Origin of the sequence: Photobacterium sp. 1_MG-2023 (assembly GCF_030547945.1) — a bacterium.
GTDB lineage: Bacteria > Pseudomonadota > Gammaproteobacteria > Enterobacterales > Vibrionaceae > Photobacterium.
In genome coordinates this window covers 57,509-113,374 of the sequence record NZ_JAUORR010000007.1, presented here as the reverse complement: position 1 = coordinate 113,374, position 55,866 = coordinate 57,509, and the positions used below count along the sequence as shown (strand labels likewise).

59 protein-coding genes (2 of these 59 only partly in view) are annotated in these 55,866 nt (G+C 53.4%); 24 read left to right on the top strand and 35 right to left on the bottom strand.

Annotated features, from left to right (window positions below; genetic code table 11):
- Both rph and pyrE read left to right on the top strand, forming a co-directional pair.
- Window positions 1-342 carry the final stretch of a ribonuclease PH gene (rph, locus tag Q4579_RS08735; RefSeq protein WP_303563289.1) on the top strand. 375 nt of this gene lie to the left of the window's left edge, so the window shows 342 of its 717 coding nt (coding positions 376-717); its start codon lies off the left edge, out of view; its stop codon occupies window positions 340-342.
- 120 nt (window positions 343-462) lie between these two features.
- Complete coding sequence (pyrE, locus tag Q4579_RS08730) at window positions 463-1,104, top strand: orotate phosphoribosyltransferase (protein ID WP_211646514.1); 642 nt, start codon at window positions 463-465, stop codon at window positions 1,102-1,104.
- 180 nt (window positions 1,105-1,284) lie between these two features.
- Here pyrE and slmA read toward each other — a convergent pair whose 3' ends face one another.
- Together slmA and coaBC are read right to left on the bottom strand one after the other, a co-directional pair.
- The gene (slmA, locus tag Q4579_RS08725; protein ID WP_303563288.1) at window positions 1,285-1,875 is read right to left on the bottom strand and encodes a nucleoid occlusion factor SlmA; all 591 of its coding nucleotides are present in this window, start codon (window positions 1,873-1,875) and stop codon (window positions 1,285-1,287) included.
- 203 nt (window positions 1,876-2,078) lie between these two features.
- Complete coding sequence (coaBC, locus tag Q4579_RS08720) at window positions 2,079-3,290, bottom strand: bifunctional phosphopantothenoylcysteine decarboxylase/phosphopantothenate--cysteine ligase CoaBC (protein ID WP_303563287.1); 1,212 nt, start codon at window positions 3,288-3,290, stop codon at window positions 2,079-2,081.
- A gap of 259 nt (window positions 3,291-3,549) precedes the next feature.
- Between coaBC and radC the strand changes: the two genes are divergently transcribed.
- From radC to Q4579_RS08690, 6 genes are all read left to right on the top strand, one after another.
- A complete protein-coding gene (gene radC / locus Q4579_RS08715) occupies window positions 3,550-4,224 on the top strand; it encodes a DNA repair protein RadC (protein ID WP_211646511.1) in 675 nt (224 codons plus the stop codon).
- 170 nt (window positions 4,225-4,394) lie between these two features.
- Entirely contained in the window at window positions 4,395-4,631 is a 237-nt protein-coding gene (gene rpmB, locus Q4579_RS08710; protein WP_027250565.1) for a 50S ribosomal protein L28, read from the top strand.
- 14 nt (window positions 4,632-4,645) lie between these two features.
- A complete protein-coding gene (gene rpmG, locus Q4579_RS08705; RefSeq protein WP_004405486.1) occupies window positions 4,646-4,813 on the top strand; it encodes a 50S ribosomal protein L33 in 168 nt (55 codons plus the stop codon).
- Between the two features lie 128 nt (window positions 4,814-4,941).
- The gene (locus Q4579_RS08700) at window positions 4,942-5,427 is read left to right on the top strand and encodes a hypothetical protein (protein ID WP_303563284.1); all 486 of its coding nucleotides are present in this window, start codon (window positions 4,942-4,944) and stop codon (window positions 5,425-5,427) included.
- Between the two features lie 35 nt (window positions 5,428-5,462).
- A complete protein-coding gene (mutM, locus tag Q4579_RS08695; RefSeq protein WP_303563282.1) occupies window positions 5,463-6,275 on the top strand; it encodes a bifunctional DNA-formamidopyrimidine glycosylase/DNA-(apurinic or apyrimidinic site) lyase in 813 nt (270 codons plus the stop codon).
- Between the two features lie 83 nt (window positions 6,276-6,358).
- Complete coding sequence (locus Q4579_RS08690; protein ID WP_303563281.1) at window positions 6,359-7,390, top strand: NAD-dependent epimerase; 1,032 nt, start codon at window positions 6,359-6,361, stop codon at window positions 7,388-7,390.
- A 22-nt stretch (window positions 7,391-7,412) separates the two neighbouring features.
- Here Q4579_RS08690 and coaD read toward each other — a convergent pair whose 3' ends face one another.
- The 4 genes from coaD to Q4579_RS08670 form a co-directional block, all read right to left on the bottom strand.
- On the bottom strand, window positions 7,413-7,895 hold the full coding sequence (coaD, locus tag Q4579_RS08685; RefSeq protein WP_303563280.1) for a pantetheine-phosphate adenylyltransferase: 483 nt from the start codon (window positions 7,893-7,895) through the stop codon (window positions 7,413-7,415).
- The gene (locus tag Q4579_RS08680; protein ID WP_303563279.1) at window positions 7,892-8,686 is read right to left on the bottom strand and encodes a glycosyltransferase family 2 protein; all 795 of its coding nucleotides are present in this window, start codon (window positions 8,684-8,686) and stop codon (window positions 7,892-7,894) included. Before Q4579_RS08680 ends, coaD begins: the two co-directional genes overlap by 4 nt.
- Complete coding sequence (locus Q4579_RS08675; RefSeq protein ID WP_303563277.1) at window positions 8,683-9,468, bottom strand: glycosyltransferase family 2 protein; 786 nt, start codon at window positions 9,466-9,468, stop codon at window positions 8,683-8,685. Before Q4579_RS08675 ends, Q4579_RS08680 begins: the two co-directional genes overlap by 4 nt.
- A 124-nt stretch (window positions 9,469-9,592) precedes the next feature.
- Window positions 9,593-10,642: a glycosyltransferase family 9 protein gene (locus Q4579_RS08670; RefSeq protein WP_303563276.1), complete on the bottom strand. Its 1,050-nt coding sequence runs from the start codon at window positions 10,640-10,642 to the stop codon at window positions 9,593-9,595.
- Window positions 10,643-10,746: 104 nt separating this feature from the next.
- On the opposite strand from Q4579_RS08670, the gene Q4579_RS08665 reads away from it, so the two are divergent.
- Window positions 10,747-11,445: a 3-deoxy-D-manno-octulosonic acid kinase gene (locus Q4579_RS08665; protein ID WP_303563275.1), complete on the top strand. Its 699-nt coding sequence runs from the start codon at window positions 10,747-10,749 to the stop codon at window positions 11,443-11,445.
- A gap of 3 nt (window positions 11,446-11,448) precedes the next feature.
- On the opposite strand, the gene waaA is transcribed toward Q4579_RS08665, so the two are convergent.
- The 6 genes from waaA to rfaD are packed head-to-tail and all read right to left on the bottom strand — an operon-like array spanning window position 11,449 to window position 18,014.
- Window positions 11,449-12,729, bottom strand: a complete 1,281-nt coding sequence (waaA, locus tag Q4579_RS08660) for a lipid IV(A) 3-deoxy-D-manno-octulosonic acid transferase (RefSeq protein ID WP_303563274.1) — start codon at window positions 12,727-12,729, stop codon at window positions 11,449-11,451.
- Between the two features lie 12 nt (window positions 12,730-12,741).
- Window positions 12,742-13,701, bottom strand: coding sequence for a glycosyl transferase family 90 (locus tag Q4579_RS08655; protein ID WP_303563272.1), 960 nt, complete (start codon window positions 13,699-13,701; stop codon window positions 12,742-12,744).
- Entirely contained in the window at window positions 13,701-14,747 is a 1,047-nt protein-coding gene (gene waaF, locus Q4579_RS08650; RefSeq protein ID WP_303563271.1) for a lipopolysaccharide heptosyltransferase II, read from the bottom strand. Before waaF ends, Q4579_RS08655 begins: the two co-directional genes overlap by 1 nt.
- Before the next feature lie 12 nt (window positions 14,748-14,759).
- The gene (locus Q4579_RS08645) at window positions 14,760-16,037 is read right to left on the bottom strand and encodes an O-antigen ligase (protein ID WP_303563270.1); all 1,278 of its coding nucleotides are present in this window, start codon (window positions 16,035-16,037) and stop codon (window positions 14,760-14,762) included.
- 5 nt (window positions 16,038-16,042) lie between these two features.
- Window positions 16,043-17,029 carry a lauroyl-Kdo(2)-lipid IV(A) myristoyltransferase gene (lpxM, locus tag Q4579_RS08640; RefSeq protein WP_303563268.1) on the bottom strand — a complete coding sequence of 329 codons (987 nt, stop codon included), beginning with the start codon at window positions 17,027-17,029 and terminating at the stop codon, window positions 16,043-16,045.
- 40 nt (window positions 17,030-17,069) lie between these two features.
- A complete protein-coding gene (rfaD, locus tag Q4579_RS08635; RefSeq protein WP_303563266.1) occupies window positions 17,070-18,014 on the bottom strand; it encodes an ADP-glyceromanno-heptose 6-epimerase in 945 nt (314 codons plus the stop codon).
- Between the two features lie 186 nt (window positions 18,015-18,200).
- Between rfaD and Q4579_RS08630 the strand changes: the two genes are divergently transcribed.
- From Q4579_RS08630 to tdh, 3 genes are all read left to right on the top strand, one after another.
- Window positions 18,201-18,848 (top strand): TetR/AcrR family transcriptional regulator, encoded by a 648-nt coding sequence (locus Q4579_RS08630; protein WP_211646498.1) that lies wholly within the window; start codon window positions 18,201-18,203, stop codon window positions 18,846-18,848.
- A 130-nt stretch (window positions 18,849-18,978) separates the two neighbouring features.
- Window positions 18,979-20,172 carry a glycine C-acetyltransferase gene (locus tag Q4579_RS08625; protein WP_303563265.1) on the top strand — a complete coding sequence of 398 codons (1,194 nt, stop codon included), beginning with the start codon at window positions 18,979-18,981 and terminating at the stop codon, window positions 20,170-20,172.
- 63 nt (window positions 20,173-20,235) lie between these two features.
- Complete coding sequence (gene tdh, locus Q4579_RS08620) at window positions 20,236-21,267, top strand: L-threonine 3-dehydrogenase (RefSeq protein ID WP_303563264.1); 1,032 nt, start codon at window positions 20,236-20,238, stop codon at window positions 21,265-21,267.
- A gap of 108 nt (window positions 21,268-21,375) precedes the next feature.
- On the opposite strand, the gene Q4579_RS08615 is transcribed toward tdh, so the two are convergent.
- Genes Q4579_RS08615 through gpmM form a run of 3 tightly spaced genes read right to left on the bottom strand, consistent with a single transcriptional unit; the run spans window position 21,376 to window position 24,852 of the window.
- Window positions 21,376-22,104: a divergent polysaccharide deacetylase family protein gene (locus Q4579_RS08615; RefSeq protein WP_303563262.1), complete on the bottom strand. Its 729-nt coding sequence runs from the start codon at window positions 22,102-22,104 to the stop codon at window positions 21,376-21,378.
- 34 nt (window positions 22,105-22,138) lie between these two features.
- Window positions 22,139-23,305: a peptidoglycan DD-metalloendopeptidase family protein gene (locus Q4579_RS08610; RefSeq protein ID WP_303563261.1), complete on the bottom strand. Its 1,167-nt coding sequence runs from the start codon at window positions 23,303-23,305 to the stop codon at window positions 22,139-22,141.
- 8 nt (window positions 23,306-23,313) lie between these two features.
- Window positions 23,314-24,852: a 2,3-bisphosphoglycerate-independent phosphoglycerate mutase gene (gpmM, locus tag Q4579_RS08605; RefSeq protein ID WP_303563259.1), complete on the bottom strand. Its 1,539-nt coding sequence runs from the start codon at window positions 24,850-24,852 to the stop codon at window positions 23,314-23,316.
- A gap of 471 nt (window positions 24,853-25,323) precedes the next feature.
- On the opposite strand from gpmM, the gene Q4579_RS08600 reads away from it, so the two are divergent.
- The 4 genes from Q4579_RS08600 (at window position 25,324) to cysE (ending at window position 28,361) form a co-directional block, all read left to right on the top strand.
- The gene (locus tag Q4579_RS08600) at window positions 25,324-25,758 is read left to right on the top strand and encodes a rhodanese-like domain-containing protein (RefSeq protein ID WP_211646492.1); all 435 of its coding nucleotides are present in this window, start codon (window positions 25,324-25,326) and stop codon (window positions 25,756-25,758) included.
- A gap of 112 nt (window positions 25,759-25,870) precedes the next feature.
- Window positions 25,871-26,341 carry a protein-export chaperone SecB gene (gene secB, locus Q4579_RS08595; protein WP_211646491.1) on the top strand — a complete coding sequence of 157 codons (471 nt, stop codon included), beginning with the start codon at window positions 25,871-25,873 and terminating at the stop codon, window positions 26,339-26,341.
- Between the two features lie 13 nt (window positions 26,342-26,354).
- Window positions 26,355-27,371 carry an NAD(P)H-dependent glycerol-3-phosphate dehydrogenase gene (gpsA, locus tag Q4579_RS08590; RefSeq protein WP_256449222.1) on the top strand — a complete coding sequence of 339 codons (1,017 nt, stop codon included), beginning with the start codon at window positions 26,355-26,357 and terminating at the stop codon, window positions 27,369-27,371.
- Between the two features lie 168 nt (window positions 27,372-27,539).
- A complete protein-coding gene (gene cysE / locus Q4579_RS08585) occupies window positions 27,540-28,361 on the top strand; it encodes a serine O-acetyltransferase (protein ID WP_303563374.1) in 822 nt (273 codons plus the stop codon).
- Window positions 28,362-28,438: 77 nt separating this feature from the next.
- On the opposite strand, the gene Q4579_RS08580 is transcribed toward cysE, so the two are convergent.
- From Q4579_RS08580 to Q4579_RS08565, 4 genes are all read right to left on the bottom strand, one after another.
- A complete protein-coding gene (locus tag Q4579_RS08580; protein WP_303563255.1) occupies window positions 28,439-28,903 on the bottom strand; it encodes a tRNA (cytidine(34)-2'-O)-methyltransferase in 465 nt (154 codons plus the stop codon).
- 63 nt (window positions 28,904-28,966) lie between these two features.
- Window positions 28,967-29,890: a bile acid:sodium symporter family protein gene (locus Q4579_RS08575; protein ID WP_303563253.1), complete on the bottom strand. Its 924-nt coding sequence runs from the start codon at window positions 29,888-29,890 to the stop codon at window positions 28,967-28,969.
- A 66-nt stretch (window positions 29,891-29,956) separates the two neighbouring features.
- Complete coding sequence (cpxA, locus tag Q4579_RS08570; RefSeq protein WP_303563251.1) at window positions 29,957-31,366, bottom strand: envelope stress sensor histidine kinase CpxA; 1,410 nt, start codon at window positions 31,364-31,366, stop codon at window positions 29,957-29,959.
- Window positions 31,363-32,052, bottom strand: coding sequence for a response regulator (locus tag Q4579_RS08565; RefSeq protein WP_211646487.1), 690 nt, complete (start codon window positions 32,050-32,052; stop codon window positions 31,363-31,365). Before Q4579_RS08565 ends, cpxA begins: the two co-directional genes overlap by 4 nt.
- Window positions 32,053-32,231: 179 nt before the next feature.
- Between Q4579_RS08565 and Q4579_RS08560 the strand changes: the two genes are divergently transcribed.
- Both Q4579_RS08560 and pfkA read left to right on the top strand, forming a co-directional pair.
- Window positions 32,232-32,723, top strand: a complete 492-nt coding sequence (locus Q4579_RS08560; protein ID WP_303563248.1) for a CpxP family protein — start codon at window positions 32,232-32,234, stop codon at window positions 32,721-32,723.
- Window positions 32,724-33,192: 469 nt separating this feature from the next.
- Entirely contained in the window at window positions 33,193-34,155 is a 963-nt protein-coding gene (gene pfkA / locus Q4579_RS08555) for a 6-phosphofructokinase (RefSeq protein WP_303563246.1), read from the top strand.
- A 99-nt stretch (window positions 34,156-34,254) separates the two neighbouring features.
- On the opposite strand, the gene chrA is transcribed toward pfkA, so the two are convergent.
- A complete protein-coding gene (gene chrA / locus Q4579_RS08550; RefSeq protein WP_303563245.1) occupies window positions 34,255-35,430 on the bottom strand; it encodes a chromate efflux transporter in 1,176 nt (391 codons plus the stop codon).
- An 88-nt stretch (window positions 35,431-35,518) separates the two neighbouring features.
- Here chrA and Q4579_RS08545 point away from each other — a divergent pair, with 88 nt between their 5' ends.
- Complete coding sequence (locus Q4579_RS08545; RefSeq protein WP_303563244.1) at window positions 35,519-36,466, top strand: LysR family transcriptional regulator; 948 nt, start codon at window positions 35,519-35,521, stop codon at window positions 36,464-36,466.
- Window positions 36,467-36,513: 47 nt separating this feature from the next.
- Here Q4579_RS08545 and tpiA read toward each other — a convergent pair whose 3' ends face one another.
- Window positions 36,514-37,284, bottom strand: coding sequence for a triose-phosphate isomerase (gene tpiA, locus Q4579_RS08540; RefSeq protein ID WP_303563243.1), 771 nt, complete (start codon window positions 37,282-37,284; stop codon window positions 36,514-36,516).
- A gap of 393 nt (window positions 37,285-37,677) precedes the next feature.
- On the opposite strand from tpiA, the gene Q4579_RS08535 reads away from it, so the two are divergent.
- The gene (locus Q4579_RS08535) at window positions 37,678-38,025 is read left to right on the top strand and encodes a 5-carboxymethyl-2-hydroxymuconate Delta-isomerase (protein WP_211646484.1); all 348 of its coding nucleotides are present in this window, start codon (window positions 37,678-37,680) and stop codon (window positions 38,023-38,025) included.
- Between the two features lie 74 nt (window positions 38,026-38,099).
- Here the strand turns inward: Q4579_RS08535 and Q4579_RS08530 are convergent, their stop codons facing one another.
- From Q4579_RS08530 to Q4579_RS08505, 6 genes are all read right to left on the bottom strand, one after another.
- On the bottom strand, window positions 38,100-38,411 hold the full coding sequence (locus Q4579_RS08530) for a DUF3135 domain-containing protein (protein ID WP_303563241.1): 312 nt from the start codon (window positions 38,409-38,411) through the stop codon (window positions 38,100-38,102).
- A 136-nt stretch (window positions 38,412-38,547) separates the two neighbouring features.
- Window positions 38,548-39,291, bottom strand: coding sequence for a ferredoxin--NADP reductase (locus Q4579_RS08525; protein ID WP_303563239.1), 744 nt, complete (start codon window positions 39,289-39,291; stop codon window positions 38,548-38,550).
- 28 nt (window positions 39,292-39,319) lie between these two features.
- Complete coding sequence (locus Q4579_RS08520; RefSeq protein ID WP_303563237.1) at window positions 39,320-39,937, bottom strand: metalloregulator ArsR/SmtB family transcription factor; 618 nt, start codon at window positions 39,935-39,937, stop codon at window positions 39,320-39,322.
- Between the two features lie 164 nt (window positions 39,938-40,101).
- On the bottom strand, window positions 40,102-41,109 hold the full coding sequence (gene glpX, locus Q4579_RS08515; protein ID WP_211646480.1) for a class II fructose-bisphosphatase: 1,008 nt from the start codon (window positions 41,107-41,109) through the stop codon (window positions 40,102-40,104).
- A 148-nt stretch (window positions 41,110-41,257) separates the two neighbouring features.
- Window positions 41,258-42,772, bottom strand: a complete 1,515-nt coding sequence (glpK, locus tag Q4579_RS08510) for a glycerol kinase GlpK (RefSeq protein ID WP_303563233.1) — start codon at window positions 42,770-42,772, stop codon at window positions 41,258-41,260.
- Between the two features lie 47 nt (window positions 42,773-42,819).
- Window positions 42,820-43,671 (bottom strand): MIP/aquaporin family protein, encoded by an 852-nt coding sequence (locus Q4579_RS08505; protein WP_303563231.1) that lies wholly within the window; start codon window positions 43,669-43,671, stop codon window positions 42,820-42,822.
- A 531-nt stretch (window positions 43,672-44,202) separates the two neighbouring features.
- Here Q4579_RS08505 and zapB point away from each other — a divergent pair.
- The gene (gene zapB / locus Q4579_RS08500; RefSeq protein ID WP_036754671.1) at window positions 44,203-44,445 is read left to right on the top strand and encodes a cell division protein ZapB; all 243 of its coding nucleotides are present in this window, start codon (window positions 44,203-44,205) and stop codon (window positions 44,443-44,445) included.
- 232 nt (window positions 44,446-44,677) lie between these two features.
- Here zapB and rraA read toward each other — a convergent pair whose 3' ends face one another.
- From rraA to priA, 7 genes are all read right to left on the bottom strand, one after another.
- Complete coding sequence (gene rraA, locus Q4579_RS08495) at window positions 44,678-45,163, bottom strand: ribonuclease E activity regulator RraA (RefSeq protein WP_303563228.1); 486 nt, start codon at window positions 45,161-45,163, stop codon at window positions 44,678-44,680.
- A 133-nt stretch (window positions 45,164-45,296) separates the two neighbouring features.
- Window positions 45,297-46,205: a 1,4-dihydroxy-2-naphthoate polyprenyltransferase gene (locus Q4579_RS08490; protein WP_303563226.1), complete on the bottom strand. Its 909-nt coding sequence runs from the start codon at window positions 46,203-46,205 to the stop codon at window positions 45,297-45,299.
- A gap of 126 nt (window positions 46,206-46,331) precedes the next feature.
- A complete protein-coding gene (gene hslU / locus Q4579_RS08485) occupies window positions 46,332-47,663 on the bottom strand; it encodes an HslU--HslV peptidase ATPase subunit (protein WP_303563224.1) in 1,332 nt (443 codons plus the stop codon).
- A 9-nt stretch (window positions 47,664-47,672) separates the two neighbouring features.
- Window positions 47,673-48,200, bottom strand: a complete 528-nt coding sequence (gene hslV, locus Q4579_RS08480; protein WP_303563222.1) for an ATP-dependent protease subunit HslV — start codon at window positions 48,198-48,200, stop codon at window positions 47,673-47,675.
- A gap of 194 nt (window positions 48,201-48,394) precedes the next feature.
- Window positions 48,395-49,036 carry an SPOR domain-containing protein gene (locus tag Q4579_RS08475; RefSeq protein ID WP_303563220.1) on the bottom strand — a complete coding sequence of 214 codons (642 nt, stop codon included), beginning with the start codon at window positions 49,034-49,036 and terminating at the stop codon, window positions 48,395-48,397.
- A 160-nt stretch (window positions 49,037-49,196) separates the two neighbouring features.
- Window positions 49,197-50,207 (bottom strand): DNA-binding transcriptional regulator CytR, encoded by a 1,011-nt coding sequence (gene cytR, locus Q4579_RS08470; RefSeq protein ID WP_211646472.1) that lies wholly within the window; start codon window positions 50,205-50,207, stop codon window positions 49,197-49,199.
- 177 nt (window positions 50,208-50,384) lie between these two features.
- Window positions 50,385-52,583, bottom strand: coding sequence for a primosomal protein N' (gene priA, locus Q4579_RS08465; protein ID WP_303563218.1), 2,199 nt, complete (start codon window positions 52,581-52,583; stop codon window positions 50,385-50,387).
- Window positions 52,584-52,810: 227 nt separating this feature from the next.
- Between priA and rpmE the strand changes: the two genes are divergently transcribed.
- On the top strand, window positions 52,811-53,026 hold the full coding sequence (gene rpmE, locus Q4579_RS08460) for a 50S ribosomal protein L31 (protein ID WP_211646471.1): 216 nt from the start codon (window positions 52,811-52,813) through the stop codon (window positions 53,024-53,026).
- Window positions 53,027-53,309: 283 nt separating this feature from the next.
- Entirely contained in the window at window positions 53,310-54,557 is a 1,248-nt protein-coding gene (locus tag Q4579_RS08455) for a malic enzyme-like NAD(P)-binding protein (protein ID WP_211646470.1), read from the top strand.
- 73 nt (window positions 54,558-54,630) lie between these two features.
- On the opposite strand, the gene metJ is transcribed toward Q4579_RS08455, so the two are convergent.
- Entirely contained in the window at window positions 54,631-54,948 is a 318-nt protein-coding gene (metJ, locus tag Q4579_RS08450; protein WP_027250617.1) for a met regulon transcriptional regulator MetJ, read from the bottom strand.
- 186 nt (window positions 54,949-55,134) lie between these two features.
- Here metJ and Q4579_RS08445 point away from each other — a divergent pair, with 186 nt between their 5' ends.
- Window positions 55,135-55,866: the 5' portion of an O-succinylhomoserine (thiol)-lyase gene (locus Q4579_RS08445; RefSeq protein ID WP_303563214.1), read on the top strand. The gene runs 438 nt beyond the window's last position; the window shows 732 of its 1,170 coding nt (coding positions 1-732); it begins with the start codon at window positions 55,135-55,137; its stop codon lies beyond the right edge, outside the window.

Here is a 55,866-nt window from a genome sequence, read left to right as displayed (position 1 = left end):
CGCACGGCTTCGATTACCGGTGCGATGGTTGCGCTGACCGATGCGATCCAGGTGATGATGGAAAAAGGCCTGCTGAAGAAAAATCCGCTGAAAACCTCCATTGCTGCGGTCTCGGTGGGAATTTATGAAGGCACTGCCGTTTGCGATCTGGATTATGCCGAAGATTCCAATGCCGAAACCGACATGAATGTGATCATGAACCGGGAAGGCAACATCATTGAGATTCAGGGGACAGCGGAAGGGGAAGCCTTCAGTACCGAAGAACTGATGGCCATGCTGTCGCTGGCGAAAGACGGCATTGCCGAGATCATCAAAGTCCAGCAGGCATCGCTGGAAAGTTAATGTTTTTGGAGCGGTTCCTGTTGGAGCCGCTTTTTTTTGCCTGTAGCCCATGGATCTGCAGGTTTGCCAGCCGGAAACTGAATCCGGCCGGTGATGCGATTAACCGCTTGAGGAGAAACAATGAAAGCATATCAACGCCAGTTTATTGAATTTGCATTGGAAAAAGGTGTTCTGAAGTTTGGTGAGTTCACCTTGAAATCTGGCCGGAAGAGCCCGTATTTTTTCAATGCCGGTCTGTTCAACACCGGCCGTGATCTGGCGCGTCTGGGGCGCTTTTATGCGGCGGCGCTGGCAGATTCCGGCATCGCGTTTGATGTGCTCTTTGGCCCGGCCTACAAAGGCATTCCGATTGCGACCACCACGGCGGTTGCGCTGGCAGACCATCACGAGGTAGATACGCCTTACTGTTTTAACCGGAAGGAAGCCAAGGATCATGGCGAAGGCGGCAATCTGGTCGGCAGCCCGCTGGCAGGGCGTATCATGCTGGTCGATGATGTGATCACCGCAGGTACGGCGATTCGTGAGTCGATGGAAATCATCCAGGCCCATGGCGCAGATCTGGCCGGTGTGCTGGTGGCCATTGACCGTCAGGAAAAAGGTAAGGGCGAGCTGTCGGCGATTCAGGAAGTGGAACGCGATTTTGGCTGTGCTGTCATTTCCATTGTGTCGCTGGGTGATGTCGTCAGCTATCTGGAAGCGCAGGACGGCATGGAAACCCATCTGGAAGCGGTGAAGGCGTACCGGGCTGAATACGGGATCTGATTCTAATTCTTTTCAGCACGAACCACGAAGGGCTGGCAGCGATGCCAGCCTTTTTTGATCCTTTGGAGTGATCGGGTCGTCGAGCTGAAAAGGGAAGAGAGAAAGTTATACCAATCAAAGTCAGTCAGTGATCAAACATTTGAACAAGCTAGGATGATCAGTGATTGACTGAGATGGGTATTAACTCAACTGATTGGTCAGCAGATCCCAGTAAGCATCGAAATTGTCATTCGGCTTATGGCGGAAACTGGAGCGCACATAGCGGTTAAAGCTGCCTTCGACCTGACCCAACAGCTGGGCAGACAGAATATTTTCGTCAATCGGGAAGCCTCGGCCTTCACGGAGTTTACGCTCGCGCAGAATCTGGCGCAGCTGGGTTTCAATCCGCTCAAACAGCTGGTTGATACGCGATTGCAGCCGGTCCTGTTCAAACATCAGGGCATGGCCGGTCATAATCCGGGTCAAACCAGGGTTGCGCTCTGCGAATACCAGCAGCAGTTGCAGCACCATACGCAGTCGGGTCATGGTGTCTTTTTCGTCATCCAGGATCCGGTTGATGCGTGTGGTAATTGAATCTTCAATAAACTCAATCAGGCCTTCAAACATACGGGCCTTGCTGGGAAAGTGGCGATACAGGGCCGCTTCTGAAACTCCGACCTGAGCGGCCAGTTTCGCGGTGGTAATGCGTTGGCTGCCCTGGTTGGATTCCAGCATTTCAGCCAAAGCCTGCAAGATTTCTTCGCGGCGGTTGTTTTTTTTATTGCCAGCCATGAATAACCGTTCCTTTTCGATGTAAGACTGTGTCCGGACAGAAAAACCTGAGTATCTTAGCCATGCAAGCAGGGCATGGAAAGTGTCTGAATCCGGCAGTGTTATCTCTATCGGCAGCCAGCGTGTCAGCTTGAGAGCTGGCTGCCAAAAAAGCCTGTGATGTGGTGTATGGGGTCACCCCCCGGCGGTTGGATGGGCCGGGGTCAGGATTGCTGTCGGTAGCAGTGGATGATTTCACCGATTAACTGACGTCCGAGCGAAACCTTATCTGTGAGCGGCAAAGCCTTGTCACCTGTCTTCCAATACAGATGGAGGGCGTTGGTCTCACTATTGAATCCATGACCTTGCTGAGCAACGTCATTGGCACAGATCAGATCAAGATTCTTCCGTTGCAGTTTATCCTGAGCGTAGTGGGCCACATCCTGCGTTTCGGCCGCGAAGCCGACCGTAAACGGCCGTTGCTCCGTCAGTGCAGCGACACCGGCGATGATATCCGGATTTTTCACCAGCTTCAGGATCAGTTCGTCTTTCCCGGATTGTTTCTTCATTTTCTGGGCAGCCACTTCTGCTGCCCGGAAATCCGCAACGGCAGCACAACCGATAAAGATATCGTGACAGGTCGCCTGCGTCATGGCCGCCTGATGCATCTCCACGGCGCTCTCGACATCAATCCGGGTGACCCCTGCCGGGGTTGGCAGGGAAACCGGCCCGCTGATCAGGGTCACCTGAGCGCCCCGCGCAGCCGCCGCGGCTGCAATGGCGAATCCCATTTTGCCGGAACTGTGATTGGTCAGATAACGCACCGGATCCAGCGCTTCCCGTGTCGGGCCTGCGGTGACGGCGATACGGAGGCCAGCCAGATCGTCCGGCTGAAAAAATTGTTCGACTTCATGGACCAGCGCCATGGGTTCCAGCATCCGGCCCGGGCCGACATCGCCACAGGCTTGCTCGCCGCTGGCGGGGCCCCAGATGTGATGACCCCAGTTGGCCAGTGCGGTCAGATTTTCCTGAGTGGCTGGCTGGCGGTACATCTGCTGGTTCATCGCCGGTGCAACGGCAATCGGTGCATGGGTGGCCAGGCACAGCGTGGTCAGCAGGTCATTGCCCATGCCAGCGCGCAAGCGGGCAATCAGATCGGCTGTGGCAGGCGCCAGCAGAACCAAATCGGCCCATTTTGCCAATTCAATATGTCCCATCGATGCTTCTGCAGCCGGATCCAGCAGGCTTTCGGCAACCGGCTGTCCCGATACGGCTTGCAGGGTGAGCGGGGTAATGAATTCTTTGGCGGCCGGGGTCATGACGATACGGACTTCAGCGCCGCGTTCAATCAGTCGCCGGGTCAGTTCGGCGCACTTATAGGCTGCAATGCCACCGCTGATCCCCAGAAGTATTTTTTTTCCTGCCAGTGTTTTCATCCGATTGCCTGATTCCTGAAAAAACTGGCAACACGATATCACCAAAGCCGAAGAGATTCATCGCTTAAGTCTCCAGAAAAATGACGCTTTCTATGTCTGAAATCACTGAATCGCCGGGGCGTAGCTCGACAGACTCTGCCTGGCGGTGTGAAACATGATGTCAGACGTGTCAGGAGTGTCGCATTTTCAATGCGAGTGCTTTGCCATGCGGCTGAGACTCCATTCTGCTGAGGCAAAATAAACATGAGGTGAAGACAGGATGGTTTTGAAGCATTTGCCGCAGGAAGCGCGGCCGAGAGAGAAGCTGTTACAACGCGGCGCAGGTGCATTATCGGATGCCGAATTGCTGGCCATTTTTCTGCGGACCGGGTTGCCAGGCCTGAATGTGGTGGAGCTGGCCGGTCGTTTGCTGGAAGAATTCGGCTCCTTACGGGCTTTACTGGCCGCAGACCACAAAACGTTTTGCCTGCATAAAGGGTTGGGGCCTGCCAAGTATGTGCAATTGCAGGCGGTGCTGGAGATGAGTTTGCGGTATTTGTCTGAGCAACTGAAAAAAGGGGAAGCCATGACCAGCCCGGAGGCGACCCGCCGATATCTCAGCCAGGTGCTCCGGGATCGCCACCGGGAAGTTTTTTATATTTTATTTCTGGATAATCAGCATCGGGTCATTGAGGGGGAGGTGATGTTTGAGGGAACCATTGACGCCGCGAGTGTTTATCCGCGCGAAGTGGTAAAAAGATCGCTGGAACTTAATGCAGCGGCGGTGATTTTAGCGCATAATCACCCCTCAGGCGTGGCGGAGCCAAGTCAGGCCGATCGGCGAATTACGCGGAGGATCAGCGATGCGCTGGCCCTGGTGGACATTCGGATCCTCGATCACTTCGTTGTTGGTGATGGTGAAGTGGTTTCTTTTGCTGAACGAGGTTGGCTATAAAGTAGGCCGAAATTGATCAAAAAGACAAGAAAGGATCTGCTCGGGACTTGAGCAACTGGTTTTGACTTAGTATAATGCGCGACCTTTGATAGCTTCGGTTAGATGGAATGCTTTTTGCGTTCGGTTAATCGCGGTTGATATCGAGCTGAAACGATTTGGAGAAGACAGTAATGTCCCGAGTATGCCAAGTAACTGGTAAGCGTCCTGTAACGGGTAACAACCGTTCACACGCACGTAATGCCACCAAGCGTCGTTTTCTGCCGAACCTGCAAACTCATCGTTTCTGGGTAGAAAGCGAAAAACGCTTCGTTAAACTACGCCTTTCTGCGAAAGGCATGCGTATCATTGATAAGAAAGGTATTGATACCGTTCTGTCTGAAATGCGTGCTCGCGGCGAGAACGTTTAAGAGGATTCTGAACAATGGCTAAAGGCATTCGTGAGAAGATCCGTCTGGTATCATCTGCCGGCACCGGTCACTTCTACACTACCGACAAAAACAAGCGTAACATGCCGGGCAAATTTGAGATCAAGAAATTTGATCCAGTTGTCCGTAAGCACGTTATGTACAAAGAAGCAAAAATCAAGTAATTGGTTTCTTTCGCTTTTTGATAAAAACCCAGCCTTGGCTGGGTTTTTTTATGGCTGCCGTTTAAGGTGGCTTGGCTATCGCCCGTAAGCGGGCTACCATCACTGACGTGTGTTGCGGAGAGGATGGCATGAAATTGTCACGGAAAGGATGGAATAACATCATCATTATCGGGGTGTTGCTGTTTGTCGCAATCATCCAGTTACCGCCGTTGCTGAAAGAGCGGATGGCCGGTCATGAACCGCAAGCGGCGAATACTGCTGGCCTGGTGCGGCTGCTCCCCCCGGATGCCCGGGTGACCCGGCTGGCCTTAACCAATGTTGTTTTCACGCAAAGCGCTGGCCAATGGCAGGCAGAGCCCGTCATGGACGGCGATCCTGCGTTGTTGGTTTCACACTGGACGGAGTTGGCAGGGACTCAAGTGGATTCGGGCACCTTCAATCAGCTCAGTGAGCAATTGACCGCGCCGCGTAGTGTTGAAGTCTGGCTGGCTGATCATGAAGAACCTTACCGTCTGACGGTTTATCAGCTGCCACAATTCTGGCTGCTGCAAAACTGGCAGGGCGACTGGCTGGCGGTGACCGTTGCACCGGATTATCTGTTCCCGTCGCTTTAAAGTATTTCCCCCTCAATCAAGAAGTCTGAGAAAACATGCCTGAATTACCTGAAGTTGAAGTCAGCCGGATGGGGATTACCCCGCATGTCGTGGGTCAGACCGTGACTCGGGTGACGGTGCGGAATCCGAGCCTGCGCTGGCCAGTCCCTGCAGAATTGAAATTACTTGAAGGGCAGATGATTCGCGGGGTTGAACGCCGTGCGAAATATCTGCTGCTGGAAACCGATGCCGGTTTTGCCATCATTCACTTAGGGATGTCGGGCAGCCTGCGTATCTTGCCGACAGAGATCCCGCCAGCCAAACACGATCATGTGGATGTTTTACTCGCCAGCGGTGAAGTGCTGCGTTACAACGATCCGCGTCGTTTTGGCGCCTGGCTGTGGCAGGCGCGGGACACAGAACATCCGGTGCTGAGTAAGCTCGGACCTGAGCCGCTGAGTGAAGTCTTTGATGCGGATTATCTGATTGAAAAAGCCAAAGGGAAGCGGACTGTGGTGAAGCAGTTCATTATGGACAATCAGGTTGTTGTGGGTGTGGGAAACATCTATGCCAATGAATCTTTGTTCGCTGCAGGGATCCATCCTCAGGCCCCGGCGGGTTCATTATCTCCGGCACGGCTGACCCGGCTGGTGGCAGACATCAAACAGGTGCTTGATCAGGCGATTACGCAGGGCGGAACCACACTGAAGGATTTTAAACAAAGTGACGGCAAACCCGGCTATTTTGCACAGGAGCTGCAAGTGTACGGGAAGGCAGGCAAACCTTGCCCTCGGTGCGGTACGGAACTCAATGAGGTCAAAATCGGGCAGCGTGCTACAGTCTATTGTAGTGAGTGCCAACATTTTTAGATAAGTACAAGATTAAACGGTCTCACTTCAGAATTCTTTGGGGAATGTTAAGGAGGCCATTGCAGCCTCCAATGGGGGTGAGCATGCGTTATCTGATAACGGGTGTGGCTGGTTTTATTGGCAGTGCGGTGGCACAGCGTCTGTGCCAGATGGGCCATGATGTGGTCGGGATTGATAACTTCAATCACTATTATGATGTCCGGTTGAAACAGGCCAGGGTGCAGCAAATTGCGCATCCGAGTTTACTGGTGCTCGATTGCGATCTGGCCGACCGGGAAGCCATTGCCCGGTTATTTTTGATGCATCGGTTTGATCGGGTGATCCACTTGGCTGCACAGGCCGGTGTTCGTTATTCCCTCGAAAACCCCATGGCGTATGCCGACAGTAATCTCAACGGCCATCTGACCATTCTGGAAGGCTGCCGCCGTCATCAGATTGAGCATCTGGTCTATGCTTCCTCCAGCTCCGTTTATGGGCTTAACCGCAAGCTCCCGCTGTCAACATCCGACAGCGTCGACCATCCAGTTTCTTTATACGCCGCGACCAAAAAAGCCAATGAACTGATGGCTCACACCTATTCCCATCTGTATGGCATTCCGACAACAGGGCTACGCTTCTTTACCGTCTACGGCCCCTGGGGACGTCCGGATATGGCCTTGTTTAAGTTTACGTCGGCGATTCTTTCCGGACAGCCGATTGATGTCTTTAACCACGGAGACATGCTGCGCGACTTCACGTACATCGACGATATAGTGGAAGGGGTGGTGCGCATACAGGATCACGTGCCGACTGAGGATCCGAACTGGCGGGTGGAAAACGGCACGCCAGCGTCCAGCGCTGCGCCTTATCGAGTGTACAATCTCGGACATGGTCAGCCAGTTCAACTGATGGACTTTATTACGGCGCTGGAGCAGGCGCTGGGTCGTGAAGCCATGAAACGATACCTGCCGATGCAACCGGGCGATGTTTACGCAACCTATGCAGATACCCAGGATTTATTTGAAGTGACCGGGTTTCACCCTCAGGTGAGTGTGCCTGAAGGTGTGCAAAAATTTGTGGCGTGGTATCTGGATTATTACGGGCAGAAGGCCGGCGGAAAAGTGGCAGCCGGATGACATCCTGCCCGCCACCATTCTTTTATTTTGCGAGCTTGGCTTTCAGGGCCTGAGCCACCGTCGGGTGGACAAACTGATCGACCTGACCTTTGTGCAGGGCAACTTCTTTGACGATGGTCGACGAGATAAACGAGTTCTCTTCGGCTGGTGTCAGGAACACGGTTTCCAGTTCCGGCATCAGGCGTCGGTTCATGTTGGCGAGCTGGAATTCGTACTCGAAGTCGGAAACCGCGCGCAGGCCACGCACCAGAATGTTGGCTTGCTGTTCGCGGGCAAAATCGACCAGCAACCCGGAAAAGCCAACGACGTCGACGTTGTTCAGGTGGCTGGTGACGGCTTTCGCCAGATCCACACGCTCCTGCAGGTCGAACAACGGCTTCTTGCTGGGACTGAAAGCAATGCCCACGACGACGTGGTCGAACATGGCGGCGGCGCGTTCAATCAGATCCTGATGGCCGTTGGTGATCGGGTCAAATGTGCCGGGGTAAATGACTCGGGTTGTCATGCGTTTTCATCCATAAATTTATCAATACCATTGTCGCAGCGGGTCAGCTTCTGACGGACGGTGTTATCCAGAATTTCGTCGTTTTTCGCCAGCGAGGCTCGGGAACTTTCATCATGGTAGAGGTGATACCCGACACCGGCAAATTTCAGGTACAACCGTTTTTTTCCGCAGTTCAGCATACGGTGAACAAATTCACTGTCTTCACGTCCCCAGCCAACGAAGTCTTCGTTAAAGCCATTCACTGCGATTACATCTGCGCGCCAGAACGCCATGTTACAGCCTCGGGTTGACGCATCATTATTCCGTTCATATGAACACAGCTTGCTGAGCCAGGGGTGACTGATACAGTTGTGACGGTTCTTAATACCGGCTGAAAACAGGGTTGGCACAACATTCTGATGCATGATTTTCTGGCTGATTTCATCATTGGCCAGCACGCGACCGCCTTGCACAAAATAGCCGGCTTTGGCTGCTTGTTTATGGGAGCGGATGAAATCAGGTGACATGACGATATCTCCGTCAATCATGATGATGTAGTCAGCCTGAGACAGCGCGATCGCGCGATTACGGCTCATGGCTAACTGAAATCCGTCATCGGGTTGCCATGAATGAATCAGCGTGTACGGAAAGTCCTGCTGATAACTCTGAATCAGTGCGGCGGTGTCTTCTCGTGATCCATCATCAGCGATGATGACTTCGTCTGGCAGTTCTGTTTGTCGTTTGACACTGTCCAGAACGGCTTTCAGGGCTTCTTTCCAGTTATATGTAGTGATGACGAGAGCGACTTTCATAGATTTCTCTCTTTTTGATAATCCCGTAGCCAGAGATCAATATATTTAACGAATGTGGAATGCATGCTCAACCACGCCAGAATAAACCCGTGCCGACCATCCAGAAAGCCGCGTTTGAGAATATACATTTTCAGGAAACTGGCCAGCGCATGGAGCAGGGCGGTGCCTAAGCCGGCTTTTTTTCGGCCTTCCCGCTCATCCGTCCAGGCTTTCAGATACTTGGTGGTTTTATTGAGATAATGATGCAGATTGTCATAGGTGTCATGGAGCAAACGGCCTTTCAGCGGACGAATCTCCAGCCCATCGGTCAGCACTTTTTCGTGTACCAGTGCATCGTTATAGCGGGCTTCTTCCCGACGATACAGGCGAACCACCCAGTCTGGCGACCAGCCGGAATGGCGAATGGTTTTCCCGAAGGCGTCGCTCAGACGGTTCAGCCGGTACGCTGTTTGGGTTGGGTTGGCCTTCAATGCAGCCTGAATATCAGTTTTGAGCTCAGGCGTAACGCGCTCATCAGCATCCAGCACCAGCACCCAATCTGTGGTCATGTGATCCTGTGCACGCTGACGTTGCAGGCCAAATCCCGGCCAGTCTTCATAAGCGTAAAATTGATCGGTGTAGCGGCGTGCGATCTGTTCGGATTCATCTGTGCTGCCTGAGTCGACAATAACAATTTCGTCAACCCAGCCAGCAACGGTATCCAGACAGGCTGCCAGATGCTTGGCTTCATTTTTGATGATCATCAGCACGCCCAGAGTGCTGCGGGAGGTGTCGGCGGTCATTCAGCGTCCAATTCAATAAGATGGCGGTACGAATATGCCAGTGATTATGCCGACCGGGTCACTCAAAGTAAAATCCCGGCCGATTTCTGTGAAGCAGTTTATCGCTTTACGGGGGCATGCCTGATTACGCGCAATGTTCCTGAACAATGCGGTCAAACATGGCAATGACTTGCTCCGCTGAGATGCGCTGCATGGCCTGTTCATCCTTCACCCGGCTGCGCCAGGGCAACTGGCTGACGGGTTGTCCGGTTTCGGCTTCAATGCATTCATCATAAACACTGACGACATAGGGGCGGGACAGATAGGGCCCGGTGCGTTTGGGGTTATGGTGCGCATACAATCCCAGCACAGGTGTTCCAACAGCGACGGCCATATGTGCCGGGCCGGTATCGGGGGCACAGACCAATGCTGCCTGACGAAGCAGTGCCAGCAGCTGTTTCAGGCTGCTTTGGCCGATCAGATTATTGACCGGAAAATCCAGTCGTTCTTCAATGGCATTGCCCAGGTCCACTTCGATCTGGGCCGGGCTGCCAGCAAGGATCACGGCAAAACCTTGTGCATGGGCATGGCGGGCGAGAGATGCATAGCCTTCCGGTGTCCAGTTTTTATAGCCTTTACTGGCCGCAGGCGTGATGACCAGCGTGTTGTCCTGATGGATTTGCTGATCTGCCCAGCGTTGATCTTCTTCCGACAGCGGAATGTCCCAGGACGGGGTCAGATCTGTGACACCCAGTGTGGCGGCAAATTGCATGAAACCGTCCAGAACGTGCGGGGATTGCGGAGACGGTACTTTCACATTGGTGAAAAGCTGCTGCAGATCGCTGCTGCGTTCGGCATCGAACCCCAGTTTATATCTGGCCCGGATCCCCAGGCAGACAATGCTGGCACGAATGGCGGTCTGCATGTGGAGCAGGGCATCAAAGCGTTCGCCTTTCAGTGCCTGCCAGACGGCTTTGTAGCCAGCCCAGCCCTGTTTTTTATCAAACACGATCACCCGGATCCCCGGCAATCCTTTCAGCAGCCGTGCTTCTACTTTGCCGCAAATCCAGGTGAGCCGGGTTTCCGGCCATTGACGCTGAATGGCCTGCGCCATGGCAATGCTGTTACAGACATCCCCGATCGCCGACAGGCGAAGGATACACAAAGACTCGGGAGCGGAAGTGAATAAAGTCATGACACCTGCTTTTCAAAGGTTCTGCCGGAAAATGCCAATGAATTATGCATTAGCGACGCTGGAATTGTAAAATAGCGCTTTTCAACCGCTTGAGATACAGAAAGATGGAAATACGGGAGCAGGATAACTGTCGGGTCATGTTCGACCCGGACCTATTGCAAGAAGACCCCTGGCAGTGTTTTGAACCGGATTTCTGGCAGGCTCAGCAGGCGGTCATTGGCAGTGCGCGCGGGCGTGGCACCACCTGGTTTGTCCGGGGGACGCGGCTGGACATGGCGTTGCGGCATTATTACCGCGGTGGGTTGTTTGGCAAGCTGGTGAAAGATCAATACTGGTTTTCTGACTGGGCATCCTGCAGAAGCATAGCTGAATTCAATTTGCTTCAGCACCTGGTCACACAAGGGGTGCGGGTGCCCCGTCCGGTCGCTGCCCGTGTATGTCGAACCGGCCTTTATTACCGGGCCGATTTACTGACGGAGAAAGTCCCGGAGGCGACCGATCTGGTGGATCGCCTGCAACAGGGACCGCTGACCGACACACAGTGGCAGGCTGTGGGGGCCATGATCCGCAAGATGCACGACAGCCAGGTGAATCACACTGATCTGAATGCCCATAATATTCTGTTGGATGCACAGGCGCAGATCTGGCTGATTGATTTTGATAAATGTGCTGTTGAAGCGGGTGAACCATGGAAAGCGGAGAATTTGTCCCGCCTGCATCGTTCTTTTGTCAAAGAAGTCGATAAGGCGGGTATTCACTGGCAGGAAGCCGACTGGCAAGCCCTGCTGGCTGGCTATCAGTAAGGTTTAGGGTTTCGGGAACGTCAGGGTTGCGGCCAATGCATCCAGCGTGCGTTGAATCGCCCCCTGATTGTTTTTGACAACCTTGAACGCCGCCTGGCCCATGGCTGATTGTGCCTGAGGATCGGAAAGCAGCCGGGTGATGGCTTCGGCCAACTGCTCGCTGTTCTCAACAATGTTTGCCCCGCCAGCCTGCAATAACTGGGTGGTGATATCCGTGAAGTTAAAGTAACTCGGGCCACTCAGGACAGGTTTCGCCAGCGCTGCCGGTTCCAGCAGGTTATGGCCGCCAACTTTATCGCCAATCAGGCTGCCCCCGACAAATGCCACATCGCAGGCACCCAGCAGCAGCATCATTTCTCCCATAGTGTCAGCCAGATAGACCGACGGCTCGCTCAGCACTTCTTGTGTATGTGTTCGGCGTGCTGTGGCGAATCCGCGTTGTATGCAGAGTGCTTCCACGGCATCGAATCGTTCCGGATGGCGGGGAACCAGGATCAGTAAGGCATCCGGATGCTGAGACAGTACCTGGCGGTGTGCGTCCAGCACTTGTTCGTCCTCGCCACTGTGGGTGCTGGCCGCAATCCAGATAGGGCGTTGCTTGCCCAGTTCATCTCTGAGGATCTCACTGGCCTGCTCGAGCCCGTCGGGCAACGACAGATCAAATTTAATCGAGCCAGTCACCTGCACCACGTTGTCTGGCACACCTAATAGCTTGAATCGATTGGCATCATCCTGATGCTGGCATAACACCTGATCCAAATGTTTTGCCAGCAGATTGAACAGGGCCTGGACCTTGGCATAGCGTTGGCAAGAGCGTTCAGACAGTCGCGCATTCAGTACAGTCACGGGCAATCCGGCCCCTTTGGCAGCGGCCAGTGTATTCGGCCAGAGCTCTGTTTCCATGATGCAGAGCGCGCGGGGTTGTTGCGTGCGGATAAACGCACGTAACGCGAAGGGAAAATCCAGAGGCATGTAGCGATGCTCGACCCAGTCGCTGAGTTTTGCCGCCTGTTCTGCCCCCGTCGCTGTCGTAGTTGTCAGCAGGATGGGTAAATCCGGATAGCGCTGTTTCAAGGCTTTGATCAGTGGTGTCACCGCCAGTGTTTCACCCACAGAGACGGCGTGAATCCATAACGGCTGGTGGCCGTTTACTTTCGGACTGATGCCCAAGTGCTCCTGCCAGCGTTTTCCGATGGGGGGAACACCAGGGCGTTTTTTATACAGAGAAACCAACAGGAAAGGTGCGGCCAGCATCAGCAGGCAGGTATAGACAAAACGTAGCATCGATTCTCTCTTTTACTTCGCTTGCCACTGGCCGGACAGCTCAAAGTATTTTTTCAGGACCAGCAGGCCAATCAGCTTTTCCCGACCCGGATGGCAAAACTGATGAACATGCTCATGTGCATTGGCAATGATGGCTTCTGCCGCTTCCGGGTGCTGGCTAAAGTAGTGGATTTTTTCTTCCAGATCAGAAAAATCATCCTTTAATTCAACGTAATGTACACCAGCTTTCAGAGTGCCTTCCATGAACCAGGTTTCAAATTTGGGTTTGGGCATGAGACAGAGTGAATTGGACGACATCGCCCATTTCAGGTTGGTTGCCACATCATTGCCCTCAATACACAGAATAAATTTATGCTGAAGCTGCTGTGAAATCGACAGGAAACCTTTGTCCCAAGGTTTTGCGGGCTCGCTATGATTGGTCTGGCCAATATCACACAGCGGGTGATCATGATAATTTTGCACGAACTCGATTCTGTGAGGCTGGTAAGCCGCACCACGCCAGACGGCGGTGTTCTTTTTCTCCCGAAAAGACAAGGTATCGGTAATGAAGTTGAAATGACGGACCTGATTGAGTTTAAAGAGCACCGCATTTGCATTGTCCCCATGAATCGGGCGCGCCTTCACCAGAAAGGGAAAAGGCTCGAGATGGGTCTCGTCGCCGAACCGATAGGCCAGATGATGCCTGCTATCAAAGTAGTTCAGGTACTCTTTCAAGTCATAGTAGTACGCACTCTGCCCCTGTTTCCGGTAACGCTTGATCTGAACTGTTTTTTCTTCGGGCAGGGTGAAGGGGGCTTGATGCTTGAGGTAATAATCCACTCTGGATGCAATATAGTGTTTGTCGTATTGATCCAGCGTGTTCAGCAGGTAGCGCAACTGGCGCTGGTAAATGACTTTCGGGGTCATTGAGCGCAGCAGGTTGCGGCTGTAAAAAGCGAACTTACTGTTTTTTTGTTGATGTAATAATCGCATCACACATCCGATTTATGATTATCCGACACAGTCTCAATCGCTCGGATCACCTGCTGTGGCGGTAGTTCCTTCAGGCATTTCAGGTGGCCATAAGGGCATTCGCGCTTGAAGCACGGGCGACATTCAATGTCAGTGTGAACGATGGCCACCTGCTCCGCCAGAGGCGGTGTGTAGTCTGGTGACGTTGAGCCATAAATGGCAACGACTTTACAGCCAACCGCAGCAGAAACATGCATCAGTCCGGAGTCATTGCTGACGACAGTGTCGCAGGCTGCCAGCAAATCAACGGCTTCAATCAGGCTGGTTTGTCCCGCCAGATCGTGACAGTGAATCTGCAGATCAGCAGGCAGGGCATTTTTGATTGCGGACGTCACGGGTTGGTCTTTCGCTGAACCAAACAGCCACACCTGCTTACCCTGCTCAATCATGTGTTGTGCAACTTCTGCAAAATACGTGTCCGGCCAGCGCTTTGCCGGGCCAAATTCAGCACCGGGGCAAAGTCCGATGATCGGGCGATCTGCACTCAGAGAGAGTCGAGCCATGGCTGCGGACTGGTTTTCGCTATCCACAGTCAGCGAAGGCTTGGGTAACTGGGGAAGTGCTGCGCTGCTGGTCATTGCCGCTTTTGGATAAGCCAGCGCACAGTAGCGCTCGATCATCAGACCGAAATCGCGTTTATTGTTCCGTAAATCGGTCAGCAGGCCATAGCGGCTTTCCCCTTTCCAGCCGGTCCGGGCCGGAATTTTGGCAAACAGGGGGATCAGCGCAGACTTCGCAGAATTTGGCAGGATGAATGCCTGATCGTATCCCGCTTCACGCAGGGACTTGCCAATCCGGTAGCGGCCGGTCAGGTTGAATTCACCGTGGCCGATGGGCATCTCCAGCGCACGATGGATTTCCGGCATGCGCTCCAGAATCGGCCGGCACCATGCAGGCGCCAGCACATCAATTTCAGCGTCAGGATGCTGCTGTTTCAGGCTGGTGTAGAGACACTGGGACATCACCATGTCGCCAACCCAGGAAGGGCCGATAATCAGAATTTTCATTGCTCAGTGCTTTTATAATAATGATGAAGTGTTTTGGTTGCTGGCTGTCGTCGCTACTACTGGATTTTTATACAGACATCCAGCTAAAAAGATAGCCGTAAACACAGTGTAAAACATGAGACCTGAGTTATGGTTCAGGAAGTTCTGTGTTAAACAGTAACTGGCGACCAGAATGACATGGATAACACCACACTGGGCAAAGATCCATTGACTGTCATGCTTTTGATACAGGCGGCTATAGCGCAAGAAAATGGCCAGCGGAATGGCAAATAATAGAATGAGCGCTGCGATGCCAATCAGTCCTTTTGTTGATGCTTCTTCCAGGTATTGGTTATGGGCTCGGCCGTAATGCGTCACAACTTTTGAAACTTTACCTTCCGCAACGTAACGCTTCTCTGCCAGATCACGCCCCGGAAAACCCTGCCCAAATACTGGTTTCTCCGAGAGGCTCAACCAGGCACTTTTCCACATCTCAAACCGGGCACCAAGTGATGATCCGCTATTATCCTTTTGGGTATAGAGTTCAACATCGGCGTAGGCCTGGTTGATGCGATTCTCAACTTCAGGCAGCACAGCGCTACCAATCAGCAATAAACTGACAGAAATCAGTGCGAATAAGCGTTTTGAGAGTAAATGCCGGAACTGATAAATAATATAGAACAAGATGATGGGAGCAAAGAGCCACCCGCCACGGGAGCCGGATAAGATGGAACCTGCCATACCAGATAAGGCTGCAGCCAGAAACATCAGACTCAGAAAATATTGTTTCTTGCCCCAGTAGTAAAACATGGCAAAGAGCGACAACAAACCTAAGGTCATTGCGGTATTGCCCGACTGGATGGGCATGTAACCTTTAACAACACTGCCGGTATAAGCTCGGCTCATGTGAAGCACTTCAATATGATATACCGCAACCATACCGGCTGTGAATGCGCCAATTCCGATGCCAGCTAACAGCCACTCTTTTCGTGGCGGGAAGCGAAGCAGGAGGAACAGGATAGGGAGGGTGAGAATGGTCCGGCTTGGAATATCAGCTTCACTGATATTTCCGCCATAGATCAGTAGAGAAGCGACGACCACAAGGAAGTAAGCGCTAAAAGCCAGTAAGATTTGCTTGATTTCCCGAGTGACCAGCTCTGATTTGATGCAGAATAGAAAAGGCAGTGCCAATACCAGAAGAAGGACGGGCACAGGCTTATAACCGCCACCAAACATCAAAATTGAGGCAGGATATGCTGCGGCGAGAAACGCAATCAAGGCTCCAAAATGTGGTGAAATCTTGGCTTTCATGGTCATTAAATTCCGTCGATCTTCAATGTCTGATAGGGATTGGGTTCATTATCCGGACGGGTTTTTAATAGGCGCAAATTCCACATATATTGTGAAGGGGTTGGCGCTACCATACTTTCTAATGAATGAGCCAGAATTTCGGCATCTCGTTGCAAATCGTTTGTTGGCAGTTCTTCCAGTGCCGGCGAAATATGAATTTCGAACTTACCTGTCTCAGCATTATATACAGGCATCATCGGGACAACAGTAGCACCTGTCATCCGAACAATTTTACCAAGGCCCGCAAACGTTGCTTTTTTGGTGGCAAAGAAATCTGTGAACTGGCTTTGCTCCGGTCCAAAATCCTCGTCAGGCAAATAATAGCCCATGTAGCCTTGTTTGATTGCTTTCAAATAAGGTTTCAGGCCTTCTTCGCGGGTATAACACGCGCCACCATATTGCAGTCGTTGTTTGCTGATGAGCCAGTCATAGACTGGCTGTCGGTGTTGCGGCTTCATTAAAGCGGCGATAGGTAAGCCCAGTGATGCCCAGTATATTCCTGGAAAATCGATCGCCCATGCATGTGGAACCAGCATAATGAGTGGGCGATCTTCTTCAATCAATCGATCGAGATGCTCTCGGCCAACCACAAGTGTGCGATTCTGCAGGTGGGATTTACTTTTGAACGTGAGTTCACCCATTGCGAGAATCACTTGAGTTGCCACAGCAAACATGTCATCAATCATGGCTTCCCGCTGCGCAGGATTCTGCTCAGGAAAGCACAACGTTAAATTGACCTGGGCTCGCTGGCGAGCTTTTTTAGCGCGTCGGCCAATGAATTTACCCAGTTTACCTGCAATTGGATCCCTGACTTGCCAGGGAATGAGCGCAAAAAGCATTAAAAAGCCAATACTGATCCAAGTTCCCCAATGCTTCGGGTGTAAGAAAGACCACTGAAATCTTGGTCGGTATCCCTGATTGGTCAGTGGCTTTATCGTGCGCGACAATTTCACAGGTAATTACTCAATGATGATTTTATGTAATAAGGTGGGTTTAACGATTCAAAATCGCCATATATTCAGCAACGCCTTCTGCGACCGTTTTGAAGGCTTCCGTATACCCGGCGGCCCGAACTTTCGAGAGATCTGCCTGAGTATAGGTCTGATAGCGGCCTTTCAGATGTTCCGGGAACGGGACGGTTTCCACTTCGCCTTTACCGTGGTACTGAATCACAGCATCTGCAACAGCCTGGAAGCTTTCCGCACGGCCAGTGCCGCAGTTGAAAATACCCGAAACGCCGTTTTGCCAGAACCACAGGTTCACTTTGCAGACATCACCGACATAGATAAAGTCACGTTTGAAAGTGGTTGAACCTTCAAACAGCTTCGGATGATCACCTTTGAGCAATTGTTCATTCAGATGGAATGCGACAGAGGCCATGCTACCTTTGTGCTGCTCACGCGGACCGTAGACGTTGAAGTAACGGAAACCGGTGATTTGCGACAGCGTTTCGCCGTGGGCTTCTGCATCTTGCCACAGGCGACGAACATAGTTGTCGAACAGCTGCTTAGAATAGCCGTAAACGTTCAGTGCACCTTCATAGGCTTTTTCTTCAATGAAGTCTTTATCGCGGCCGCCATAGGTGGCTGCTGAGGATGCGTACAGAAACGGAATTTCGCGCTCAAGACAGAAATGCAGCAGCTCTTTCGAGTACTCGTAGTTATTGAGCATCATGTATTTGCCATCCCACTCTGTGGTGGCAGAGCAGGCGCCTTCATGGAACACGGCTTCAATCGGGCCGAAGTCATCACCGGCCATGATTTGGGTGATGAAGTCTTCTTTGTCCATGTAGTCGGCAATGTCTAAATCGACCAGATTCGCGAATTTAGTTCCGTCTTTGAGGTTATCGACGACAAGAATATCGTTATACCCTTGTTCGTTCAGCGCTTTTACAATGTTGCTGCCGATCATGCCGGCGCCACCAGTCACAATAATCATGGCACTTCCAGTTTTCTGTCTGAGAATCACGGTGGTCTGAGGTCTGTAAACTAGCAGACGAGCCACACCACCGCGTCAATAATTCGTCAATAGTTATGATAACATCATCGGGGTTTGTTGATCTTGATTTTGAGCCCACAAAGTGAACAAACCCTGACTGCCAAAGGTGATGCAAGTGAGAGGCCTATGAAAACCCGCGATAAAATTATCCATGCCGCACTGGAGCTCTTTAACGACAGTGGAGAACCTAAGGTGACCACCAACCACATTGCGGCCCATATGGGCATCAGTCCCGGCAATTTGTATTACCATTTCCGTAATAAGGAAGAGATTATACACAGTATTTTTGATGAATACGCGCAGGAGTTGCGTGTTCGTTTCCAGCCGGGCGAAGAAGCGGAGCTGTCATCTGACAGTTTGCTGCAATATCTGGATGCTGTGTTTTTGCTGATGTGGCGGTACCGTTTTTTCTATGCCAATTTGCCTGACATCTTAAGTCGTGATCCTGTATTACAGGATAAGTATTTGCAGGCACAGGAAAAACTGCATCAGGACATTATGGTGGTGATGCGTCATTTTCGTGCCTTGGGTCTGGTGACGCTGGATGACGGCGATCTGTCCGATCTGGCCAATACGCTGAAATTGGTCGCCAGTACCTGGATTTGCTACCAGACTGCTCAGGCACCGAAAGCAAAAATTACCAAGGCGGTGATTTATCAGGGGGTGCTTCAGATCCTCAGTATTATAAGACCTCTGACCAGTGCTCAGGGTCGGGAAGTCGTTCTTCAACTTGAATCACATTATTGTGATCAAGTCAGACAGGATGTTTCTTAGTTGTCGACGTTGCAGAGCTTAGTCCTTAAAATTCGCTTAACTTTGTAATAATGTAGCGATCAATAACTAATTTGTTAGTATGTTGTTCGTTTGAATTGGCAAAATCGCCTTTACGAGTTTGGAGAGCAAGATGTCAGCTGCCTTTTATCAACAGATCGCCGATCAGATTCAGGAAGTGAAAGCGGAAGGATTATACAAGAGTGAACGTGTGATCACTTCTGCACAGAAAGCCGATATCCAGATCACGTCCGGTGATCAGGTTTTGAACTTCTGTGCCAACAACTATCTGGGTCTGGCTAACCACCCGGCGTTGATTGAGGCTGCCAAACAAGGCATGGATGAGCACGGTTTTGGTATGGCTTCAGTGCGTTTTATCTGCGGTACGCAGGACGCGCACAAGGAACTGGAAAATAAACTGTCAGCCTTTTTAGGCACGGAAGACACCATTCTTTATTCTTCCTGTTTCGATGCGAATGCGGGCCTGTTCGAGACAATTCTCGGCCCGGAAGACGCCATTATTTCTGATGCACTGAATCACGCATCCATCATTGATGGTGTTCGTCTGTGTAAAGCGAAGCGTTTCCGTTATGCCAACAACGATATGGCAGAGCTGGAGCAGCAACTGATCGCCGCGAATGAAGCAGGTGCCCGTCACAAGCTGATCGTGACAGACGGCGTGTTCTCAATGGACGGTGTGGTGGCGAATCTGCCAGCCGTTTGCGATCTGGCGGATCAATACGATGCGCTGGTGATGGTGGATGACTCTCACGCTGTGGGCTTCATGGGCGACAACGGTCGCGGTACGCATGAGTATCATGATGTGATTGAGCGAATCGACATCATCACGGGGACGCTGGGTAAAGCGCTGGGCGGTGCTTCAGGCGGCTATACTGCGGGCAAGAAAGAAGTGATCGACTGGCTGCGTCAGCGCTCGCGCCCATACCTGTTCTCGAATTCACTGGCGCCAGCCATTGTTTCTGCATCGATTCGCGTTCTGGATCTGCTGGCAGAAAGCAGCGATCTGCGTGCACAACTGTGGCAGAATGCTGCGCACTTCCGTACCCGTATGTCTGAAGCGGGCTTCACACTGGCAGGGGCGGATCACGCGATTATCCCAATTATGCTGGGTGATGCGAAAGTTGCGGCTGAATTCGCTGAGCGTGCACTGAAAGAAGGCATTTACGTGGTGGGTTTCTCTTACCCTGTGGTTCCGAAAGGCCAGGCGCGTATCCGGACGCAAATGTCTGCTGCGCACAGCCAGGAACAGCTGGACCGCGCCATTGATGCCTTCATCCGTATCGGTCAGGACATGGGTATTCTCTGATCATCACCAAATTCTGCTGCAGTGGCGGGGTCGTCCGCCTCTGAGCACCTTGTGGAAAGCAACATGAAAATTAAAGCATTATCCAAACTCAAGCCTGAAGAAGGCATCTGGATGACTGAGGTCGACAAGCCTGAAATGGGCCATAACGACCTGCTGATCAAAATTAAGAAAACGGCGATTTGCGGGACTGACGTTCATATCTATAACTGGGATGAATGGTCACAGAAAACCATTCCTGTCCCTATGGTTGTCGGTCATGAATATGTGGGCGAAGTTGTGGCCATCGGTCAGGAAGTGCGCGGTTTTGAAATCGGCGATCGGGTTTCCGGTGAAGGCCACATTACTTGCGGCCACTGCCGGAACTGTCGTGGCGGCCGTACCCACCTGTGTCGTAACACCATTGGTGTGGGTGTGAATCGTGAAGGTGCCTTTGCTGAGTATCTGGTGATTCCTGCGTTTAATGCATTCAAAATCCCGGACAACATCTCTGATGATCTGGCTTCGATCTTTGACCCGTTTGGTAACGCAGTTCACACGGCACTGTCGTTTGATCTGGTGGGTGAAGATGTTCTGATCACTGGTGCTGGCCCAATCGGCATTATGGCAGCTGCCGTTGCAAAACACGTTGGTGCACGCCATGTCGTGATCACTGATGTGAACGAATATCGTCTGGATCTGGCCCGTCAGATGGGTGTGACCCGTGCGGTGAACGTTGCTGAGCAGAAGCTGGAAGATGTGATGGCAGAGCTGGGCATGACCGAAGGTTTCGATGTGGGTCTGGAAATGTCGGGTGTACCGGCTGCTTTCAACAGTATGCTGGAAAGCATGAATCATGGCGGTAAGATTGCCATGCTGGGTATTCCGCCATCAAACATGGGTGTTGACTGGAATCAGGTGATTTTCAAAGGTCTGGTGATCAAAGGGATCTACGGCCGTGAAATGTTCGAAACCTGGTACAAGATGGCCAGCCTGATTCAGTCTGGTTTGGATCTGACGCCAATCATCACGCACCACTACAGCGTAGATGACTTCCAGCAAGGCTTCGATGCGATGCGTTCTGGTAAGTCCGGCAAAGTGATTCTGAGCTGGGATTAATCCGGCGCGGAAAATGAATTTGAAAAGCGGTGTGCAAATAGCACGCCGCTTTTTTTATGTCCGGATTTCCTGTGATTGGTATGAATCGCCATCTGTCGTGAGAGCGGCTCAGCTAGCTTTCGGATAGAGTTCAGATAAACGCACCAGCGTGACCTGTTGCTGCATTTCCGGCAACATCGCGGTCAGGGTCGCCAGCGTGACCGGATGCGGATGGCCGATGGCAATCACATGATCTTCTGCTTTGGCTTGCCGGATAGCCTGATGGATTTGGCGACGGATAAAGGCTTCCGTCGGGACATGATCCAGAAAAACATGACGGCGTAATGCTGGGATCTGAGCCGCCTGCGCCTGTTTTTCGGCAACAGAAAAAGGCGTCGTCCGGCTGTCGAGAAACCCCAGGTGCTGCTGTTTCAGTACTTCCATCACCCAGTCCATTGCCACCGTGTTTTGCGTCAGGGCGCTGCCCATATGGTTGTTGACACCAATGGCACCCGGCACCCGCGTGAGTGCATGGCGCAGCTTTCCCTGCAATTCATCTTTTTTCATCGCCGACGTCAGTGTGGTGAGTTCCAGCGGCGCGGGCCGGCTGGGCTGCATGGGCATGTGCAGCAATACGTCTCGTTTTTCCTGTGTGGCCTGATGGGCTGTCAGTTGATCAAAGGGGGTGTCCGGCAGAATCGAGACCGTGATTTGTGGTGGCAGTGCCGAAAGCGGAGAAGGCATTTGCTGATAACCGAGATCATCAATGACAATCGCAAGTCTGGCTGCCTGAACACCGAACGGCATGGTCAGCAGCCAAATGAAAGTCAAACGAAGCATCCACTGTATTCGAACCATCCTTGTTCCTTTCGGTGGGTTGCCGCATTGCGGATTAACGGGTCAGCCAGGGTTTCGGGTTGGTGGCCGTGCCTTTGCGGCGAATTTCAAAATACAGGCCAGGTCGTTCCTGACCGCCGCTGTCGCCGACAAGCGCAATGGCTTCATTGGTCTGAACCGTATCGCCGACTTTTTTGAGCACCGTCTGATTGTAGCCGTAGAACGTCATGTCGCCGTGACCATGGTCAATGGCAACCATCAGGCCGTAACCACGCAGCCAGTCTGCGAAGACAACTTTGCCCCCGTGAACGGCTTTCACTTCGCTGCCGATTGACTGGCTGATGACCATGCCTTTCCAGCGCAGTTCACCCTGAAGCGGGCTGCCATAGGCATGACGTATGCTGCCTTTGACCGGCCAGGGTAATTTGCCCTTAAAGCTTCCCAGGCCATCCATTCGAACCCGGGCTTTTCGGGCAGCGGCTTCGGCCGCTTTTTTGGCCTTGGCAATTTCGACAACCAGCCGGGATTCGTTGTCTTTCAGTTCAGTCAGATAACGCTTATCTGCACTGAGCTGACCTTGCAGCTGTTTGACGGTGCTTTGCCGGGCTTGCTGGCTGCTGACCAGTTTGGTTCGTTCCTGTTTCAGTTCGGCCAGCAGGGTTTGCTGTGTGGTGCGTTGTTCATTGAGCTGATGTTTTTTCAGCTGAAGTTCGGTGTCTGTTGCCGATAACTCATCCAGCGCCCGGCTGCGTGCTTCGCTGAGCCGCGAGGCATATTCAGCCATGCGTTCCAGCTGCGCGCCATCATTTTCGCCCAGCAGGTTTGCCAGCGGGGAAGATTTGCCAAGTTTGTAATGGCTGGTGATCAGCGTTTTGAGTTGTTCGCGTTGCCCGATTTGTCGCTGTTGCAGCGCTTGCTGCTCTTTTTCAAGCGATGCAATGGAATGGGTCAGCTGGGAGATTTTCTGTTCTGCCTGCCGAATGTTTCCGGCCGATTTTGCAATCGCCAGTTCCTGCTGTTTCAGGGTTTTCTGTACATCATTGAGTTGCTGTTTTTTGCTGCTGAGCTGTTGCTGCTGCCGGGCAATTTCCTGTTTCATGCCGTCCAGTTGGTTCTGGTCATTGGCCTGTGCCGGCAGGGCGAACGTCAGACATAGCAAAGCGCCAGTGCCGAAGGCACTGGCGCGCAAAGTACAGATTGTACGTTGAAAGAATGCCCGCATGCTGGCGATTATTTCAGATCGTAAAGCACCTGACCAGTCATCTCTGACGGGATTTGGAGCCCGGTCAAGGACAACATGGTCGGTGCCAGATCAGACAGTTTCCCGCCTTCTTTCAGGCTGATCGCTTGATCGCCCACGTAAATCAGTGGCACTGGCAGATTGGTGTGCGCTGTGTGGATGCCACCGGTTTCCGGGTTGATCATCATTTCAGCGTTGCCGTGGTCTGCGGTAATCAGCAGTTGGCCATTCGCTTCACGGATGGCTTCAACCACGCGGCCGATGCTCTCATCAATGGCTTCACAGGCTTTTACGGCAGCATCGTAGACACCGGTATGGCCGACCATGTCACCATTCGGGTAGTTACAGATGATCATGTCGAATTCGCCGCCTTTGATGGCTGCAACCAGTTTGTCGGTCAGCTCCGGCGCACTCATTTCAGGCTGCAGATCGTAAGTTGCAACTTTTGGTGAGGCCACCAGTGCACGGGATTCTCCGTCAAATTCTGTTTCAACACCGCCGTTGAAGAAGAAAGTCACGTGGGCGTATTTTTCTGTTTCAGAAATCCGCAGCTGAGTTTTGCCTTGTTTGGCCAGCCATTCACCCAGAGTGTTTGACAGGCTTTCCGGCGGGAATGCCGATGGTAGGTTGATGTCGGCAGCGTACTGCGTCAGCATCACGATGTTCAGGGCCGGGAACTGCTGGCGTTCAAAACCTGTGAACTCAGGCAGGAAGGCACGGGTGATCTGGCGGGCACGGTCTGCGCGGAAGTTCATGAAAATCAGCGCGTCGCCATCTTGCATTGCTGCATCTGGCTGGCCTTCGGCACGAATGACGGTGGCTTTCACGAATTCATCATTTTCATCACGGGCATAAGCGGCTTGCAGGCCTTCTACTGCAGAAGCAGCCGTAAAGTCACCTTTGGCTGCCGTGAGCAGATTGTAAGCGGATGCCACACGTTCCCAGTTGTTGTCGCGGTCCATGGCATAGTAGCGACCCACCAGAGAAGCGGTGCGACCTTTGCCTAACTGCGCGAACAGGGCATCAAAGCGCTCCAGAGATGCCTGCGCACTGCGAGGTGGCGTATCACGGCCATCCAGGAAGCAGTGCAGATAGATTTTTTCAGCACCGCGCTCAGCAGCCATTTTCACGGCAGCTTCGATGTGATCTTCGTGGCTGTGAACACCGCCCGGTGACATCAGACCCATCAGATGAACCGCTTTACCGGCAGCAATCGCACTGTCCATGGCTTCAACCAGAGCAGGGTTATGCTGGAATTCACCGTCGGAGATGGATTTCGCAATGCGGGTCAGATCCTGATAGACCACACGACCGGCCCCAATGTTGGTATGACCCACTTCTGAGTTCCCCATCTGGCCGTCAGGCAGACCAACGTCCATGCCAGAGGCAGAAATCAGGGTGTTGGCTTCGTTTGCCATCAGTTGATCCAGAACCGGGGTATTGGCATTGGCGATCGCATTATTTGCGGTATCTTCGCGGTAACCCCAACCATCCAGAATCACCAGAGCCAGTGGCTTCTTCGCAGACATAAGCTGTCCTCTCCATCAATATGAACAATCTGAAAAATGTAGACCAATTACCTCAACGACCGGGAGGTGCAGGCCAACCAGGGCGCTCAGGTAAGGGATCAGGTCAGTAATTTTACTACAAAATCACCGATTCTTTGTAGTACAGATCAAACATTGCTGTAAATGGTTTGTTATCTTTACTCCATAAAATATATTCAATTCGGGTCCGCAGCGTAAGGCCTGAGAATGCGTTTTTTTCTATTTTAGCAATAGGGAGCGCTTATCTGGCGGTTGATTCGTTCTTGTGGCCGGAAATCATGCGGGTTTGACGGACCGGAAAGTTGCATCCAAAGCAGTGAGCCATGACGCGTAAATGCTTTGGGTGGCTGTACTTCGTTTCGGCCACAGGTATACTCAGTTTCCTTAATTTTGGTTGAATCTTACCGCTGACCGTGAGCCGGGCAGACGGTGAAGGTGGATAGAGCGAAAATCATGCAACAATTCATAGAGTTTGTTACGAGTAATCCGATTTTGTCACTGGTTTGGGTGGGTCTGGTTCTGGCCCTGGTGAGTTCGCTGGTGAAGCAGAAAACAGCGGGTTACGCTGTTATCACTCCGAATCAGGCCACCGTGATGGTGAATCGCGAAGACGGTGTTTTTGTTGATATTCGTAATCAAGATGAGTTCCAGCGTGGCCACATTGCTGGCGCACTTCACATTTTGCCAAGCGAGATCAAAGCGCAGAACCTGGGTTCGCTTGAAAAGTATAAGTCTGCCCCCATCATTGTGGTGTGCAAAACAGGCCAGACGGCGCAGGAAAGCGCCAACCTGTTACATAAAGCCGGTTTCAGCAATGTGAATCTGCTGAAAGACGGTTTGATTTCCTGGAACGAGGCCAACATGCCTCTGGTGAAAGGGAAAAAGTAAGTTTGAACTTCCGGGGGGCTGTGTAAAACAGCTTCCCAATTTAATTCAGGCCGGACACCTCCGGTGACAATGAAAGATTTCTTACGGAAATCATCAGAAAAAGGACAACATCATGGCTGAAGCAGCGAACAACGAAGCGCAACAGAACTTCCAAATCCAGCGTATTTTCCTGAAAGACGTGTCTTTCGAAGCACCAAGCTCTCCGGAAATGTTCCAGAAAGAGTGGAATCCGGAAGTGAAGCTGGATCTGGATACGCAGAGTCGTGAGCTGGCAGAGGGTGTGTACGAAGTGATACTGCGTCTGACCGTGACCGTAAATAATGCCTCAGAAACGGCGTTCCTGTGTGAAGTACAGCAGGGCGGTATCTTCTCGGTTGACGGTATGGAAGCGCCACAACTGGCTCACTGCCTGGGTGCATTCTGCCCGAACATCCTGTTCCCTTATGCGCGTGAAACGATTTCAAGCCTGGTGGTGAAAGGAACCTTCCCGCAACTGAACCTGGCTCCAGTGAATTTTGACGCGCTGTTCATGAACTACCTGCAGAGCCAGGCAGAAAGCAACCAGGAAAACACTGAAGCCTGATTGGCGGATTGTCATGACTTCAACCACTGAAAATGTAATCTCAATGTCAGTGCTGGGTGCCGGTTCTTACGGCACCTCTCTGGCCATCGCACTGGCACGCAATGGTGCCCATGTGATTTTGTGGGGCCATAACCCGTCTCATATCGCACAACTGGAAACCGACCGGGCCAATGAAGCATTTTTGCCGGGCTCGGCGTTTCCGGACTCCCTGATTCTCACCGCGGATCTCAAAGCTGCCGTTCAGGCCAGCCGGGATATCCTGCTGGTGGTGCCGAGTCATGCTTTTGCCGATGTGCTCAAGCAGATGAAGCCTCATTTACGGGAAGACTCCCGGATTTGCTGGGCGACCAAAGGGCTGGAGCCGGAAACGGGTCGTTTGCTTCAGGATGTCGCGCACGAGATTCTGGGCGACGCGATTCCGCTGGCCGTGCTGTCCGGTCCGACGTTTGCCAAAGAGCTGGCCGCCGGATTGCCGACGGCGATCTCTGTGTCTTCTCCGGATACGGCGTTTGTGAAGGATCTTCAGGAGAAGATTCATTGCGATAAGAGCTTCCGGGTCTACAGCAATAGCGATTTTATTGGCATGCAGCTGGGTGGTGCGGTCAAGAACGTGATCGCGATTGGTGCCGGGATGTCGGACGGGATCGGTTATGGGGCCAATGCCCGAACGGCATTGATCACCCGCGGGCTGGCAGAAATGTGTCGTCTGGGCGCAGCGCTGGGTGCGCAACCGGAAACCTTTATGGGGATGGCTGGTCTGGGCGATCTGGTTCTGACGTGTACGGATAACCAGTCCCGAAACCGTCGTTTTGGTCTGGCTCTGGGTCAGGGGCAAGGCGTCGATGAGGCGCAGCAAGGGATCGGTCAGGTGGTTGAAGGCTACCGAAATACCAAGGAAGTCTGGGTACTGGCGCAGCGCTACGGTGTGGATATGCCCATCACAGAGCAGATATATCAGGTGCTGTATCAGGGCAAAGATGCCCGGGAAGCTGCCAGAGATCTGCTGGCCAGGGCGAAAAAAGACGAGTAATCGTCTTTTGAGATTCCCAGAACGAATGAATCAGCGCGGGCATGAATGCCCGCGTTGTTTTTTTTGCTGAGAAGTTTAAAGTGATACCCATTCAACGCTGTCAGAACCCGGCGACGGGCAAGGGGGCAGATTATGGTGCAAACACAAAAAGGATATACAGGGGAAGACGTGAGGGAGTGTCAACAGCAAGCGGTTTGGAAAACCATTAAACAGGAAGCCAAAGTCCTGACCGAACAGGAACCCATGCTGGCCAGTTTTTACCATGCCACGATTATCAAGCACGATAATCTGGGCGCTGCACTGAGCTATATTCTGGCGAATAAACTCGCCACACCTTCCATGCCAGCGATGGCAGTGCGTGAAGTGGTTGAGGAAGCCTATCTGGCAGATTGTATGATCACCGAATCGGCCGCCTGTGATATTCGCGCAGTGGTGGAACGAGACCCGGCCATCAATAAATTTTCTGTGCCGTTGCTTTATCTGAAAGGCTTTCATGCCTTGCAGGGCTACCGGGTGGCGAACTGGCTCTGGAAGCAGAACCGCGAAGCGTTAGCCGTGTATCTGCAAAATCAGATTTCTGTCTCTTGCCAGGTGGATGTTCACCCGGCTGCACGGATTGGTCAGGGTATCATGTTTGACCATGCGACAGGGATTGTCATCGGTGAGACGGCGGTGATTGAGAATGATGTTTCCATCCTGCAGGACGTGACACTGGGCGGGACAGGGAAAGAGAGCGGTGACCGACATCCGAAAATCCGCGAAGGGGTGATGATTGGTGCCGGTGCGAAAATTCTCGGCAACATCGAAGTTGGTGAGGGCGCCAAAATTGGGTCCGGTTCCGTGGTACTGGCCCCCGTACCGCCTCATACCACGGTTGCCGGTGTACCGGCAAAAATTGTTGGCCGTCCGAGCAGCGACAAACCGTCGATGGACATGGACCAGCAGTTCAACGGTGTTTACCAGACCTTCATTGCCGGCGACGGGATCTGAGTTTCTGATCGGAGCTGAACTCCGCTGATCATTCAGAACAGGGGGGTAATCGCCCCTTTTTCACCGCTGTTGTCTGATTATTTCGCGCCGGAAAAATCAAACTGACGCCAGGCTTCAAAGGCAATGATGGACGCGGCATTCGACAGGTTCAGACTGCGGCTGTCCGGATGCATTGGGATCCGAAGGCGCTGCGCCGGTGGCAGGCTTTCAATCACTTCTGCGGGGAGGCCTCGGGTTTCCGGACCGAATAACAGAATATCCCCGGCCTGAAACTGAGCTTCTGTGTGGTACTGCGTGGCTTTGGTCGTACAGGCGAACAGGCGGCGTCCCGCCGTTGCTGCCAGAAAGGCATCAAAGTTGGCATGTCGGTGGACGTGGGTCAGATCGCGGTAATCCAGTCCGGCTCGGCGCAGCTTTTTTTCTTCTAAATCAAACCCCAGCGGCTCAATCAGGTGCAGATTCGCACCGCAATTGGCACACAGGCGGATAATGTTGCCCGTATTGGGCGCAATTTCAGGTTCGTACAGAGCAATATCAAACATGGTCAGGATTCAGCGATGGGAAAACGGCCATTGTAGCCTGTCTTGTGCGGATGAAACCAGTGTTCAGCGGGGGGGTGTGCGCGACGCTTCAACCTGCTTGAGCACCGGAACTCGCCGCTGTCGTCTGTCCTGTCGTTGCCAGAGAAAACACAGCCCCAGACCACTGAGCAGATGCCAGATCCCCCAACCGGCAGCAATGATCGCCATGCCGGTCAGATCGCTGAAAAACGAGAAAATGATCCCCAGCCCCAGTCCGGAGTTTTGCAGACCGACCTCCAGCGTAACGGCTCGCCTGTCGGCCATCGGCAGTTTCATCGTCCAGGCACTCAGCCAGCCGATAGCCAATGCCAGCGCATTGTGCGCCACGACGGTCAGCAGGTAGACATTGGCGCCTGCGATAAACTGCGGCCAGTGGCTCAGGAGCGCGGCAGCCACAAAACCCAGCAGCGTGATGAGCGAAGTGACCCGGAACCAGGGCTCGCTGCGCCGGGCAAATCCGGGTGCAAGATAGCCGCACAGCAACCCGAGGGCGAGCGGGAGTGCCAGTACCAGAATGACCACCAGCAGGATGCTTTGCGGCGGGACGGTGATCTGCTTGAGCAGGGCGGCAGTGGCTGGGTTCAGACTGGCATAGCCCATGAAGTTGAGCGGTGTCATCAGTACTGCGGCGAGGCTGGCCATGCCGGTCATGCTGATCGACATGGCGGTATTGCCGTTTGCAAGATAGGTGACGAGATTGGAAAAACTGCCGCCAGGGCAACTGGCGACCAGTATCAGCCCCAGTGCGACTTCGGCGGGTAATGGCACCACTATGGTCAGGAGCCAGGTCAGGGCTGGCATCAGAAAAAACTGCGCGGCCAGCCCGGTCAGTGGCCCTTTCGGATGCCGGGCGACTGTCCTGAAATCAGCCGGTTTCAGGCCCAGCGCAATGCCGAACATCATCAGGGCCAGAACCAGATTCAGCAGCAGCAGGCTTGTATTCGACACTCAATTCACCCAGATCTTGTCAATCGGCGCTAAGGAACATCTTGGATGGTCTCACAACAGGGCCTTTTATCCTTCTTCAGAGACGAATGGTTCATCAGTTTCAGGCACATCATGCGACGACAAAGGCAGTGTCAGCGTGACGCGCAGGCCACCCAGCGGGCTGCGGCTCGCCGCAATGCAGCCGTTATGCTGGCGAATGGCATTTTCGGTGATGGCTAAACCTAACCCTGTGCCGCCGCTGTGACGATCCCGAGCGGTGGACACCCGGTAGAATGGCCGGAAAATGTCTTTCAGTTCATCCTCTGGCACTCCGATGCCGTTATCGTCGACCGTGACAGTCAGTGTCTGGTCGTTGGCTGAGAATTTTACTTCGACACGGTCTTTACCATAATAGATGGCATTTCGGACGACGTTTTCCAGCGCACTGATCAGCAACTCGGCGTTTCCGGCCAGCGGCCAGGGCAGTAATGGGCCGCAGGTCAGGCTTTTCTGGTGCTGGCTGGCTTCAAATTCTGCATCATCCAGCATGTCCTGCCACAGGCTGGCCGCATCACTGGCTTCCCGGACTTCCTGACCACGAATCTGCATCCGGGACAGTTCCAGCAGTTTGGCGATCATGGCTTCCAGTCGTTCGGCTTCAGTGTCAATGCGATCCAGCTCCGGACTCTTGCCCTGTTTGCGCTGGGCCAGGGCGGTGGCCATCCGCAGCCGGGTCAGCGGAGAGCGGAGTTCATGTGAGATATCAGACAACAGCCGTTGCTGACCGCGGATCATCTGATTGACCGAGCGGACCATCTGATTGAAGCTGGCACCCGCCTGCTGAAACTCGCGTGGTCCGGAAGTTTCCAGCGTCGGATCCTGCGTGAACTGGCCACTGGCAACCCGTTGCGCCGCCTGTTGCAGCTGACGTGCCGGACGGCTGAGTGCCCAGGCCAACCAGAGTAGCAGTGGCGTGCTGACCAGCATGGTCAGGAGCAGCATGTGGAAGGGCTGATCAAGAATGCGCAGGAAAAATGGCGGCGGTCTGTGGGTCACCCGGCCGATGTACATCAGCGCACGTTGCTGCTGATCGCTGACCAGAAACGGACCGGCGATCATCCAGCGACCGTAGAGTTTCTGGCGGGGTGCATCCGGGCTGTCGGCACTGGTGATAAAGTTACGCAGCGCTTTGGTCCGTTGGTGCGGGGTGATCAGTTCGCCTTCAAAATTGGTGAAGTAAAGCTGCATTCCTTTATGGCGGTCGGGATCGACCCAGGGCAGCAGCTTGTCGGGCAGGGCGCCCGGTTGTGCGCTGAGACGTTCAGAAATACGCGAGGCGGCCTGCTGGTAACGTTCCAGTTCAGGCTGCGGAATCGTATGTTGTGAGCGGGGATCCAGATGGGGTAGCAAAAGCAGAACCACCACCACCAGCATCAGGGTCAGCCAGAAGATGGCAAAAATCCGGCTCGACAGTCGGTTCAGGACAGGCAGTTTCATCCGGCCTCCACCAGCAGATAGCCTTTGCCGCGCAGGGTTTTGATTCTGGGTTTTCCGTCATCCCGTGGCGGCAGCTTTTTGCGCAGGTTCGATACGTGCATATCAATGGCGCGATCAAAGGGGGCCAGTCGCTTGCCCAGTACTTCCAGACTGAGGTCCTGTTTGGTGACCACGATTCCCGGGTGTTGGACCAGATGGCTGAGCAGCGCCAGTTCGGTCGCGGTCATCTCAACCGGTTCTCCCTTGCAGGTGACCTCCTGACGACCGGGATAGATGGTCAGATCCAGATAGGTCAGGCTGTCTCCCTCCGGCTGGCTTTCCTGCACGATTTTGGCCCGGCGCAGAATGGCGCGCATTCGGGCCAAGAGTTCCCGATCGCTGAAAGGTTTAGGCAGGTAGTCATCTGCGCCCAGTTCCAGGCCCAGTACCCGGTCGATTTCTTCCCCTTTGGCGGTCAGCATCAGCACGGGGGTCGTGTTGGTTTCCCGCAGTTTACGCAGCATTTCGATCCCGTTCATGGTTGGCATCATCACATCCAGCAGAATCAGATCCGTTTCATCATTCACCATTTGCAGGCCTTGCTCTCCATGATGCGCTACCCGCACGGTAAAGCCTTCGAGTTGAAGAATGTCACTCAGCAATGCGGTCAGTTCGGTATCGTCGTCGACCAGAAGAATATTCGCCATCAGGATATCCAGATTCGTTTTCTTGCTGTTCAGTATCCCCGATGGGGGATCACACGCCAAGCTGAATGACACTGCTTTACCCAGATTTACGTTTTCGAGACAGCCCTTTACTTGCGACGGCGTAGACTCTGTTTGTAACGAATGAACGCGACAGAGCGAGTGAGATGATGAAAAAGATGATGAATCAAACGATGAAACATACTCTGGTTGCTGTGCTGGCCATGCCACTGGTGTTCGGCTCGGTTGCAGCAGTGGCAGGCGGCGGTAAGGCACATGGAAAAGGGTACTACGGTGACTGCGGCCCGCATGGCGACCGGGGGATCTTCAGTGATCTGAATTTAACCGATGCGCAGAAAGAGCAAATGCGTGCGTTGCGGGACAGTCAGAAAGAATCCAAGCGCGAGCACAGAGATGAAGGCCGTGAAGCCATGAAAGCCAATCATGAGAAAATGCAGGCGCTGATGCTGGCGGATTCTTTTGATGAAAATGCCGTTCGTGCATTGGCGAAGCAGATGTCTGATCAGCAAATTGAGCATCGGGTGAACAGGATGAAGCACCGTCATGACCTGCTGAATATTCTGACCCCAGAGCAAAAAGCACAGTACAAGACATTGAAAGCAGAGAAGCAGGCAGAATGCATGGCGAAATGGAAAGAAAAACGCAGTGAATAATGCTGAATTTAAGGCAGTAAACAGAAGCCACAACGTCGGGTTGTGGCTTTTTTTGTGGTGCTTCTGTACTGGGCTTGTCAATTTTGTTATTAAATTTCATCACAAAAACGCTATACTGCGGGGTAAGATTTATCAGGTCATGTGACAAAAATCCGGCCGTTTCAGAGAACCCGGTCCGAACAGGCTGACAGCGGAAACTGAGCATATACTTAGTGACAGAGTGGCTGGCCGGGCCTGGTCGTACAAAATGTACGACGGGTTCCACGCTGATGCAATGTCGGTCGGCACAGGGCCTGTTTACGTGATATGAATCAATACATCGTTTTTCTAAATTGTAATACTCCTACATTAGTAGGAAAGTTACAGTTTACGCGAGTCGCAACCGAGTTGAGGGAGCGGGGCGGAGTCGGTGACTTGAGCCAGCTCGTGCAGGAAAGGATTTTTCATTTCCCAAAGTCAGAGGGTAACCATGATTAAAAAGATTGGTGTTTTGACCAGTGGCGGTGACGCCCCAGGTATGAACGCAGCGATTCGCGGTGTAGTGCGTGCCGGTTTAACGGAAGGCCTGGAAGTTTACGGTATTTATGACGGTTATCAGGGCCTGCACCAGAACCGGATTGAAAAGCTGAACCGTTCCAGTGTTTCTGACGTCATTAACAAGGGCGGGACTTTCCTGGGCTCGGCACGTTTTCCTGAGTTCCGTGATGAGAAAGTGCGTGCGCAGGCCATTGAGAATCTGAAAATGCATGGCATTGATGCGCTGGTCGTGATCGGTGGCGACGGCTCTTACATGGGTGCGAAGAAGCTGACCGAAATGGGCTACCCTTGTATCGGTCTGCCGGGCACCATTGATAACGATGTCGCCGGGACGGATTACACCATTGGTTTTATGACGGCATTGAATACGGTGATCGATGCGATTGACCGCTTGCGCGATACGTCTTCATCGCATCAGCGGATCTCGATCGTTGAGGTGATGGGCCGTCACTGCGGTGATCTGACGTTAATGGCTTCAATTGCGGGTGGTTGTGAGTACATCATCACACCGGAAACCGGCCTGCACAAAGAAGAGCTGCTGGCGAAGATCAAAGAAGGGATCTACAAAGGCAAGAAGCACGCGATTGTGGCGATCACCGAGCTGATGACCGATGTCAATCAGCTGGCGAAATACATTGAGTCAGAAACCGGCCGCGAAACCCGTGCAACTGTGCTGGGTCATATTCAGCGTGGTGGTCAGCCAACCGCATTTGACCGGATTCTGGCGTCACGAATGGGCGCATACGCGGTGGATCTGCTGATTCAGGGCGAAGGCGGTCGTTGTGTGGGTGTGCAGAACGAGAAACTGGTTCATCACGACATCATCGACGCGATTGAAAACATGAAGCGTCCGGTGCGTAAAGATCTGTTTGCCGTGGCAGACAAACTGTTCTGAGTCCATCGATTGGCTCAGTGCTGATGACAACATCAGAAACGCCCGCCGGGTTTACCGGCGGGCGTTTTTTTATGCTGAAGGCGCCGTACTCAGCGGGGCTCAGCCCAACAGGTTCACCCCAGCCGATCCGAGTCCCCAGCCCGTCAGCATGAAGCCAATCACCAGCCACAGAATCGGCAGTTTCCACTGCTTCAGCAGGAAGAGCCCGGCAACGACCAGCGCGGCATCCGTCCCGTTCAGGACTGCACTGGTGAAGACCGGCTGATAAAGTGCCGACAACAGCAGTCCGACCACGGCGGCATTAATGCCCTGTAATGCCCCGGCAACCCGAGGGTAAGCTGCCAATGTTTTCCAGTGCGCCAGCACGGTCAGCAGCAGTAGAAAACCGGGTAAAAAGATGGCCAGGGTTGCCAGCAGCGCACCGAGGATCGGTGCGGACGGCAGTAATGCGTAGCCCAGATAGGTGGCAAAGGTAAACATCGGCCCCGGCACTGCCTGTGCCGCCGCATAGCCGGTCAGAAACGTATCCTGGCTCAACTGATCACCCACCAGGGACTGCAACAGTGGCAGAACGACATGACCGCCACCGAACACCAGTGTGCCCGCCTGGAAGAAATCACTGAACAGCGTAGCCACTGGCCAGTGACCCGGCAGGGCACTCAGTGCCAGAGGTAACCCCACAAAGATGAGGACAAAAAGCAGCAGTGGCCAGCGGGTTGGGGTGAATACCGCGCCGGGCTCAGTGCTGTCTTCGGTTTTCAGCCAGCGAGCCCCGATGAGCAGTGCCAGCAACAGCATTCCAATTTGAGTCCCGAGACCCGGTGCGATCATCAGGGTCATGGCTGTGATCGCGCACAGGAAAGCCGTCAGGCGGCGCTGACAGAAATTTTTGAACATGCCCCAGGTGGCATCGATCACCACGACCACCGCCAGCAGTTTGAGTCCATGCACCACATGGTCGAACCCGCTCAGATCCGTCAGACGGCTGCTCAATGTGGCCAGCGCCAGCATGATGAGGACAGAAGGCAGGGTAAAGCCGAGAAAGGCCATGCAGGCGCCCCCCAGCCCCCCGCGGTGATAGCCCAGTGCGAAGCCTACCTGACTGGACCCGGGTCCCGGCAGAAACTGACTGAGGGCGACCAGATGTGCATACTCATGGTCACTCAGCCACTGGCGTTTTTCGACGAATGCCTGCCGGAAATAGCCGATGTGTGCCGCCGGGCCACCGAAGCTGATCCAGCCCAGCGAGAAGAAGGTCATGAAGATTGCGAACATACTGTTTTGCTTCTGTTTGGATGAATTGATCGCCCTTAATGTAGTGAATGACGTAAAATGACTCAAATTGATAGAAATCATTCCAACTATGAATCAGATGAATTTAACCCGGCTGTCTGAGATCCGCTGGAAAAGCATCGACCTCAATCTGCTGGTGGTGTTTGCCTTTCTGTATGAATGCCGCAGTGTGAGCGGGGCCGCAGAGAAGAGTTTCGTCAGCCAGTCCGCAGTCAGTCACAGCTTGTCCCGGCTCCGGCAGTTGCTGGATGATCCATTGTTTGAACGCAAAGGGCATCAGATGGTGCCGACGGATTATGCACACCAGATTGCCCCTGTGGTGACCCGTTTGCTGGACACCGTATCGCAGGAGCTGCTCATCAAACCTGTGTTTGAGCCGGAGACGTTCTCGGGTGTGTGCCGGATTGGGCTGACCGACTATGCCGAGTTTTTGTTTGCACCTCAGCTCTATGATGTGATTCGGGGAGCGGCACCGCAAGCACAGGTGAGTTTTGTCCATGTGAACCGTCATAATTATCAATCGGTTGCCGAGCAGGAAAAACTGGATCTGATGATTGGCAGTATTCCCGGACATGCGGCGCAGTTTGCGTCTCAATGGCTGTATCGCGAGCAGCATGTCTGCCTGTTCGATCCGCTTCAGGTCGATGCCGCAGAGGTGGGCGATATGGCCCGGTTTTCGGCCATCGAGCAGGCACTGGTCAGCCCGGACGGCAGTCTGGTGTCAACGGTGGATCGTTTGCTGGACGACCATGATCTGTCCCGGCGTGTCACCGTGGCATCCCGCAACTTTATGACGATCCGGCGTTTGCTGTTTCAGCGGCGGTTGATCGCAGTGGTACCCAAACTGATGGCAGCAGCGGAAACCGGGATGGACGCACTGGCTGTGGCGGAACCACCGGTTCAGGTGCCTGATTTTGATATGCTGATGTTGTGGCCGGATGTGAAAACGCAGGATGAAAAGAATCAGTGGCTGCGGCAGCTGGTGGTGGAAACACTGCCCGGGGGCGGGGGAAAATGACCGGATGAAGCACTGCCAGCCCGAAGGCTGACAGTGCCTGGCAGCAATTACTTCTTCGCTTTAGCTGCAGCTTTCGCAATGGCTGCAAAACCTTCTGCATCCAGGGCAGCACCACCAACCAGTGCGCCGTCGATATCAGGCATTGCAAACAGCTCAGCAGCGTTGCCAGCTTTCACTGAACCGCCGTACTGAATCACAACATTGTTCGCGACATCCGCGCTGAAAGATGCAATGTGCGCACGGATCGCAGCGTGGATTTCCTGTGCCTGTTGTGCGGTGGCAGCTTTGCCGGTTCCGATGGCCCAGATTGGCTCATAAGCAACGATGGCACCGTTCAGTGCTTCAACACCCTGCGTGTTGATGACAGCATCCAGCTGACGGGCACAGACGGCAACGGTTTCACCAGCTTCGTTCTGTGCTTCGGACTCACCGATACACAGCACTGGCGTCAGGCCGTTTTCTTTCAGGAAGGCAAATTTCTTCGCGACAAATTCATCAGATTCGTTGTGGTATTCACGACGCTCTGAGTGACCGATGATGATGTGGGTGGCACCAAAGTCTTTCAGCATTTCCGGAGAGATATCACCGGTGAATGCGCCGCTGGCGTTCACATCCACGTTCTGTGCACCCAGGATAATCTTGCTCTGACCCTGGCTGATCAGGCGCTCTGCCAGATCCAGATACATCACAGGTGGCGCAACGGCCACGTCAACACCGTCAATGCCAGCCAGCGCAGCATCCAGACCTGTCAGCAGGTTGGTGACCATTTCTTTGCTGCCGTTGAGTTTCCAGTTCCCCATAACTACAGGATGACGCATAAGATTTTCTCCATATCTATGTGATGTCTAAACTCAGACTAAACTGAGCACATCACTGCCGTAAGCCAGCGGTGTGTTCAGTGTAGTCTGCCATGCTGCTTGAGGCGTCCTGATGCCTGTGGCAAAAACGTCACACAGTATACGCCGGATAGACGTAAACTTCCTTAATCTTGAGCAAGACCTGGATGTTTGTACCCATTTCAGCACCAAAAGTGAATGCTGAACTGTTATTTATTTTCAATCCTGTAAGTTATCCAGACAGTTGTTTTCCCGGGGAAAAGTGATCCGCAAAGGATTTCGGAAGACGACAGTCGCCTAGAGCAGCAAAATCAGCTAACTTAGGCGGCGAAAAACGGAATATACAGGTATTGCCTGAACATCAAGGAGAGAAGTATGCCTCATCTGAAGCTGGAGTTTGCGGATCCGGTCGCCGAGCGCGTGAATGTCGCTGCCCTGCTGGAAGATTTACATCAATCACTGCTGACCTGCGGTGTGTTCGAACCGTCTTCTGTGAAATCCCGGGCCTACCCGTGCCATCAGTGGCAAGTGGGCGAGGGGGGCGATGCGCGCAATTTTATCCATCTGGAGCTGGCCTTGTTGTCCGGCCGGGATAACGACTGTAAGCGTGGTTTGGCAGAACGTTTGATGCCGCTACTGGAGCAGCATGCCGCCTCGATTGACAGCCTGACCATTGAAATTCGCGATATGGAAAAAGAAACCTACCTCAAAGCAAGCCGCTGAAGTCGGGACGGTTTGAGCAAGGGATGGATGCAAAGTCATCGGGCCGTCATTGAACGGCCCGTTTTCATTTGATGTTATGCCCTGCGCCGAAACGGCATCACATCCGCCTGATGCTCAGTAATGGTTTCCGGGGACATCAGGGACTGGGCAAAGCGCTGTAATTGTTGCTGCAGTTCAGCCCGGAGCAGCATATTGGTATGGATCGGGTTTTTACCGCGGGCAATCACCTGATTGATATGACTGAGCTGGGCGCGTAATCTCGGTTGCATGGCCGGACTGGCCTGTTGGATGATTTCTTCGCTCATCCGCAGACGTAAGGCTTCTAACGCTTCCGGTGCAGTTTCAGCCAGATGCTTGAGTTCATCGAATGAAGGTAAGGTTTGCATCGTATTTCCCCCAACAGCCAAAAGGGCCAAAAGTGTGACACTCTTAACACTAGATGGCGGGGAAACGAAAAAGCGTCTCATTGATGAGACGCTCAATAAAAGGCAGGCGATCAGGTCGGAAAAATCAGACGCGAGTTTACCAGTAATGTTCAACCGTGATCTGGCCGGGTTTACGGCGCAGGTTTTTCTCGAAGCCCCGGGTTTCCAGCACCGCTTTGGTCTCTTTCACCATGGCTGGATTACCACACAGCATCAACTGGCTGGTTTGCGGATCCAGCGGAATCCCGACGTGGCGTTCAAGCATGCCATCGGCAATGGCTTGCGGGATCCGGCCGGGTAAGGTCAGGGGCGCAGGCTCGCGGCTGACAAAAGGTTGAACGATGAGTTGCTCAGGGTGGGTCGCTTTCAGGGCGTTAATCTCAGCCTGATAACTCAAATCGGCCGCAAAGCGGACCGCATGCACCAGCACAATTTTGCGAAAGCGTTTCCAGACCGTGTCTTCCCGCAGGATCGAGAGGTAGGGCCCGATGGCCGTGCCGGTTGACAGCATCCACAGGGATTCTCCCTCCGGGACTTCATCTAGCGTAAAGAAGCCATTGGCGCGGGCAGTAATGAAGACTTCATCGCCTGGCTCCAGGGCATGCAGGCGCGGAGACAGCAGCCCGTCCGCGACCCGGGTGGCGTAGATTTCGATCTGATGGGTATTGGGTGGGTTCACAAAGGAGTATGCACGCTGGATCATTTTGCCGTCGCACTCGAGCGCCAGCTTGGTAAATTGCCCGGCTTTGAAGGGTTCAATGTTCGCCTCCAGCGTTAAACTGAACAAGTCGCTGTTCCAGTGACGATTCTTGATAACCTTTGCAGGGATCCAGTCAGCCATTGTGATCTCCTTTTACATATTCAGTGTCTCAGGTCGGATAAATGCGGTAGCTGCAGCGGCGCTGGCCGGCAATGATATGTTCACTGCGCTCAATCACCACGCTGTCGCCCAGCAGACGCTGGAAGACAGCCAGTTCAGATCGACATAAAGAGGGGCAGCGTTTGGCGGCATGGCAGATAGGACAATGGTTCTCGATGAGAACGAAGCCGTCGTCGTCAGACTCCAGCTGTGCCATGTAACCTTCCTTCTCCCTCAGTGTAGTCAGGATCTGAAGTTTTTCTTTTAAATTTTCTGCCTTTGCAATGGCCTGCTGGTACTGACTGAGCGTGCTTTCCTCACGCTGATTCAGGATTTTTTGCAAGCCTTCCTGCCCAAACAGGTTCTCCACCGAGTCCAGCATCTGAATAATCAGATCGCCGTGCCGGTCGGCAAACTGCTCGTGACCCTTGGCGGTCAGATGCCAGTGACGGGTCGGCCGCCCGACTTTGGCTTTGATATCGTCAAAGCCCACCAGGCCATCTTCTTCCAGACCTTGCAGGTGCTGGCGAACCCCCATGGTCGTCAGCCCCAGCTCTTCTGAGAGTGCTTTGGCAGTGACCGGGCCGTCCTGTTTCATCCGGTGGAGAATTTTATCTATGGTTTTCATTGTGGTATTGCGTGTATTCATTCGGCCTATTATGGCGCTGACAAAGTATATAAAGCAATGGCTTTACTAAAGAGCTTAGTCCAGATGACGCAGAAAAGTCGTCTAAATCAGAGAATGATCAGCAATTTATCTCCGGCAACAGCAAAGGTTACCGGAGAGCCGATTCAGAGAATATGCGGCAGAATGGCCGGATCTTTACGGTCAAGATAGTGAATTGACTTGATGCGGCGGATGGTGCGGCATTTGCCGCGGATCAGCAGGGTTTCTGTGGTGGCGATGTTGCCGTTACGGGTGATGCCATCCAGCAGATCACCTTTGGTAATGCCGGTACCGGCAAAGACGACGTTGTCGCTTTTCGCCATTTGATCCAGCGGCAGCACTTGATTGGGTTCGATACCCATTTCACGGCAGCGGTCCATTTCTAACTGACCCATGCGGTAGTTATCGTCGCTGCCGCCTTTGACCAGAAAACGGGGGAGCAGGCGACCCTGCATATCACCGCCCAGTGCCCGGATGGCTGCAGCAGACACCACACCTTCCGGCGCGCCCCCGATGCAGTACATCACATCCACTTCGCTGTCCGGCATACAGGTCAGAATCGAGGCTGCTACATCGCCGTCCGGCACGGCGTAAACGCGGATGCCCAGTTGCTGCATCTGGGCGATGACTGCATCATGACGTGGCTTTGCCAGCGTGGTTACGACCAGCGAATTGAGGGGTTTACCCAGTGCTGCGGCAATATTTCGGAGGTTGTCTTCGATGGGCAGATTGAGGTCAATGTGTCCTTTGGCTTCCGGGCCGACGACCAGTTTCTCCATGTACATATCCGGCGCTTTGAGAAAAGCACCTTTCTCACCGGCAGCCAGAACGGTCAGCGCATTGTTCTGGCCCATAGCTGTCATTCGCGTGCCTTCGATGGGATCGACGGCAATGTCGACCGCTTCGCCGCCCAGTCCGACTTTTTCACCGATATAGAGCATCGGGGCGTCGTCAATCTCACCTTCACCAATCACAATCTCACCCGCGATCTCGGTTTGGTTTAACAGGGTACGCATGACCTCAACGGCTGCGCCATCCGCAGCATTTTTGTCGCCTCGGCCAAGCCATTGATAGCCAGCCAGTGCGGCACCTTCGGTCACACGGGAAAAAGCCATCGCTAAATCGCGTTTCATGGGAACTCCAGAAGTGAAATGATGAAAATCTGCACGATTGTATCACAAGCTGCCGCCATGGGTTGGGGCGACGGTTCGGCAGAAAAAAGACAAGCCTGCGGGGGAATGCAGGCTTGCCGGGGTGTCTCAGCAGGGTCAGACGAGTGGATTAATCTTCTTCGTCAATGGCCCAGCCTTTGGCGCACTCAACCGCGCGCTTCCAGCCGTTATAGCGGCGGGCGCGTTTGCTGTCGTCCGGACATGGCGTAAAGCTGCGGTCCAGAACGGCTTTGTCTTTCAGTTCGTCGATGCTGCCCCAGAAACCGACGGCCAGGCCGGCCAGATAAGCGGCACCCAGCGCGGTCACTTCGGTGACGACAGGGCGGTGCACGTCGGTATTCAGCAGGTCCGACTGGAACTGCATCAGGAAGTTATTGGCGACCGCACCGCCATCCACTTTCAGTGTTTCCAGGCGGATGCCTGAGTCGGCCTGCATGGCATCGAGTACGTCACGGGTCTGGTAAGCAATACTTTCCAGGGTGGCACGGATCAGGTGGTTGCTGTTCACACCCCGGGTCAGGCCGACAATGGCACCGCGGGCATACGGGTCCCAGTAGGGTGCGCCCAGGCCCGTGAAAGCAGGTACCACGTACACGCCATTGGCGCTGCCAACTTTCTCGGCGAAGTATTCGGAGTCTTTAGCATCGCCCAGCAGCTTCAGTTCATCACGCAGCCACTGAATCGATGCACCGGCCATGAAGACTGCACCTTCCAGTGCATAGGCTGCTTCACCTTTCGGACCACAGGCCAGCGTCGTCAGCAGACCATTCTGCGAGGTGACTTTCTCTTTTCCGGTATTCATCAGCAGGAAGCAGCCGGTGCCGTAGGTATTTTTCGCCTGGCCGGCTTCCACACACATCTGACCGAAGAGAGCCGCCTGCTGATCGCCTGCAATCCCTGCGATTGGCACACGGGTACCGCCTTTACCACCAATGTTGGTCTGGCCGTAGATTTCTGAAGACGCTTTGACTTCCGGCATCATCGACAGCGGGATATCCATGGCTTTTAGCAGTTTTTCATCCCACTCCAGTGCATTGATATTGAACAGCATGGTTCGAGAGGCATTGGTGTAGTCCGTGACGTGGACGCGTCCCTGAGTGAGTTTCCAGATCAGCCAGGTATCTACGGTACCGAACAGCAGGTTGCCAGCTTCTGCCTGCTCGCGTGCACCTTCAACGTTGTCCAGAATCCACTTAATTTTGGTCCCGGAGAAATACGGGTCGACGACCAGACCTGTGTTTTCACGGATGTAGCTTTCCAGACCTTCTGCTTTCAGTTTCTGGCAGATATCTGCGGTCCGGCGGCATTGCCAGACAATCGCGTTATAGACAGGCTTGCCGGTATTTTTGTCCCAGACAATGGTCGTTTCACGCTGGTTGGTGATGCCGATTCCGGCGATCTGGTCGGTCCGGATCCCGGCTTTGGCCAGGGCTTCCACCATGGTAGAGCTCTGGGTTGCCCAGATTTCCATCGGGTCGTGCTCAACCCAGCCTGCTTTCGGATAGATCTGAGTGAATTCGCGCTGTGCGGTGCACACAATGTTCGCATCGTGATCAAGGATCACGGCACGTGAGCTGGTGGTTCCCTGATCGAGTGCGACGATATACTTTTGTTCTGTGGTCATCTGAGTGTCCTCTTCTCTCTGATAATTATAGGGGAGTAGCACCGCAATCAGGCTTGCGCGGTTTCTTTCTCTTCATCGGTTTCACATTGATTCGGCAGGGTACAGCGATTGCCCGGTAGGTACACCGCAATGGCTTTCGGATACAACCAGGCACCGAAGCAGGCACCCGCAATCGGCGCCAGAATCGGGACGATGAAGTACGGGATATCTTTCCCACCGGTCAGCGCCATATCGCCCCAGCCAGCCAGATAAGCAAAGAATTTCGGGCCGAAATCACGGGCCGGGTTCATAGCAAAGCCCGTCAGTGGCCCCAGAGAAGCACCGATCACTGCAATCAGCACACCAATCAGAACCGGACCCAGTGGACCACGCGGTGCGCCATTTTTATCATCGCCGATGGCCAGAATAGCAAACATCAGTACAGCCGTGATGACGAACTCGACAGCAAATGCACCCGCAAAGGACAGGCTCGGATTCGGGTAGGTCGAGAAAATGCCTGCAGTCCCTAAGCTCTCAACGCTGCCACGCACAATGCCATGCGCGTTTTCGAAATCGACGAACAGGTTGCTGTACAGGCTGTAAACCAGAGCCGCAGAACAAAATGCACCGGCAAGCTGGGCAAGAATGTAAGGGGCAACTTTAGATTTGTCGAAGCCGTGGAAGATTGCCAGCGCAATGGTCACTGCTGGGTTGATGTGTGCACCCGAGACACCGGCAGTACAGTAAATCGCAATCGTCACGCCCAGCCCCCAGGTCAGGCTGATTTCCCATTGTCCAAAGCTTGCACCAGCCAGTACCAGTGCAGCCACACAGCCCACACCGAAGAAGATCAGCAATCCGGTGCCAATAAATTCTGCCAGGCATTCGCCGAGCAATGTCGGGGGTTGTCTTTTGTTCATTTACCAGTCCTTTTGTCGAGTCGTAGGTCAATTACTTGTTATCGTAATGTGATCAGAAAAATACGCGAATGATGATTTTTGGCAAAGTAAAACGAATAAAAAATGTGCGTTCGAGCATACTATTTGTGTTTATGGTCAGTATTAATCTTCGTATAAGAACATGGATCTTGAGCAAAAACTCTATTCTGATCGGTTGCGGGCGCACACTAGCATGACCTATGACGAGCATAAAATTCGGAGTAGAAATCTGAGTGGTCGCTAACATTTCATCGCGGGTCACTTCGGCTGACCTGTAGCGAAAGGTAAAATTTTGTTGAACTTTGCATAAATTTTACGCGTTTGTGATGAAGCATGGTTTTTGTTGGTGCCAGACGTATAAGGCCTAGTTAGAATAGGGCTTACATTGGATTTGTTATTTGCCTGGTAGTCTCGGCGATATCCCCACGAATTGGATGACAGTCAGCGTTGTCTGCAACATCAGCTCGGAAGGGTAAGCTGCGGTCTTGCGCAGGTACTGATAGGGTGAAAACTATGTCTTTAGAGATGCTGGAACAGCTGGAAGCCAAAGTGCAGATGGCCGTCGACACCATTTCCCTGCTGCAGATGGAAGTGGAAGAACTGAAAGAGAAAAACGAAAACCTGGCGAATCTGGCACAGGAACTGCGTGCCGATCGTGAGTCACTGGTGCAGGACAATGAAAAACTGCGTCATGATCACCAGGCTTGGCAAGAGCGCGTTCGGGCACTGCTGGGTAAGATGGATACCGTGGAATAATCCGCGCGATATCTGTAAAAACAGAGCCGCATGGCTCTGTTTTTCAATGGGCAGAAATCGAGGCTGAGCTTATACCAATCGCAGTCAATCATTGGTCATCCTAGCTTGTTCAAATGCTCGATCACTGCGTTAGATTTTTTGATTGTAAAATCAGGACTTATCTAAAAAATCCGCCTTGTTCTCAAACATTTTTCCTACGCTATTTCTGATCACTGACTGACTTTGATTGATATTAGTCGATGTCCAGTGGTTCCGGCGACAGAATCACGCCGGTATTATCTGCATAGAGATGATCTTCCGGTAAGAAAGTTACGCCCCCGAAATTGACCGCAACATCCACCTCACCGATGCCCTGATTGTCAGCACCGACCGGGATGGATGCCATTGCCTGAATGCCGATATCGAGCTCATCGAGCTCGTCGACATGACGTACGCAGCCATAGACGATAATGCCTTCCCATTCGTTTTGCAGGGCGAGCTGGGCCAGTTCGGCATCAACCAGCGCCCGGCGAAGTGACCCCCCGCCATCGACCAGCAATACCCGACCTGCACCATTGTCAGCCAGTACGGTATGAAGCAAGCCATTGTCTTCAAAGCATTTGATGGTGGTGATCTGGCCTCCAAACGAGCTTCGGCCCCCGTATGAGCTGAACATCGGCTCAACCACATCGACCTGGTCGAGATAAATATCACAGAGTTCAGAGGTATTGTATTCCATAAGCTCGCTTCTTCATTGGCAAGTGATGATCGGATCAATCGGTATCTGCCGGATGAGTGTATCCGGTTTTCCGCTCAATAACTTGCTGAAAGTATAACCACCTCGGGCGGCATTGCAATCCTGATGCGGCGCTTTATCGGCTCAGGATAAGGCCGACGGCATACAGCAGGTTGGTGAACATGGCAGCCCGAATCAGCTGACCCAGCATGGGGCGTAATGCCTGACCCTCAGTTGTAGCCCAGACTTGTATTCCATGCTGAAGCAGAAGCGGGATTGCAAGCAGATACAGCCAGCACCAGGACGGCAAAGCCGAGATGACATTGTAGGCGGCAAAACACAGCACACTGGCCGCCAGCAGCCCCAGATGATACCCGCGGCCCAGTCTCGACCCCAGCCGGGCGGCCAGGGTGATTTTGCCGCAGGCGCGATCGTTGTCCATGTCACGCAGATTGTTGAGATTCAAGACGCCGACAGCCAGCAGCCCGCTGGCGGTGGCGGGTAAAAGGATTTCAAGCGAGAACAAATGGCTTTGCAGATAATAGCTGCCACCGACAGCGACCCAGCCAAAGAAGATAAGAACTGCCGGGTCGCCTAATCCCCGGTAGCCATAAGGCCGTTTACCCAGCGTATAAGCGAGTGCTGCGATAATGGCGGCGGCGCCCAATCCGAGGAAAATCAGTAAAACCGTTGTGGCAGGTTGCGCCAGAATCAGCAGGGCCAGACCGCTCAAAATAATCAGCAGCAGGGTTACAGCCATGGCCATTCGCATGGCAGACAAAGATATCGCACCGCTTTGCAAGCCACGGATTGGCCCCAGGCGGTTGGCATTGTCTGTCCCTTTTTTGACGTCACCATAGTCGTTCGCCAGATTCGACAGAATCTGCAGCAGCAAAGCTGTGATCAGTGCAAGTGTAGCGACTGACGGGGAAAAATGTCCCTGAGAGACAGCCAGCGCATTGCCGCACAGCAGCGCTGCGATCGCCAGTAACAGTGTTTTGGGACGCGTGGCCTCTAACCAGACCGTCGAAGGAGATAAAAGCATGGTTGCGTATTCAATGGTTCAGCATAGGTCCATTATGGCAGCCAGGCGGGGAAGAACTTTGTTTTGGCGCAAGCCTTGAAGGGAAAACGGGACGCCCGTCGAAAGACAGGCACCCCGAAGACAGAATTACAGAATGAAGCGGCTGAGATCTTCGTCTTCAACCAGCTCACCCAGATGGTCCTGGACGTAAGCCTGATCAATCACGTGCGCCACGCCATCTTGCTCTGAAGCATCATAGGATAGCTCTTCCATCAGACGTTCCATCACCGTATGCAAACGACGGGCACCGATATTTTCAGTGCGTTCATTCACCTGCCAGGCTGCATCCGCAATCTTCGCGATACCATCTTCCGTAAAGCTGATGGTGACGTTTTCGGTCGCCATCAGGGCGCGATATTGCTCGGTCAGTGAAGCATTCGGCTCGGTCAGGATACGTTTGAAGTCTTCGCTGGTTAGGGCTTCCAGCTCGACACGGATTGGCAGACGACCCTGCAGCTCCGGGATCAGATCAGACGGACGCGCCACCTGAAATGCGCCGGATGCGATAAACAGAATATGGTCCGTCCGCACCATGCCGTGCTTGGTAGAGACCGTTGACCCTTCAACCAGTGGCAGCAGGTCACGCTGCACCCCTTCACGGGAAACATCCGGGCCTGAAGACTCACCGCGCTTACAGATTTTATCGATCTCATCAATGAAGACGATGCCGTTGTTTTCAACCGCATAGATCGCTTGCTCTTTGAGCTCTTCCGGGTTCACCAGCTTCGATGCTTCTTCTTCAGTCACGGCTTTGAGCGCGTCCTTGATTTTCATCTTCCGCTTTTTGGTGGTATTGCCCGCCAGATTCTGGAACATCCCCTGAAGCTGGTTGGTCATCTCTTCCATGCCCGGAGGTGCCATGATCTCAACGCCCATCTGCGGTGCGGCGACATCAATTTCGATATCTTTGTCGTCCAGTTTGCCTTCGCGCAACTTTTTGCGGAAAGACTGACGGGTCGCCGAATCGGACTCGGTTTCCTCGTTCTTGCCCCAAGCGTCACGGGGTGGCGGCAACAGTACATCCAGAATACGCTCTTCGGCCAGCTCTTCCGCACGGAAGCGTACTTTCTCGGTGGCTTGCTGGTGGGTCATTTTGATCGCGGCATCGGTCAGATCGCGAATAATGGTTTCGACTTCTTTCCCCACATAGCCCACTTCAGTGAACTTCGTGGCTTCGACTTTGATGAACGGCGCATTGGCCAGCTTTGCCAGACGACGGGCAATTTCGGTTTTACCGACACCGGTCGGGCCGATCATCAGAATATTTTTTGGCGTTACTTCAACCCGCAGCTCTTCCGGCAACTGCATACGACGCCAGCGGTTACGCAGTGCGATGGCGACCGCACGCTTGGCGTTGTCCTGGCCGATAATATGGCGGTTCAGTTCATGAACAATTTCGCGGGGAGTCATTTCAGACATGAGGAATCCTTACTGGGCATCTAGTTCTTCAACAGTCTGGAAGTCGTTGGTGTACACACAGATCTCACCAGCAATGGTCAGCGACTTCTCAGCAATGGCGCGAGCATCCAGCTCGGTATTTTCAAGCAGTGCGCGGGCGGCAGACAGGGCGAAGTTCCCACCGGATCCGATGGCAATCAGATCGTTTTCCGGCTGAACCACGTCGCCGTTACCCGTAATAATCAGAGACGCGGTTTCATCGGCAACCGCCAGCAGGGCTTCGAGTCTGCGCAGGCTGCGATCCGTTCGCCAGTCTTTTGCCAGCTCGACAGCGGCCTTCATGAGATGGCCCTGATGCATTTCCAGCTTACGCTCGAAACGCTCGAATAAAGTAAAGGCATCTGCCGTACCGCCGGCAAATCCCGCCAGCACCTGGTTGTTGTATAAACGGCGGACTTTCCGGGCATTGCCTTTCATGACAGTGTTGCCCAGAGAAACCTGGCCATCACCAGCAATGACGACTTTTCCGTTGCGACGTACAGAGACGATAGTTGTCACGGTCTTACCTCTTTGCATCAGTCCGGCTCGTGGGGCCGGTATGGGTATAGGCGATGATCTGGGGATGGGGCTGCCCGTTTTCAAGGCAACAGGCAGATCTGTCCGTTTCTGAAAACAAAAAAGGATGACTTAGCATCCTTTTGCGATGTTGTGCTGTTGTCAGTGTAGACAGGCTGATGGAGACAGCAACCTGATCAGGCGTCCCAGTACCAGATGGCACAAGGCTCGATACCGGCTCGACGCAGCATGTTCCGATCGCTCTCGGCTTTGCGTTTTTGCGGGTATGGACCCAAAACCACACGATACCAGCTCCCTTTATCGCCCTGAGAGACTTTGATCTGGCTGGTCAGCCCCTGGAAAGCAATCATGGCTTTGCGTTCTTCGGCCTGTGCCGGAGTCCGGTAAGCACCGCACTGCATCAGGTATGGACGGCCGGGTTTGTCCGGGGTTTTCTTGGCTTCAACCTGAACTTCTTTATTTTCCAGCTCTTCAATATAGCGCCACTTTTCTGCTGGTTTCGGCGGCAGTTTTTCCTGTGGCTTGGGTTGAGGAACAGGTTTCGGCTCAACTTTGACACTGGTTTCTTTTTTGGCAGGCTCGGCCGGTTTCCTGGGCTCCTTAGGCGGCACGGGCGCAGTTGTTTCAGGCGCTGGCGCTGCAGGTTTGGGTGAAGAGGACAGGAAATAGAGCCCGTAACCGAGTCCAATCACCAGAAAAAGCGCAATGAGCGCCCATTTGACTGGGAACTGTCCGCTGGGTTTGCTGTTTCGGGAACGGCTGTTTCTGGCCGGCTTCTTCGCTGCCCGGCCGCGTTTGACGTAATCTTTGGTTGCCACAATGGTCTGATTATTGCTGAACTATTGGACAGATATGGTACAAAGAAGTGCCCGGACTGGCTAGTGCCGGGAAGCCTCTGCGGGTCATTGCAGGTGTGCTTCCCGGTGGAAGTGTGAGCTTTTGCTCAAAGTGGTGAGGTTTTCATCATCTCTGGTGGCGTTAATATTTATTGGATGGCGGGGCTGCGCTTTCGCGGATCACCAGTTTGGCATCCAGCAAACGTGAACCCGCCGAAATATCTTTGCCTTGCAGGATCTCCAGCAGCATCAGCATGGACTGACGGCCGATTTCATAGCGTGGCTGAGAGACAGTCGTCAGCGGCGGATCGCAGTATTCTGCGAACTGGATATCATCGAACCCGACAATGGATAAGTCCTGAGGCACTTTGATGCCCAGACGCTTGGCCTGCTGCATGGCGCCAATGGCCATGACGTCGTTGTGACACAGGAGCGCGGTGGGCGGCTCTGGCAGTGACAGCAGGGTGGTCACGGCACGGGCTCCGCCAGCAAAAGTGAAATCGCTTTTTACGGTATATGCCGGGTTGAGCTCAATACCGGCGCGGCGCAACGCTTGCTGGTAGCCTTGGGCACGGAACTGGCACAGCATGGCGCTGTCTGGTCCGGTGATTTGTGCAATGTGCTGATGGCCCATCTGCGTCAGGTAGTTGACGGCTTCAAAAGCGGCGGTCAGGTTGTCGATGTGGACGGTTGGCAGTTCCAGCTCAGGTGCAAACTCGCAGGCCATCACCATCGGCGGCAGGTTTTTCTGCTCGGGCTTACTGATGTCAAACGGAAGATCTGTACCCAGCAACAACATGCCATCGGCTTGTTTGGTAAAGACCAGATTCACGAATGAGTTTTCCCGGCTTTTTTGCTGACCACTGTCGCCCAGCAGCACCAGATAACCATGCTCCATGGCGGCTTCTTCAATACCGCGAATGATTTCTGTGAAATAGGGATCACAGATATCCGGGACGATTGCGACAATGGTTTTGGATTCATTGCGTCGCAGGTTGCGGGCCAGGGAGTTGGGGGAATAGCCAGCGTCCATGACAGCCTGTTCAACTTTTTTACGGGTTGAGGCCGACACTTTCTCCGGGTTCATCAGCGCACGGGAAACCGTCGCGGTTGAAACACCGGCCAGCTGGGCAACATCCTTCATTGTCGCCATAAATTGTTCCTCTCTAAGATATTTCTCTCATGATTGTCGGGGGATCGGCGCTAAATCGGCGCAGAAACCTAGTCCGGCAAGCCTGTTATTGTAGGCGCTTTAAGCGGGTTTAAACATGTGCGCAATAGCATAAATTACATTGGCTTTGTGAAGCAGATCGCATTATTTGTTTTATCTTCAGCTCAGATCCTGAGGCTCAACATCGAGCGACCAGCGGACTTTTCGGGCCAGTGGCAAGAGCTGAATGGCTGGCCGTGCAATGCTCAGCAGTTGCTGGAGAGTCTTACGATCCGGTGCCTGCAAGAGGAGTTGCCAGCGGTAGCGACCCGCCCGGCGCGAGAGGGGCGCCGGGTTGGGTCCCATGACCAGCGTGTGGTTGCTGAAGAGCGGACTGGATTCCAGAATGCCGCGGACCTGCAGCAGAAACTGCTCCGTGAGATCACTTTGCTGTGCTTCGGCACGAAACAGCGCCAGATATGTATAAGGAGGCAGCATGGCCTGACGCCGCTCGGTCAGTGCCTGTGCGGCGAAATGGTCGTAGCCCTGATACAGCAGCGCTTGTAGGAGTGCGTGATCCGGGTGGTGGGTCTGCAGCAGTACCTCGCCGGGTTTGCTGGCCCGGCCAGCCCGGCCTGCGACCTGAATAAAGAGTTGAGCCAGCCGTTCCGGTGCCCGGAAATCATTGCTGAACAGGGCGCTGTCGACATCGACCAGCGCAACCAGAGTGACATCGGGGAAATGGTGCCCTTTGGCGAGCATCTGAGTGCCGATCAGGATCTGATAGTCTTTGTTGCGAATGGCTTCCAGATAGTGATCCAGGCTGCCTTTGCGCCGGGTGCTGTCGCGGTCAATCCGAACGGTTTTATAGTCGGGAAACAGCTCGCCCAGCTGATGTTCGAGCTGCTCCGTACCAACACCGACGGTCTGGAGCTGTGTAGAACCGCATTGCTGGCACTGGGGCATGACGGGCCGCTGGGTCTGACAGTGATGGCAGCGCAGTTCCCCGGTATTCTGGTGATAGGTGTAGTAAGCGTCGCAGCGTTTACAATCTGCCAGCCAGCCACATTCGTGACACATCAGCGCCGGAGCAAAACCGCGGCGGTTGAGAAACAGCATGACCTGATTGCCCGCACTGAGGTGCTGCCGCATTCGGGCGATGAGTGGGGCGGAGAGACCCGCTTCCAGATACAGGCCTTTGACATCCAGTACACCATGGCGTGCTGCCTGTGCATTCCCGGCCCGGCGGGTGAGGTGCAGATGATGGTACTTCCCGGTTTTTGCGTTGTGCAGGGTTTCCAGCGCCGGGGTGGCAGAGCCCAGTACAATCGGAATATTTTCTTTGCTGGCCCGCAGGACGGCCATATCGCGGGCGTGATAGCGCAGACTGTCCTGCTGTTTATAAGACGCGTCATGTTCTTCATCGACAATAATGATGCCGAGATTGGCAAACGGCGTGAAGAGGGCAGAGCGGGTGCCGATGATGATCCCGGCCTGATTGTCCCGGCCAGCCAGCCAGGCGCTCAGACGTTCTGTATCGTTCAGCCCGGAGTGAATCGTAAACAGCGGTACATGAAACCGTCGCTGAAAACGGCTGATGGTTTGCGGGGTCAGGCCAATTTCCGGCACTAGCACCAATGCCTGTTTTCCGGCCGCCAGAATGGGTTCGAGCAGGTTGAGATAAACTTCTGTTTTGCCGGAACCTGTCACCCCTTCCAATAAGTAGCAGCCGTATTCCGGATTGGCATTCACACTGGCGATGGCCAGCGCCTGCTCTTCGTTCAAGCGTGGTTTGTCTTCGGTGATCGCAAAACTTTCCTGCCAGCAAAGTGTTTTCGGTACCGATTGATAGCTTTCAATCCAGCCTTTGTCGGCCAGAGTTTTCAGCGTGGCGCTGCTCACTTCTGCGTCAAGCATCATGTCGTGACTGAGTTCGCCGTTGCGCAGCAGGGTCAGCACTTTGGCCTGACGGGGGGCGCGGGTTAAAGCCGTCAGAGGTTGATCTTTGCCTGGTTCCGTCAGTTGCCAGTAACGAATTTCACTGTTGGCCGGTTTGCCTTTACGCAATGCTGCGGGCAGTGCATTGGCCAGCGTGTCGCCCAGCGGATACTGATAATAACGGCTGGTCCATTCCAGTAATTGGAATAGCGGTGGTTGCCACAAGGGAGCAGCGTCCAGCACGGCTTTGAGGGGTTTGAGCTGGTCGCGTGAAAAAGAGGACGAATCCGTGAGTTCAATCACGATCCCGGTCAGTTGCTGGCGACCAAAAGGGACACGAACCCGGCCACCGACCACCGGCTTTTGACCCGCAGGAATCAGATAATCGAAGGTTTTGTCCAGTGGGACGGGCAGCGCTATTTTGGCGATGGTGGCAGTCATGCAGTTTGGCTGAATTCACTTATGCTGAGAATAGGGCCAGTGTACCTTGCGGGGCGGATGAGGCAAAGTCACAGCAGGTTCTGATTGCGGTTGATCTGTGGCTGCTGATTGATTATCATACGCCGCCTATTTGTCCAGCGCCTTTGGCCTGACAGTGTTAATTAACGACGTGTGGTGCCCGGCTTTGGATCGGGAGAGCGACACGGCCTTAGCTATGAGGTTTCCCCATGAAACAAGGTATCCACCCAGAATACACTGCTGTAAACGCTCGTTGTTCTTGCGGCAACACTTTCGTCTTCAACTCTACTCTGAGCAAAGACGACATCAACCTGGATGTGTGCGACAAATGTCACCCATTCTACACTGGTAAGCAGCGTCAAGTGAGCACCGGTGGCCGTATCGACAAATTCAACAAGCGTTTCGGCGCTCTGTCCAGCAAGTAATTGCTGCGGGTCTTCAGACCTGAAAGACACTGTCGAAAAAAGGGATGCTGCGGCATCCCTTTTTGCTTTTGAGGGATCCCGCAAGCGCATTGATGTTCGGCTTCTTATTTACAATAATCATAATAATGAGTCGTGCAGGTCACACCCCCGCATTTTTCCTGCGTTCCGACTGCATTCTCATGGTATTACCAGCTAGCGCAAACTAGGATTTTGTGCTGCTATCGAATATGATTCATTGTTCAATACCGAACCGAACATCCATCCATTCAGGATTCTAATAACTATGTCTGAAGATTTTCGTCAACAAGCACTTCACTATCATGCTTACCCTGTCCCCGGGAAAATTTCGGTTGAACTCAGCAAGCCTGCCAACACTGTAGAAGACCTCGCTCTGGCTTACAGCCCGGGTGTGGCTGAACCTGTGCGTGAAATCGCGCAAAACTCAGAAAATGTCTATAAGTACACCGGTAAGGGCAACATGGTTGCCGTCATTACCAACGGTACGGCGATTCTGGGGCTGGGCAACCTCGGCCCGCTGGCGTCTAAGCCAGTGATGGAAGGTAAGGCACTGTTGTTCAAACGTTTTGCAGGCCTGGATTCGATTGATATCGAAGTCAAGCACCGCACCATCGACGAGTTCGTCGATACAGTTGCGAATATTGCAGACACTTTTGGTGGCATTAACCTGGAAGATATCAAAGCGCCTGACTGCTTTGAAATTGAAAAGCGTCTGATTGAACGCTGCCAGGTCCCGGTTTTCCATGATGATCAGCACGGAACGGCCATTGTGACTGCTGCGGGTATGCTGAATGCACTGGAACTGCAGGGCAAGAACATCAATGAAGCTGTGATTGTCTGCCTGGGGGCTGGTGCAGCTGCCGTGGCTTGTATGGAACTGCTGATTAAATGTGGCGCGCAGCGTGAGAAAATCTACATGCTGGACCGTAAAGGTGTGATTCACACCCGTCGCGATGACATCAACGAATACAAGCAGCTGTTTGCCAATAATACCGATAAGCGAACGCTGGAAGATGTGATTGAAGGTGCGGATATCTTTGTCGGCGTGTCCGGCCCGGATCTGTTGTCTGCAGAAGCGCTGAAACTGATGGCTGATCAGCCGATTGTTTTTGCCTGCTCCAACCCGGATCCAGAGATCAAGCCAGAACTGGCCCATACCGTGCGCAATGATCTGATCATGGGGACCGGTCGTTCGGATTATCCGAATCAGGTGAATAACGTGATTTGCTTCCCGTTTATTTTCCGTGGTGCGTTGGATGTGCGTGCCAGCGAGATCAATGATGACATGAAGCTGGCTGCGGTTCATGCGATCCGTGAACTGGCGAAAGAGCCGGTTCCTGCGGAAGTTGTGAAAGCAGCCGGTGTTGAGAAACTGGCGTTCGGCCCTGAGTATATTATTCCGAAGCCAATGGATCCGCGTCTGCTGCCTCGCGTTGCGAAAGCGGTTGCGGAAGCTGCGGTTGCATCAGGGGTTGCCCGTATTGAAATGCCAGTGGGTTATATGGAAGTGTAATGACACATCCATCGTGATTCAGGATTGAAAAACCAGCCGAAAGGCTGGTTTTTTTTTGCGTGCAAGGGCTAGATTATTCGTTGATATCTTCGTATTCAATACCCAGGCTGTCCATGATCGCTTTGGCTTCTGCTGGCAGGTCGTCCGGGCGGTCTTTCCGGATATCTTCGTCTGTTGGCAATGGCTGACCGGTGTAGGCGTGCAGAAAAGCTTCGCACAACAATTCGCTGTTGGTGGCATGGCGAAGGTTGTTTACCTGACGGCGGGTGCGTTCGTCCGTGAGGATTTTCAGCACTTTCAATGGGATTGAAACAGTGATCTTTTTGACCTGCTCATTTTTCTTGCCATGTTCTGCATAAGGGCTGATGTACTCACCGTTCCACTTTGCCATTGTTTACCTTCTCAGCGATATCGGGTTTCGAAATATTGTATGGGGGAATTTTAGCGGGATTTACTGCCACAAGCAAAGACATATGGACGTCCAGAAGTGTTGACGTCTTTTTTAATTCTAGCTAAGGTTGTGGAAATTTTATTCTCGTCGACCCCGGTCATGCCGATGGAACAAGGAAGCAACGATATGAGAGACAAGAAAACAGCGACCATCGCTGTACGCAGCGGTATTGAAACTGATCAGCAATTTCGTGCTGTGGTGCCACCGATTTACTTGACCTCAACCTATGGCTTCCCAGAGCTGGGCACGCTGCCCCAATATGATTACTCTCGTTCAGGCAATCCGACCCGGAACCTGCTGGCTGAAACACTGGCCGATCTTGAAGGCGGTGCTGGGGGGGTGGTGACCAGTTGTGGTACGGCGGCGATCAACCTGCTGGCGACAGCGCAATTAGGGCCGGGCGATCTGGTGGTTGCCCCTCATGATTGTTATGGCGGCACTTATCGACTGTTCAATACCCGGGCCGGGAAAGGCGATTTTCAGGTGTTGTTTGTCGATCAGGGCAACCCGGAAGCACTGGCTGAAGCACTGGCGAAGCAACCCAAGCTGGTGTGGGTTGAAACGCCGTCCAACCCCTTGCTGCGAGTGATCGATGTAGCACAGTTGTGTGAACAGGCGCATGCTGCGGGCGCCCTGGTTGCCGTGGATAACACCTTCTTATCTCCGGCGCTGCAGCAGCCCATTTCGCTGGGAGCTGATTTCGTGGTGCACTCCACCACCAAATATATTAACGGTCACTCCGATGTCGTCGGCGGGGTGCTGATCGCCAAAGACAGCGAGCATGCGGAGCAACTGTCCTGGTGGGCCAACTGTATCGGTGCCACGGGCGCGCCGTTTGATGCTTATCTGACGTTGCGG

Bases quoted from the DNA above. Each gene is read 5' to 3' on its own strand.
- metJ (WP_027250617.1), bottom strand. From the start codon at position 54,948: ATGGCAAAGTGGAACGGTGAGTACATCAGCCCTTATGCAGAACATGGC.
- secB (WP_211646491.1), top strand. From the start codon at position 25,871: ATGGCTGAAGCAGCGAACAACGAAGCGCAACAGAACTTCCAAATCCAG.
- rfaD (WP_303563266.1), bottom strand. From the start codon at position 18,014: ATGATTATTGTGACTGGTGGCGCCGGCATGATCGGCAGCAACATTGTA.
- coaBC (WP_303563287.1), bottom strand. From the start codon at position 3,290: ATGAAAACACTGGCAGGAAAAAAAATACTTCTGGGGATCAGCGGTGGC.
- Q4579_RS08625 (WP_303563265.1), top strand. From the start codon at position 18,979: ATGTCAGCTGCCTTTTATCAACAGATCGCCGATCAGATTCAGGAAGTG.
- pfkA (WP_303563246.1), top strand. From the start codon at position 33,193: ATGATTAAAAAGATTGGTGTTTTGACCAGTGGCGGTGACGCCCCAGGT.
- mutM (WP_303563282.1), top strand. From the start codon at position 5,463: ATGCCTGAATTACCTGAAGTTGAAGTCAGCCGGATGGGGATTACCCCG.
- Q4579_RS08700 (WP_303563284.1), top strand. From the start codon at position 4,942: ATGAAATTGTCACGGAAAGGATGGAATAACATCATCATTATCGGGGTG.
- Q4579_RS08455 (WP_211646470.1), top strand. From the start codon at position 53,310: ATGTCTGAAGATTTTCGTCAACAAGCACTTCACTATCATGCTTACCCT.
- hslU (WP_303563224.1), bottom strand. From the start codon at position 47,663: ATGTCTGAAATGACTCCCCGCGAAATTGTTCATGAACTGAACCGCCAT.
- glpX (WP_211646480.1), bottom strand. From the start codon at position 41,109: ATGAAACGCGATTTAGCGATGGCTTTTTCCCGTGTGACCGAAGGTGCC.
- waaA (WP_303563274.1), bottom strand. From the start codon at position 12,729: ATGCTACGTTTTGTCTATACCTGCCTGCTGATGCTGGCCGCACCTTTC.
- cytR (WP_211646472.1), bottom strand. From the start codon at position 50,207: ATGGCGACAATGAAGGATGTTGCCCAGCTGGCCGGTGTTTCAACCGCG.
- Q4579_RS08490 (WP_303563226.1), bottom strand. From the start codon at position 46,205: ATGCTTTTATCTCCTTCGACGGTCTGGTTAGAGGCCACGCGTCCCAAA.
- rpmG (WP_004405486.1), top strand. From the start codon at position 4,646: ATGGCTAAAGGCATTCGTGAGAAGATCCGTCTGGTATCATCTGCCGGC.
- Q4579_RS08680 (WP_303563279.1), bottom strand. From the start codon at position 8,686: ATGAAAGTCGCTCTCGTCATCACTACATATAACTGGAAAGAAGCCCTG.
- Q4579_RS08615 (WP_303563262.1), bottom strand. From the start codon at position 22,104: ATGGTTCGAATACAGTGGATGCTTCGTTTGACTTTCATTTGGCTGCTG.
- Q4579_RS08505 (WP_303563231.1), bottom strand. From the start codon at position 43,671: ATGAACAAAAGACAACCCCCGACATTGCTCGGCGAATGCCTGGCAGAA.
- Q4579_RS08535 (WP_211646484.1), top strand. From the start codon at position 37,678: ATGCCTCATCTGAAGCTGGAGTTTGCGGATCCGGTCGCCGAGCGCGTG.
- Q4579_RS08525 (WP_303563239.1), bottom strand. From the start codon at position 39,291: ATGGCTGACTGGATCCCTGCAAAGGTTATCAAGAATCGTCACTGGAAC.
- glpK (WP_303563233.1), bottom strand. From the start codon at position 42,772: ATGACCACAGAACAAAAGTATATCGTCGCACTCGATCAGGGAACCACC.
- gpmM (WP_303563259.1), bottom strand. From the start codon at position 24,852: ATGTCTGCGAAGAAGCCACTGGCTCTGGTGATTCTGGATGGTTGGGGT.
- Q4579_RS08560 (WP_303563248.1), top strand. From the start codon at position 32,232: ATGAATCAAACGATGAAACATACTCTGGTTGCTGTGCTGGCCATGCCA.
- Q4579_RS08655 (WP_303563272.1), bottom strand. From the start codon at position 13,701: ATGCGATTATTACATCAACAAAAAAACAGTAAGTTCGCTTTTTACAGC.
- Q4579_RS08675 (WP_303563277.1), bottom strand. From the start codon at position 9,468: ATGACCGCCGACACCTCCCGCAGCACTCTGGGCGTGCTGATGATCATC.
- tdh (WP_303563264.1), top strand. From the start codon at position 20,236: ATGAAAATTAAAGCATTATCCAAACTCAAGCCTGAAGAAGGCATCTGG.
- Q4579_RS08690 (WP_303563281.1), top strand. From the start codon at position 6,359: ATGCGTTATCTGATAACGGGTGTGGCTGGTTTTATTGGCAGTGCGGTG.
- Q4579_RS08545 (WP_303563244.1), top strand. From the start codon at position 35,519: ATGAATCAGATGAATTTAACCCGGCTGTCTGAGATCCGCTGGAAAAGC.
- Q4579_RS08630 (WP_211646498.1), top strand. From the start codon at position 18,201: ATGAAAACCCGCGATAAAATTATCCATGCCGCACTGGAGCTCTTTAAC.
- Q4579_RS08645 (WP_303563270.1), bottom strand. From the start codon at position 16,037: ATGAAAGCCAAGATTTCACCACATTTTGGAGCCTTGATTGCGTTTCTC.
- Q4579_RS08670 (WP_303563276.1), bottom strand. From the start codon at position 10,642: ATGACTTTATTCACTTCCGCTCCCGAGTCTTTGTGTATCCTTCGCCTG.
- Q4579_RS08600 (WP_211646492.1), top strand. From the start codon at position 25,324: ATGCAACAATTCATAGAGTTTGTTACGAGTAATCCGATTTTGTCACTG.
- rpmE (WP_211646471.1), top strand. From the start codon at position 52,811: ATGAAACAAGGTATCCACCCAGAATACACTGCTGTAAACGCTCGTTGT.
- rraA (WP_303563228.1), bottom strand. From the start codon at position 45,163: ATGGAATACAATACCTCTGAACTCTGTGATATTTATCTCGACCAGGTC.
- slmA (WP_303563288.1), bottom strand. From the start codon at position 1,875: ATGGCTGGCAATAAAAAAAACAACCGCCGCGAAGAAATCTTGCAGGCT.
- radC (WP_211646511.1), top strand. From the start codon at position 3,550: ATGGTTTTGAAGCATTTGCCGCAGGAAGCGCGGCCGAGAGAGAAGCTG.
- rpmB (WP_027250565.1), top strand. From the start codon at position 4,395: ATGTCCCGAGTATGCCAAGTAACTGGTAAGCGTCCTGTAACGGGTAAC.
- priA (WP_303563218.1), bottom strand. From the start codon at position 52,583: ATGACTGCCACCATCGCCAAAATAGCGCTGCCCGTCCCACTGGACAAA.
- Q4579_RS08665 (WP_303563275.1), top strand. From the start codon at position 10,747: ATGGAAATACGGGAGCAGGATAACTGTCGGGTCATGTTCGACCCGGAC.
- Q4579_RS08565 (WP_211646487.1), bottom strand. From the start codon at position 32,052: ATGGCGAATATTCTTCTGGTCGACGACGATACCGAACTGACCGCATTG.
- pyrE (WP_211646514.1), top strand. From the start codon at position 463: ATGAAAGCATATCAACGCCAGTTTATTGAATTTGCATTGGAAAAAGGT.
- cpxA (WP_303563251.1), bottom strand. From the start codon at position 31,366: ATGAAACTGCCTGTCCTGAACCGACTGTCGAGCCGGATTTTTGCCATC.
- coaD (WP_303563280.1), bottom strand. From the start codon at position 7,895: ATGACAACCCGAGTCATTTACCCCGGCACATTTGACCCGATCACCAAC.
- Q4579_RS08520 (WP_303563237.1), bottom strand. From the start codon at position 39,937: ATGAAAACCATAGATAAAATTCTCCACCGGATGAAACAGGACGGCCCG.
- gpsA (WP_256449222.1), top strand. From the start codon at position 26,355: ATGACTTCAACCACTGAAAATGTAATCTCAATGTCAGTGCTGGGTGCC.
- zapB (WP_036754671.1), top strand. From the start codon at position 44,203: ATGTCTTTAGAGATGCTGGAACAGCTGGAAGCCAAAGTGCAGATGGCC.
- Q4579_RS08610 (WP_303563261.1), bottom strand. From the start codon at position 23,305: ATGCGGGCATTCTTTCAACGTACAATCTGTACTTTGCGCGCCAGTGCC.
- Q4579_RS08580 (WP_303563255.1), bottom strand. From the start codon at position 28,903: ATGTTTGATATTGCTCTGTACGAACCTGAAATTGCGCCCAATACGGGC.
- Q4579_RS08530 (WP_303563241.1), bottom strand. From the start codon at position 38,411: ATGCAAACCTTACCTTCATTCGATGAACTCAAGCATCTGGCTGAAACT.
- chrA (WP_303563245.1), bottom strand. From the start codon at position 35,430: ATGTTCGCAATCTTCATGACCTTCTTCTCGCTGGGCTGGATCAGCTTC.
- waaF (WP_303563271.1), bottom strand. From the start codon at position 14,747: ATGAAAATTCTGATTATCGGCCCTTCCTGGGTTGGCGACATGGTGATG.
- tpiA (WP_303563243.1), bottom strand. From the start codon at position 37,284: ATGCGTCATCCTGTAGTTATGGGGAACTGGAAACTCAACGGCAGCAAA.